Origin of the sequence: Mesorhizobium sp. CA8 (assembly GCF_020164955.1) — a bacterium.
Classification (GTDB): Bacteria; Pseudomonadota; Alphaproteobacteria; order Rhizobiales; family Rhizobiaceae; genus Mesorhizobium.
Map to the genome: position 1 here is coordinate 56,728 of NZ_JAIUHG010000021.1, position 54,808 is coordinate 111,535.

56 protein-coding genes, 1 other RNA gene and 2 pseudogenes (2 of these 59 running past the window's edge) are annotated in these 54,808 nt (G+C 63.6%); 19 read left to right on the plus strand and 40 right to left on the minus strand.

The window, feature by feature from the left end; all coding sequences use genetic code 11:
* From ilvC to LB553_RS21520, 3 genes are all read right to left on the minus strand, one after another.
* On the minus strand, positions 1 to 11 hold the 5' end (the start) of the coding sequence (ilvC, locus tag LB553_RS21510) for a ketol-acid reductoisomerase (RefSeq protein WP_224516313.1). The gene continues 1,009 nt to the left of window position 1, outside the view; the window shows 11 of its 1,020 coding nt (coding positions 1–11); it begins with the start codon at positions 9 to 11; the stop codon falls past the left edge of the window.
* Positions 12 to 36: 25 nt separating this feature from the next.
* Positions 37 to 687, minus strand: coding sequence for a TetR/AcrR family transcriptional regulator (locus LB553_RS21515; RefSeq protein WP_263484168.1), 651 nt, complete (start codon positions 685 to 687; stop codon positions 37 to 39).
* A gap of 132 nt (positions 688 to 819) precedes the next feature.
* On the minus strand, positions 820 to 1,275 hold the full coding sequence (locus tag LB553_RS21520) for a MarR family winged helix-turn-helix transcriptional regulator (RefSeq protein WP_224516315.1): 456 nt from the start codon (positions 1,273 to 1,275) through the stop codon (positions 820 to 822).
* Between the two features lie 96 nt (positions 1,276 to 1,371).
* Here LB553_RS21520 and LB553_RS21525 point away from each other — a divergent pair, with 96 nt between their 5' ends.
* On the plus strand, positions 1,372 to 1,677 hold the full coding sequence (locus LB553_RS21525; protein WP_224516316.1) for a Rieske (2Fe-2S) protein: 306 nt from the start codon (positions 1,372 to 1,374) through the stop codon (positions 1,675 to 1,677).
* 1 nt (position 1,678) lies between these two features.
* Positions 1,679 to 2,398, plus strand: coding sequence for a glutathione S-transferase family protein (locus LB553_RS21530; protein WP_224516317.1), 720 nt, complete (start codon positions 1,679 to 1,681; stop codon positions 2,396 to 2,398).
* Here the strand turns inward: LB553_RS21530 and LB553_RS21535 are convergent.
* Both LB553_RS21535 and LB553_RS21540 read right to left on the minus strand, forming a co-directional pair.
* Entirely contained in the window at positions 2,352 to 3,581 is a 1,230-nt protein-coding gene (locus tag LB553_RS21535) for an FAD-dependent oxidoreductase (protein WP_224516318.1), read from the minus strand. The genes LB553_RS21530 and LB553_RS21535 overlap by 47 nt on opposite strands.
* 85 nt (positions 3,582 to 3,666) lie before the next feature.
* On the minus strand, positions 3,667 to 4,077 hold the full coding sequence (locus tag LB553_RS21540) for a winged helix-turn-helix transcriptional regulator (RefSeq protein ID WP_224516319.1): 411 nt from the start codon (positions 4,075 to 4,077) through the stop codon (positions 3,667 to 3,669).
* A gap of 168 nt (positions 4,078 to 4,245) precedes the next feature.
* Here LB553_RS21540 and LB553_RS21545 point away from each other — a divergent pair, with 168 nt between their 5' ends.
* On the plus strand, positions 4,246 to 5,139 hold the full coding sequence (locus LB553_RS21545) for an SDR family oxidoreductase (RefSeq protein ID WP_224516320.1): 894 nt from the start codon (positions 4,246 to 4,248) through the stop codon (positions 5,137 to 5,139).
* Positions 5,140 to 5,286: 147 nt separating this feature from the next.
* Here LB553_RS21545 and LB553_RS21550 read toward each other — a convergent pair whose 3' ends face one another.
* The 3 genes from LB553_RS21550 to LB553_RS21560 form a co-directional block, all read right to left on the minus strand.
* Entirely contained in the window at positions 5,287 to 7,206 is a 1,920-nt protein-coding gene (locus tag LB553_RS21550; protein ID WP_224516321.1) for a potassium transporter Kup, read from the minus strand.
* Positions 7,207 to 7,353: 147 nt separating this feature from the next.
* Positions 7,354 to 9,180, minus strand: a complete 1,827-nt coding sequence (locus LB553_RS21555; protein WP_224516373.1) for a potassium transporter Kup — start codon at positions 9,178 to 9,180, stop codon at positions 7,354 to 7,356.
* Between the two features lie 173 nt (positions 9,181 to 9,353).
* A complete protein-coding gene (locus LB553_RS21560) occupies positions 9,354 to 10,094 on the minus strand; it encodes a pyridoxine 5'-phosphate synthase (RefSeq protein WP_224516322.1) in 741 nt (246 codons plus the stop codon).
* A gap of 174 nt (positions 10,095 to 10,268) precedes the next feature.
* On the opposite strand from LB553_RS21560, the gene LB553_RS21565 reads away from it, so the two are divergent.
* Complete coding sequence (locus tag LB553_RS21565) at positions 10,269 to 10,664, plus strand: STAS/SEC14 domain-containing protein (protein WP_224516323.1); 396 nt, start codon at positions 10,269 to 10,271, stop codon at positions 10,662 to 10,664.
* A 12-nt stretch (positions 10,665 to 10,676) separates the two neighbouring features.
* Here the strand turns inward: LB553_RS21565 and LB553_RS21570 are convergent, their stop codons facing one another.
* The 10 genes from LB553_RS21570 to LB553_RS21615 form a co-directional block, all read right to left on the minus strand.
* Positions 10,677 to 11,804, minus strand: coding sequence for an ATP-dependent DNA helicase (locus LB553_RS21570; protein ID WP_224516324.1), 1,128 nt, complete (start codon positions 11,802 to 11,804; stop codon positions 10,677 to 10,679).
* Between the two features lie 132 nt (positions 11,805 to 11,936).
* Complete coding sequence (locus LB553_RS21575) at positions 11,937 to 12,287, minus strand: nitrile hydratase accessory protein (RefSeq protein ID WP_224516325.1); 351 nt, start codon at positions 12,285 to 12,287, stop codon at positions 11,937 to 11,939.
* On the minus strand, positions 12,274 to 12,933 hold the full coding sequence (gene nthB / locus LB553_RS21580; protein ID WP_224516326.1) for a nitrile hydratase subunit beta: 660 nt from the start codon (positions 12,931 to 12,933) through the stop codon (positions 12,274 to 12,276). Before nthB ends, LB553_RS21575 begins: the two co-directional genes overlap by 14 nt.
* Positions 12,930 to 13,547 carry a nitrile hydratase subunit alpha gene (gene nthA / locus LB553_RS21585; protein WP_224516327.1) on the minus strand — a complete coding sequence of 206 codons (618 nt, stop codon included), beginning with the start codon at positions 13,545 to 13,547 and terminating at the stop codon, positions 12,930 to 12,932. Before nthA ends, nthB begins: the two co-directional genes overlap by 4 nt.
* A 64-nt stretch (positions 13,548 to 13,611) precedes the next feature.
* Positions 13,612 to 16,764, minus strand: a complete 3,153-nt coding sequence (locus tag LB553_RS21590) for an efflux RND transporter permease subunit (protein WP_224516328.1) — start codon at positions 16,762 to 16,764, stop codon at positions 13,612 to 13,614.
* Complete coding sequence (locus tag LB553_RS21595; RefSeq protein ID WP_224516329.1) at positions 16,761 to 18,044, minus strand: efflux RND transporter periplasmic adaptor subunit; 1,284 nt, start codon at positions 18,042 to 18,044, stop codon at positions 16,761 to 16,763. Before LB553_RS21595 ends, LB553_RS21590 begins: the two co-directional genes overlap by 4 nt.
* Positions 18,045 to 18,399: 355 nt before the next feature.
* On the minus strand, positions 18,400 to 18,996 hold the full coding sequence (locus tag LB553_RS21600) for a LysE family translocator (RefSeq protein ID WP_224516330.1): 597 nt from the start codon (positions 18,994 to 18,996) through the stop codon (positions 18,400 to 18,402).
* Between the two features lie 4 nt (positions 18,997 to 19,000).
* The gene (locus LB553_RS21605; RefSeq protein ID WP_224516331.1) at positions 19,001 to 19,972 is read right to left on the minus strand and encodes a hypothetical protein; all 972 of its coding nucleotides are present in this window, start codon (positions 19,970 to 19,972) and stop codon (positions 19,001 to 19,003) included.
* Positions 19,972 to 20,547, minus strand: a complete 576-nt coding sequence (gene ilvN / locus LB553_RS21610; RefSeq protein ID WP_224516332.1) for an acetolactate synthase small subunit — start codon at positions 20,545 to 20,547, stop codon at positions 19,972 to 19,974. Before ilvN ends, LB553_RS21605 begins: the two co-directional genes overlap by 1 nt.
* A gap of 82 nt (positions 20,548 to 20,629) precedes the next feature.
* A complete protein-coding gene (locus LB553_RS21615; RefSeq protein ID WP_224516333.1) occupies positions 20,630 to 22,411 on the minus strand; it encodes an acetolactate synthase 3 large subunit in 1,782 nt (593 codons plus the stop codon).
* Positions 22,412 to 22,754: 343 nt separating this feature from the next.
* Between LB553_RS21615 and LB553_RS21620 the strand changes: the two genes are divergently transcribed.
* Complete coding sequence (locus tag LB553_RS21620) at positions 22,755 to 22,916, plus strand: hypothetical protein (protein WP_224516375.1); 162 nt, start codon at positions 22,755 to 22,757, stop codon at positions 22,914 to 22,916.
* 82 nt (positions 22,917 to 22,998) lie between these two features.
* Positions 22,999 to 24,807: an NAD(P)/FAD-dependent oxidoreductase gene (locus LB553_RS21625; protein WP_224516334.1), complete on the plus strand. Its 1,809-nt coding sequence runs from the start codon at positions 22,999 to 23,001 to the stop codon at positions 24,805 to 24,807.
* 51 nt (positions 24,808 to 24,858) lie between these two features.
* On the opposite strand, the gene LB553_RS21630 is transcribed toward LB553_RS21625, so the two are convergent.
* Positions 24,859 to 25,443 carry an HD domain-containing protein gene (locus LB553_RS21630; protein WP_224516335.1) on the minus strand — a complete coding sequence of 195 codons (585 nt, stop codon included), beginning with the start codon at positions 25,441 to 25,443 and terminating at the stop codon, positions 24,859 to 24,861.
* A complete protein-coding gene (locus tag LB553_RS21635; RefSeq protein ID WP_224516336.1) occupies positions 25,440 to 26,591 on the minus strand; it encodes a gamma-butyrobetaine dioxygenase in 1,152 nt (383 codons plus the stop codon). Before LB553_RS21635 ends, LB553_RS21630 begins: the two co-directional genes overlap by 4 nt.
* A gap of 111 nt (positions 26,592 to 26,702) precedes the next feature.
* Between LB553_RS21635 and LB553_RS21640 the strand changes: the two genes are divergently transcribed.
* Positions 26,703 to 27,587 (plus strand): LysR family transcriptional regulator, encoded by an 885-nt coding sequence (locus LB553_RS21640; protein ID WP_224516337.1) that lies wholly within the window; start codon positions 26,703 to 26,705, stop codon positions 27,585 to 27,587.
* Here the strand turns inward: LB553_RS21640 and LB553_RS21645 are convergent.
* The 3 genes and pseudogenes from LB553_RS21645 to LB553_RS21655 form a co-directional block, all read right to left on the minus strand.
* Positions 27,579 to 28,117: pseudogene (locus LB553_RS21645) on the minus strand (N-acetyltransferase family protein). The gene LB553_RS21640 and the pseudogene LB553_RS21645 sit on opposite strands and share 9 nt — an antisense overlap.
* A gap of 40 nt (positions 28,118 to 28,157) precedes the next feature.
* Entirely contained in the window at positions 28,158 to 28,466 is a 309-nt protein-coding gene (locus tag LB553_RS21650; protein ID WP_224516338.1) for a hypothetical protein, read from the minus strand.
* Positions 28,467 to 28,471: 5 nt separating this feature from the next.
* The gene (locus tag LB553_RS21655) at positions 28,472 to 29,038 is read right to left on the minus strand and encodes a helix-turn-helix domain-containing protein (protein WP_224516339.1); all 567 of its coding nucleotides are present in this window, start codon (positions 29,036 to 29,038) and stop codon (positions 28,472 to 28,474) included.
* A gap of 152 nt (positions 29,039 to 29,190) precedes the next feature.
* On the opposite strand from LB553_RS21655, the gene LB553_RS21660 reads away from it, so the two are divergent.
* Positions 29,191 to 31,023: an ATP-binding protein gene (locus LB553_RS21660; RefSeq protein ID WP_224516340.1), complete on the plus strand. Its 1,833-nt coding sequence runs from the start codon at positions 29,191 to 29,193 to the stop codon at positions 31,021 to 31,023.
* Between the two features lie 165 nt (positions 31,024 to 31,188).
* Here LB553_RS21660 and LB553_RS21665 read toward each other — a convergent pair whose 3' ends face one another.
* Together LB553_RS21665 and miaA are read right to left on the minus strand one after the other, a co-directional pair.
* Positions 31,189 to 31,980, minus strand: coding sequence for a GGDEF domain-containing protein (locus LB553_RS21665; protein WP_224516341.1), 792 nt, complete (start codon positions 31,978 to 31,980; stop codon positions 31,189 to 31,191).
* 124 nt (positions 31,981 to 32,104) lie between these two features.
* A complete protein-coding gene (gene miaA / locus LB553_RS21670; RefSeq protein WP_224516374.1) occupies positions 32,105 to 33,049 on the minus strand; it encodes a tRNA (adenosine(37)-N6)-dimethylallyltransferase MiaA in 945 nt (314 codons plus the stop codon).
* Between miaA and serB the strand changes: the two genes are divergently transcribed.
* Positions 33,039 to 33,926 (plus strand): phosphoserine phosphatase SerB, encoded by an 888-nt coding sequence (serB, locus tag LB553_RS21675; RefSeq protein ID WP_224516342.1) that lies wholly within the window; start codon positions 33,039 to 33,041, stop codon positions 33,924 to 33,926. The two genes, miaA and serB, sit on opposite strands and share 11 nt — an antisense overlap.
* An 8-nt stretch (positions 33,927 to 33,934) precedes the next feature.
* Positions 33,935 to 34,507 carry a GNAT family N-acetyltransferase gene (locus LB553_RS21680; protein ID WP_224516343.1) on the plus strand — a complete coding sequence of 191 codons (573 nt, stop codon included), beginning with the start codon at positions 33,935 to 33,937 and terminating at the stop codon, positions 34,505 to 34,507.
* Between the two features lie 45 nt (positions 34,508 to 34,552).
* On the opposite strand, the gene LB553_RS21685 is transcribed toward LB553_RS21680, so the two are convergent.
* The 6 genes from LB553_RS21685 to LB553_RS21710 all read right to left on the minus strand — a co-directional run bounded on the left by LB553_RS21685 (position 34,553) and on the right by LB553_RS21710 (position 40,356).
* A complete protein-coding gene (locus LB553_RS21685) occupies positions 34,553 to 36,070 on the minus strand; it encodes a DegQ family serine endoprotease (protein ID WP_224516344.1) in 1,518 nt (505 codons plus the stop codon).
* Positions 36,071 to 36,295: 225 nt separating this feature from the next.
* Positions 36,296 to 36,481, minus strand: a complete 186-nt coding sequence (locus LB553_RS21690) for a DUF2065 domain-containing protein (protein ID WP_041011943.1) — start codon at positions 36,479 to 36,481, stop codon at positions 36,296 to 36,298.
* Positions 36,482 to 36,487: 6 nt separating this feature from the next.
* On the minus strand, positions 36,488 to 37,471 hold the full coding sequence (gene hflC, locus LB553_RS21695) for a protease modulator HflC (protein WP_224516345.1): 984 nt from the start codon (positions 37,469 to 37,471) through the stop codon (positions 36,488 to 36,490).
* The gene (gene hflK / locus LB553_RS21700) at positions 37,471 to 38,577 is read right to left on the minus strand and encodes an FtsH protease activity modulator HflK (protein WP_224516346.1); all 1,107 of its coding nucleotides are present in this window, start codon (positions 38,575 to 38,577) and stop codon (positions 37,471 to 37,473) included. The genes hflC and hflK overlap by 1 nt, the downstream gene beginning before the upstream one ends.
* Before the next feature lie 247 nt (positions 38,578 to 38,824).
* Entirely contained in the window at positions 38,825 to 39,343 is a 519-nt protein-coding gene (locus LB553_RS21705; protein ID WP_224516347.1) for a dihydrofolate reductase, read from the minus strand.
* Positions 39,343 to 40,356 carry a DUF4424 domain-containing protein gene (locus LB553_RS21710; RefSeq protein WP_224516348.1) on the minus strand — a complete coding sequence of 338 codons (1,014 nt, stop codon included), beginning with the start codon at positions 40,354 to 40,356 and terminating at the stop codon, positions 39,343 to 39,345. The genes LB553_RS21705 and LB553_RS21710 overlap by 1 nt, the downstream gene beginning before the upstream one ends.
* Positions 40,357 to 40,498: 142 nt before the next feature.
* Between LB553_RS21710 and cobF the strand changes: the two genes are divergently transcribed.
* Positions 40,499 to 41,263 carry a precorrin-6A synthase (deacetylating) gene (gene cobF, locus LB553_RS21715; protein ID WP_224516349.1) on the plus strand — a complete coding sequence of 255 codons (765 nt, stop codon included), beginning with the start codon at positions 40,499 to 40,501 and terminating at the stop codon, positions 41,261 to 41,263.
* Between the two features lie 130 nt (positions 41,264 to 41,393).
* Here cobF and LB553_RS21720 read toward each other — a convergent pair whose 3' ends face one another.
* From LB553_RS21720 to modA, 4 genes are all read right to left on the minus strand, one after another.
* On the minus strand, positions 41,394 to 41,735 hold the full coding sequence (locus tag LB553_RS21720; RefSeq protein WP_040982165.1) for a winged helix-turn-helix domain-containing protein: 342 nt from the start codon (positions 41,733 to 41,735) through the stop codon (positions 41,394 to 41,396).
* An 85-nt stretch (positions 41,736 to 41,820) separates the two neighbouring features.
* Positions 41,821 to 42,933 (minus strand): molybdenum ABC transporter ATP-binding protein, encoded by a 1,113-nt coding sequence (gene modC, locus LB553_RS21725; RefSeq protein WP_224516350.1) that lies wholly within the window; start codon positions 42,931 to 42,933, stop codon positions 41,821 to 41,823.
* Positions 42,930 to 43,634 carry a molybdate ABC transporter permease subunit gene (gene modB, locus LB553_RS21730; RefSeq protein ID WP_224516351.1) on the minus strand — a complete coding sequence of 235 codons (705 nt, stop codon included), beginning with the start codon at positions 43,632 to 43,634 and terminating at the stop codon, positions 42,930 to 42,932. The genes modC and modB overlap by 4 nt, the downstream gene beginning before the upstream one ends.
* Before the next feature lie 22 nt (positions 43,635 to 43,656).
* A complete protein-coding gene (modA, locus tag LB553_RS21735; protein WP_224516352.1) occupies positions 43,657 to 44,451 on the minus strand; it encodes a molybdate ABC transporter substrate-binding protein in 795 nt (264 codons plus the stop codon).
* Positions 44,452 to 44,612: 161 nt separating this feature from the next.
* On the opposite strand from modA, the gene LB553_RS21740 reads away from it, so the two are divergent.
* The gene (locus LB553_RS21740) at positions 44,613 to 44,819 is read left to right on the plus strand and encodes a TOBE domain-containing protein (RefSeq protein WP_224516353.1); all 207 of its coding nucleotides are present in this window, start codon (positions 44,613 to 44,615) and stop codon (positions 44,817 to 44,819) included.
* 5 nt (positions 44,820 to 44,824) lie between these two features.
* Here the strand turns inward: LB553_RS21740 and LB553_RS21745 are convergent, their stop codons facing one another.
* Positions 44,825 to 45,619 carry a thymidylate synthase gene (locus tag LB553_RS21745; RefSeq protein ID WP_224516354.1) on the minus strand — a complete coding sequence of 265 codons (795 nt, stop codon included), beginning with the start codon at positions 45,617 to 45,619 and terminating at the stop codon, positions 44,825 to 44,827.
* Between the two features lie 359 nt (positions 45,620 to 45,978).
* Positions 45,979 to 46,290, minus strand: coding sequence for a DUF2853 family protein (locus tag LB553_RS21750; protein WP_042644091.1), 312 nt, complete (start codon positions 46,288 to 46,290; stop codon positions 45,979 to 45,981).
* Positions 46,291 to 46,455: 165 nt separating this feature from the next.
* Between LB553_RS21750 and ssrA the strand changes: the two genes are divergently transcribed.
* Positions 46,456 to 46,816: a transfer-messenger RNA gene (gene ssrA / locus LB553_RS21755) on the plus strand.
* Between the two features lie 99 nt (positions 46,817 to 46,915).
* Positions 46,916 to 47,468, plus strand: a pseudogene (locus tag LB553_RS21760) (AAA family ATPase).
* A gap of 54 nt (positions 47,469 to 47,522) precedes the next feature.
* On the opposite strand, the gene LB553_RS21765 reads toward LB553_RS21760, so the two are convergent.
* Positions 47,523 to 48,728 carry a multidrug effflux MFS transporter gene (locus LB553_RS21765; RefSeq protein ID WP_224516355.1) on the minus strand — a complete coding sequence of 402 codons (1,206 nt, stop codon included), beginning with the start codon at positions 48,726 to 48,728 and terminating at the stop codon, positions 47,523 to 47,525.
* Between the two features lie 206 nt (positions 48,729 to 48,934).
* Between LB553_RS21765 and LB553_RS21770 the strand changes: the two genes are divergently transcribed.
* The 4 genes from LB553_RS21770 to LB553_RS21785 all read left to right on the plus strand — a co-directional run bounded on the left by LB553_RS21770 (position 48,935) and on the right by LB553_RS21785 (position 50,707).
* Positions 48,935 to 49,618 (plus strand): TetR/AcrR family transcriptional regulator, encoded by a 684-nt coding sequence (locus LB553_RS21770; RefSeq protein WP_224516356.1) that lies wholly within the window; start codon positions 48,935 to 48,937, stop codon positions 49,616 to 49,618.
* A gap of 116 nt (positions 49,619 to 49,734) precedes the next feature.
* Positions 49,735 to 50,265: an SspB family protein gene (locus tag LB553_RS21775; RefSeq protein ID WP_224516357.1), complete on the plus strand. Its 531-nt coding sequence runs from the start codon at positions 49,735 to 49,737 to the stop codon at positions 50,263 to 50,265.
* Between the two features lie 8 nt (positions 50,266 to 50,273).
* Positions 50,274 to 50,471, plus strand: a complete 198-nt coding sequence (locus tag LB553_RS21780; RefSeq protein ID WP_224516358.1) for a DUF4169 family protein — start codon at positions 50,274 to 50,276, stop codon at positions 50,469 to 50,471.
* Between the two features lie 8 nt (positions 50,472 to 50,479).
* A complete protein-coding gene (locus LB553_RS21785) occupies positions 50,480 to 50,707 on the plus strand; it encodes a ribbon-helix-helix domain-containing protein (RefSeq protein ID WP_095764762.1) in 228 nt (75 codons plus the stop codon).
* Here the strand turns inward: LB553_RS21785 and LB553_RS21790 are convergent.
* On the minus strand, positions 50,704 to 52,509 hold the full coding sequence (locus tag LB553_RS21790; protein WP_224516359.1) for a chloride channel protein: 1,806 nt from the start codon (positions 52,507 to 52,509) through the stop codon (positions 50,704 to 50,706). The genes LB553_RS21785 and LB553_RS21790 overlap by 4 nt on opposite strands.
* Positions 52,510 to 52,679: 170 nt before the next feature.
* Between LB553_RS21790 and LB553_RS21795 the strand changes: the two genes are divergently transcribed.
* Positions 52,680 to 53,108: a MarR family winged helix-turn-helix transcriptional regulator gene (locus LB553_RS21795; RefSeq protein ID WP_224516360.1), complete on the plus strand. Its 429-nt coding sequence runs from the start codon at positions 52,680 to 52,682 to the stop codon at positions 53,106 to 53,108.
* Positions 53,109 to 53,144: 36 nt separating this feature from the next.
* On the opposite strand, the gene LB553_RS21800 is transcribed toward LB553_RS21795, so the two are convergent.
* Positions 53,145 to 54,808, minus strand: the 3' end of a protein-coding gene (locus LB553_RS21800) for an AsmA family protein (RefSeq protein WP_224516361.1). It continues 2,281 nt past the right edge of the window; only the last 1,664 of its 3,945 coding nucleotides appear in the window; its start codon lies off the right edge, out of view; its stop codon occupies positions 53,145 to 53,147.

Sequence of the window (54,808 nt, forward strand, 5' to 3'; positions counted from 1 at the left end):
TAGACACGCATTTTGGTCTTCCTTCCCTTTTGAAGATCAGAGGCTTTGCAGCCGGTTGTTTGCTCCGAAGAGAGCGAGAAACTGCTGCGTCGCGCGGCGGGCATCGCCGCCGATTGTCGCCTCAGTCAATTCCACCCGGTCGCCGAGCAGCAGACGGATCTGCACATCGCGGCCGACCAGGCCGAAAAAGGTCCGGAACGCCGTCTCGGCGTCCTCGAAATCGAGCAGCCCTGCCTGCCGGCCGGCTTCAAGCACCGGCTTCAGCCGCCTGGCAAGCGCGAAGCGGCCATTCTGCAGCACGATGGCGCCGAGGTCATCTTTCCCGGAGCCGGCATGGCCGACCGCCACACGGTTGAGCGCGATCGACGTATCGCTGGAGATCACCTTGAGCCAGTCGGAGGCGAAGCGTTCGAGGCTTGCCGTCAGCGACGCGAGGTCGAGCCCCTTGCGGTCGACCGGTGTCACACGCACCTTGGAGGCCTGCCACTGCACCGTCGCCGTCAGCAGGCCGTCGCGGTCGCCGAACCATTTGTAGAGCGTTTCCTTGGAACAGCTGGCCCGCCGCGCCACCGCGGTCATGGTGAGGTTGTCGCCCTCCTCGACTAACAGGCGAAGCGCCGCATCCAGAACCGCCTGCTGGCGCTCGGTCAGCGTTTCGCTCTTATCGATGTCGGCGCCTGCCTGCAGCACGTTCTGTCCCGCTTTTCCGGTCGCTCACAGGCGTACCGTACGTTACGGTTCGGCTTATTGCGCATTCCGGTTTCCGATGCAAGGGGCTGCTGAGAAAAATGACCGGCGAACCGGCGAAAGGCTCGCCAGCTACTCGCTGGCCGGCGGATCACGCAACCGTCCGAGCAGGCTGGCCAATGTCTTCAGGTCCTGGGCTGAAAGCCGGTCGCCAATTTGGTCAGCAATAGAAGCGCCATAGATCGCCCAGATGCGGCGGCGCATCTCCCGGCCGCTTGCCGTGATGCGAACGGTCTGCCCGCGGCCGTCATCCGAGACGGGCAGCTTCTCGATCAGGCCGTCCACTTCCAGCCGGGCCAGCAGCCTTGAGACGCTATACTGCGCCAACAGGATGCGATCGATCAGCTCGAACGGCCTTAATCCGCCCTCGCCTGCCTCTGCAAGCTCATGCAGCACGTCATACCAGGCGAGCGGCGGCAGGCCGCTGGCTTTCAGCGCGTCCTCGGTCCTTTCGACAAGTTGGCGCGAGACGCGCACCAGGCGCGCCCAGGCGGCGATGGCTTCGGGTGATGGCGATTTCTTCGTCATCGGCGCAGCCTAGAGGATAGATGCAACTGCATCAAGCTTGACGATCGATGCAAATGCATTCATATAAATGCAATTGCATCGACAAGGAGTTCTCCGATGAAACATGAAATCTGCAAGATCGCCGATATTCCGCAAACCGGCAGCCTAATCGCGCCCTTCTTCGGCCGCGAGGTCCATGTCTGGCGCAGCGGCGAGCGCATCCGCGCCGCGGCCAATGTCTGCCTGCATTTCGGCGGACCGCTAGACTGCAAGGACGGTTCACTTGTCTGCCAATGGCATGGCGCGAAGTTCGGCATGGATAACGGCGAGCGTCTCGAAGGGCCGGCGCCGAAGGGTTCCCGCCTGATGTTCTTGTCGACCCGCGTCGAAGACGGCGCGCTCAACTATGTCTGGGGCGAGTGAGATGACCGCCAGCCTCACCCTCGTCAGCCATCATTTGTGCCCGTACGTCCAGCGCGCGGCCATCTCACTCGCCGAAAAAGGCGTGCCGTTCGAGCGCGTCTATGTCGATCTTTCCGACAAGCCGGATTGGTTCAGGGCCATTTCGCCGCTCGGCAAGGTGCCGCTGCTCAGCGTCCGGCACGACCATTCGCAGGAGGTGATTTTCGAATCCGCCGTCATCCTCGAATTCCTAGAGGAGACCGAAGCCAATCCCTTGCACCCGGCCGACCCGCTGGCGCGAGCCAGGCATCGCGCCTGGATCGAATTCGGCTCGGCCATCCTCAATGCCATCGGCCGCTTCTATTCCGCTGCCGACGAAGCCGCTTTCCTCCATGAAAGCAGCGGCTTGTCCGGGATGTTCGCGCGTGTGGAGGCGGAACTGTCCGCAAGGCAAAGCGGCCGGTGGTTCGCCGGCGAGCGCTTCTCGCTGGTCGACGCCGTCTACGGACCGGTCTTCCGCTACTTCGACACGTTCGACAGCATCGGCGATTTCGGCATTCTCGACGGCAAGCCGCTCGCCCAGGCATGGCGGACAGCCTTGAGCAAACGGAAATCGGTGAAGGAGGCAGTCGGCGCGGATTACCCGCAGCGGCTGCATGCCTTCCTTCGGGCAAAGGGATCTTACCTGTCCGAGATCATCCGGCTGCAGGCCATTGCAACTCCGCAAGCCCTATCCGCCTGAACGGGTCGACCACGGTTCCCGCGACCATGGCGGCAAGGAATTGCGGTCCCGGCGGGATTCTCGCCAGTGCCGCCACCATGCGGTCACGGACAAAGGGCAAGGCTGCGGAGTCTGATTGGTAGAACGGCGTCAGCGACAGCGACAGCGCCTGGAAGACGCGCACATGCCAACGGCGCGCGCTTGCATAGGCCGCCAGCGCTTCATCGATGCCGTCCGCCTTCGCCAGCGCATGGCTGAGCGCGGCGGCGTCGAGCAGCGCCATGTTCGCGCCTTGCCCGAGTTGCGGGCTGGTCGAATGCGCGGCGTCGCCGATGACGGCAAGCCGCCGGCCGGCCGGCCGCCTCATCGTGTGATGACCGTAACGGGCGAGCGAGAGCTGCTCGAAACTGTCGATCTGGCCGGTGAAGGCCTCGCACTCCGGCCAGACCGAAACCACGCGCGCCTTCCATGCTTCGAGCCCCTCGGCCTTTAGCCGTTCGGTATCGTCCGGCTTGAGGCTCCAGAAGAAGGCCGCCATGTCCTGCGCGCCAGGCTCGGGCCGGCCGATGGGCAGCACCCCGACCATTATGCTTGCCTTGTCGTAGCGCTGCAGCAGCGCGCTTCTGTCAAAGCCGTCCCGCCAACCGAGCGACGCCCAGAATGCGCCATAGGCGAGCGGTCGCGGCATGGCGTTGTCGCCGAGATACGGTCGCAGTTTCGAGCGCGCGCCGCTGGCATCGACAATGAGGTCGAACGGTCCGAGCCGTCTGCCGTTGCTGCAGACCAGCGTCGCGCGCTCGGCCGTCTCCAGGGTCTCGACCTCGACATTGGTTTCGATGGCGATCGCTTCGCGCAAGGCAGCGCGGAAGAGCACGCCGAACAGCGCCGCCCGGTGGATCGCGAGGCCGAAGCGGCGGCCGCGCCGCGCGTCGTAGCGGACCTCAAGCACGGTGCGCCCGCTCCTGGCGTCGGTGCCGTGCAGCCGTTCGATGCGGCTGCCAAGCGAAAGGATCTCGTCGAGCAGGCCGAGATCGGCGAGCACGGTCAGCCCGGTTGGCTGCAGGATGAGGCCGGAGCCGACCGGCTTCGGCGCGTCGAAGCGCTCGAAAATAGTGACCTTGTGCCCGGCTCGCTTGAGGTAAAGCGCTGCCGCCAGCCCGGCCGGCCCCGCCCCGGCAATCGCGATCTCGTAAGACTTGCCCATCGGCCCCCCAACCCGACCCCTGCGGGGACAATCCCGCTTGGAACGCACCGGATCAATCGGGCGCTTTGACGCTTGTATCGAGAGATCAGCCTTGGGCGGCGTCGAAGGCGGCGCGCGCACCGCGCACCGCGTCATGATTGAGTTCGGCCCATTGAACGAGCTGTTGCAGAGGCAGGAACATCGAGCGCCCAAGATCGGTCAAGCTGTATTCGACGCTTGGCGGCTTGGTCGGGAACACTTCGCGATGCACATAGCCGTCGCGCTGCAGGTCATAGAGCGTCTGCGTCAGCATGCGCTGGGAGATGTCGGGAACCAGCCGCCGCAACTCGCCGAATCGGTAGGGTTTTTCTGCCAGTGCCATGACCAGCAACGAACTCCATTTACCGCTGATGCCCTGGATGACGTCACGGACCGGGCAGTCTGCGAAATTGCCGCCGTTCGTCATGGCCTTATAGAGCTCGAGCTTGGCTTTCAGGTTGAAGATCTTGCTGTCCATGGCGACATCCGCTGATCGAATTCGGCCGGCCAGAGTGGTTCCCTGGCTGTGCCTACCTCCCGAAAAAATGCCTTCTTTACGGCTTGGGGTCAATTCCTATTTTAGTGCTGGTCTCTTTTTGAGACTACCAATCGATCCGCCCTCCGACGCAATTTTCAGGAACCTCCCATGACCGAAACCCTTCTCGTCACCGGCGCCTCCGGCCAGCTTGGCCGCGCCGTCATCAATCACTTGCTCGAAGCGCAGAAAATTGCGCCAGCCAACATCATCGCCACCACGCGTAACCCCGAAAACCTCGCCGATCTGGCTGCGCGGGGCATCGCTGTTAGAGCCGCCGACTTCGACGATATGGCTTCACTGGAAGAAGCGTTCAGGGGCGCCGACCGGGTGCTTATCATCTCGACCGGCGAGCTTGACCTGAAAAGCGACCGGCGTTTGAAACAACATCAGGCAGCGGTGGCGGCGGCCAAGACAGCAGGCGTCTCGCACCTGCTGTACACCTCGATGCCAAATCCCGAGCCGGGCTCGCCGGTGCTGTTTGCCGGCGACCACTACGGCACCGAGCAGGCGATCAAGGCAAGCGGCATCCCCTACACCATCTTCCGCAACGGCTGGTATCAGGAGAACCTGTTCATGTCGCTGCCGCATGCCATTTCCTCGGGCAAGTGGTACACGTCGGCCGCCGACGGGCGCGTCGCCCACGGCGCGCGCGACGATATGGCGGCCGCCATCGCCGCCGGCCTCGCATCCGGCTCCAAGGAAAGCCACATCTACACGCTGACCGGCCCGCAGGCCTACACCACGAACGAAATTGCAGCGCTGGTAAGCGAGGTGACCGGCAAGCCGCTGGAGGTCATCCAACTGCCGGACGAGGCGCTGACCGAAGGCGTCAAGGCGGCAGGCGTTCCCGAGGATTTCGCCCGCATCATCGTCTCCTTCGACGTCAACACCCGCGCCGGCCGCATAGGCGAGGTGACCGATGCCGTCGAAAGACTCTCGGGCCGCAAGCCGCGGACGCTGAAGCAGTTCCTCGAAGCGAATAAGACGGCCCTGCTCGGCTGAAGTCTGGCGCGCCTGGGAGATCGTTCCCCCGGGCGCGCTTCACTTCGATTTCTTGAGCATTCATCGGTCGCGACAAGCGCGTCTTCCCGCGATCGCGGCGCCAGCCGAGCAAGCGCCCGCCTGCCTCGGCACTGCTCCGCCAACCTGTCAGATAGCGACCTGCGTACCGATTTCGACCACGCGTCCGGTAGGGATCTGGAAGTACTCCGTCGCGTCCGCGGCCGTTCGCGCCAGGCCGATGAACAGCCGGTCCTGCCAGACCGGCATGCCGGAATTGGGTGAGGCCTTCAATGAGCGCCGCGACAGGAAGAAGGATGTCGTCATGATGTCGAACTTCCATCCCTGCTTGCGGCAGATAGCCAAGGCGCGCGGAATGTTGGGCTGCTCCATATAGCCGAAAGTCAGCGTCACGCGCATGAAAAGCTCGTTGACGGTTTCCAGCTTGACGCGCTCGCTGTCGGGCACAACCGGCTGCGGCGCCGTCACCACCGACAGGATGACGTTCTTTTCGTGCAGCACCTTGTAATGCTTCAGGCTGTGCATCAGCGCCGTCGGCGCGCTCAGCGGATCGCTGGTCAGGAACACAGCGGTGCCCGAGACCAGCTGCGGCTTCTTCTTCAACAGGTTCGCCGCCAGGAAATCGAGCGGGATTTCGTTGCGGCGGGTCTTGTCGAACAGATAGCGGCTGCCGCGCACCCAGGTCCACATGCCGAGGATGATGGCGAAGGCGACCGCGAGCGAGGCCCAACCGCCCTCGAACACCTTGACGATGTTGGAGGCGAAGAAGCCGATGTCGATGAAAGCAAACAGCACGGTCAGCACCACGGCTCGCCACAGCGGCCATTTCCAGATGCGGGCCATGACCACGAAAAGGAGCACGGTCGTCACCAGCATGTTGCCGGTGACCGAAATGCCATAGGCTGAGGCGAGCTTGCTGGACTCGCCGAAGCCAACCACCAGCAGCATCACCACCAGCGCCAGCAGCATGTTGACACGCGGCATATAAACCTGGCCGGACTGCTTTTCCGACGTATGCAGGATTTCGAGCCGCGGCAGCATGTTGAGCTGCACCGCCTGCCGCGTCAGCGAATAGGCGCCGGAGATGACCGCCTGGCTGGCGATGACGGTCGCCGCCGTCGCCAGCACCACCATCGGGACGAGCGCCCAGCCCTCGTTCATTTCGAAGAACGGATGGCCGACCATGCCGCCCTTGGCGAGCACATAGGCGCCCTGCCCGGCATAGTTCAGGAGCAGGCAGGGAAAGACGATCGCCAGCCACGCCAGCACGATCGGCTTGCGGCCGAAATGGCCAAGGTCGGCATAAAGCGCCTCGGCGCCGGTGACCGCCAGGAAGATCGCGCCGATGGTGACGAAGGCGACGTCGGGCGAGTGGATCAGGAAGGCAACAATGTAATGCGGGCTGATCGCCCACAGTATCTCCGGATCGGCAATGATGTGGTTCAGCCCGGAAAGACCTATTGCCAGGAACCAGACGGCCGTGATCGGACCGAAGATCATGGCCACGCCGCCCGTGCCGAACCGTTGCACGGCAAACAGGATGGCGAGGATGAGCAGGGTCAGTGGAACGACATAGGGCTGGAAGGCCGGCGTGACGACATTCATGCCTTCGACCGCCGACAGCACCGAGATGGCCGGCGTGATGACGGCGTCGCCGAAAAACAGCGACGCTCCGGCAATGCCGACCGCAAGGATGATTGCCGAGCGGCTCGAAAAACTGCTGCGCGCAAGCGCCATCAGCGACAGCACGCCGCCCTCGCCGCGGTTGTCGGCACGCAGGACGAACATGATGTATTTGATCGTGACGATGATCGTCAGCGACCAGATGATCAAGGACAGCACGCCCAGAATGTCGCCGCGATCGGCGGCCGCGCCGCGCGAGGACGCCACCAACGCTTCGCGAAACGCGTAGATCGGGCTGGTGCCGATATCGCCATAGACGATGCCCAGTGCGCCAAGCATGAGAACCTTGGTGCTGTGCTGCTCGATTTCCGCGTGGCTCGATTGGTCGACGGGCTCTGCGTCTGCACTACCATTGGCAAGGGCCATGGACGACACTCCGATAAAACGCGCGGTGCTCTACGCTTGCTGCAGTGCAATATCAAGTGCCCTGACGTAAGGGCTCCCATGCCGCCGACGCACGGCTTCAAGTTTTACGGAACGGCCGGACCTCTTCGTCCGGCGAAATCGGTCTCGTCAGATTGCGACCTGAGTACCGATTTCGACCACGCGTCCGGTAGGGATCTGGAAGTACTCCGTCGCGTCCGCGGCCGTTCGCGCCAGGCCGATGAACAGCCGGTCCTGCCAGACCGGCATGCCGGAATTGGGTGAGGCCTTCAATGAGCGCCGCGACAGGAAGAAGGATGTCGTCATGATGTCGAACTTCCAACCCTGCTTGCGGCAGATGGCCAAGGCGCGCGGAATGTTGGGCTGCTCCATATAGCCGAAAGTCAGCGTCACGCGCATGAACAGCTCGTTGACGGTTTCCAGCTTGACGCGCTCGCTGTCGGGCACAACCGGCTGCGGCGCCGTCACCACCGACAGGATGACGTTCTTTTCATGCAGCACCTTGTAATGCTTCAGGCTGTGCATCAGCGCCGTCGGCGCGCTCAGCGGATCGCTGGTCAGGAACACAGCGGTGCCCGAGACCAGCTGCGGCTTCTTCTTCAACAGGTTCGCCGCCAGGAAATCGAGCGGGATTTCGTTGCGGCGGGTCTTGTCGAACAAATAGCGGCTGCCGCGGATCCAGGTCCACATGATCAGCCCCATGATCGAGGCAACCGTGATCGACACCCAGCCGCCCTCGACGATCTTGACCACATTGGCCGAGAAGAAGCCGAGATCGATGACGCCGAACAGCAATGCCAACGCCAGTGCGGCCGCAACCTGCCATTTCCAGAGCCAGCGCATCACCACGAACAGCAGGATCGTCGTCATCAGCATCTCTCCGGTCACCGAAATGCCGTAAGCGGAGGCAAGCGCGCTCGAGCTGCCGAAGCCCACGACCAGAAGCATCACGCCGAGCGCGACCAGAAGGTTGACCCTCGGCATGTAGATCTGGCCGCTCTGCATCTCGGAGGTGTGCTGCACCTCGATGCGGGGCAGAAGGTTGAGCTGCACCGCCTGCCTTGTCAGCGAGAAGGCGCCGGAAATGACAGCCTGGCTGGCGATGACCGTGGCCGCCGTCGCCAGCCCGACCATCGGCATCAGCGCCCATCCGGGCAGCATCTGGAAGAATGGGTTGGTGGGCTTGCCGCCATGCGAGAGCACGAAGGCGCCCTGCCCGAAATAATTCAAGAGCAGGCAAGGAAAGACGATTGCGAACCAGGCCATCACGATGGGCTTGCGGCCGAAATGGCCAAGGTCGACATAGAGCGCCTCGGCGCCGGTGACCGCCAGGAACACGGCGCCCACGGTGACGAACGCGCCTGTCGGCGTGGTGGCCAGGTAGTAGATCGCGTAATAGGGATTGATCGCCAGGAAAACGGACGGGTCGTCGACGATATGATAGACGCCGGCCGCGCCGATCGCCACGAACCACGTCGCAGTCACGGGCCCGAACACCGCCGCCACCTTGCCGGTGCCGAAGCGCTGCACCGCGAAAAGCACGGCCAGGATGACCAGGGTGATCGGCACCACATAGGCATCCAACGCCGGCGTGACGACTTCCAGGCCTTCTACCGCCGACAGCACCGAGATCGCCGGCGTGATGATCGAATCACCGAAGAACAGCGCTGCCCCGCAAAGGCCGATCACCAGGATAAGGCGTGAACCAGGCGGGTAGGCGCTGCGCGCCAGCGACATCAGCGACAGCGTGCCGCCCTCGCCCTTGTTGTCGGCCCTTAGCACGAAGGCGACATATTTGATCGTGACGATGATGGTGAGTGCCCAGACGATCAGCGACAGCACGCCGAGCACATCGTGGCGGGCGACCGAGCTCGACGAGGCATGCAGCGCCTCGCGGAAGGCGTAGATCGGGCTCGTGCCGATGTCGCCATAGACGACGCCCAGCGCGCCAAGCATGAGCACCTTGGTGCTGTGCTGCCGTTCGGTTTCGGCATGGCCCGAGCGTTCGAGAGATTCCGTTTCGCCGGCGTTGGCTAGCACTATGAACCCCACTTCACCGGATTCGTCACGCTCCGAGCTCGCCGCAACGCGCGGGACGCACCAAGACTGCCGAAACTACGCAAGGCGCCCTACCATCCGCAGGCCTTCAAGAACCGCCCGACCGTGCCGGCCATGCCATACTCGAGCGCATCCGCTGTCAACCCATGTCCGATCGATACTTCGGCCAATGCCGGGATGCGTTTGGCCAATGCCGGCAGGTTTTTCACGGTCAGATCGTGGCCGGCATTGACGCCGAGCCCGGCCTTGAGTGCGGCATCGGCGGTTTTTCCCAGTCTTTCCAGTTCTTTCGCCGCCTTTGCGGAATCGGAATGGAAACCTCCATATGGCCCGGTATAGAGCTCGATGCGGTCGGCGCCGGTGTCGCGAGCCGCGTTGACCCCGTCCGGATCCGCGTCGGAGAACAGCGACACGCGGAAGCCGCCTTTCTTCAACCGCTTGACGATTGGAGTGAGGAACGCCGCCTGGGCGACGAAGTTCCAGCCATGGTCGGAAGTCGCCTGCGCCGGGTCGTCCGGCACCAGCGTCACTTGCTCGGGCTGGTTCTTTTCGACAAGCGCCAGGAAATCCTCGGTCGGATAGCCCTCGATGTTGAACTCCGCGCCCGGAAACTCGTCGTCGATCAGCGCCCTGATCTCCGGCAGGTCGGAATGCCTGGTGTGCCGCCCGTCGGGCCTCGGATGCACCGTCAGCCCATGCGCGCCGGCGGCAAGCGCAATGCGGCCAAGTCCGGTGATGCTCGGCCATGGCAGGTCACGTCGGTTGCGCAGCACGGCGATGGCGTTGAGATTGACCGAAAGCTTAGCAGGCATGAGCTGGGGTCCAGTGGATCGGCGGGCATCTATACCGCCTTTAACGGGAACAGATAGAGGGTTTCGCGTGTTCCAGGGGATAGTTGGAGGCTAAACCTCTCTGTTTCAACGCAATTCCGGACGGAAAACCGCGTCGTACTTTTCTTGGAATTGCTCGAGCGCAAGGATTTACCAGTGAATTTTCTCGAAGCCGTGCCGGCGATCCGCCGCATCGAGACCAACCGCGACGCGCTTTTCGCCATCGACGTCGTCGGCGATGTCTCACCGGCCGATGCGGAAAACCTGTTCGGCCTGCTGGAGGCCGCCTACGCGCTGCATCCGAGGATCGACGTGCTGGTCAGGCTAACCGACGAGGAAAGCGTCGACTGGGCCAACATTTCGAAGGACACGCTCCGGCAGGGAGTCGCCGACGCGATGGAACATGTCGTGCGCTGCGCCGTCATCGGCGAGCCGAGTTGGGCCTCCCTCGTAGCCGGCGTGTTCCCGAAGACGCTGCCTTTCGAATTCAGGCGCTTCGATGTCGATGACGAGCAAGCCGCCTGGCAGTGGCTTGGCGCAAGGCCGATATGACATTCGCAAGCGTCAGCGCACCACTGTCAGCCGCTCGACGGCACGGGTGATTGCGGTATAGAGCCAGCGCTGCCTGGTTTCCTTGAACGCCCAACTCTCGTCGAACAGCACCACGTCGTTCCACTGCGAGCCCTGCGCCTTGTGCACGGTCAAAGCGTAACCATAGTCGAAATCGTCGAAGCGCTTCTTCTGCTGCCAGGGGATTTCGGCATCCGGATCCTCGAACGCCGCCTTGAGCAGCTTGATCTTGGCGACGCCGCGGTCGGGGTCGTCCTCTTCCGGCGAGACCAGAAGGTTGATGCCAGGCTTCACCGTCTCGCGCGACGAGGTCATCACCTTCCACAACGAACCGTTGAGCAGCCCTTTGGCCGGGTCGTTGCGCAGGCAGACCAGCTTGTCGCCGGCTTGCGGGAAATCGGCGTTGAAACCCTTCAGCTCGCGCAGCCTTTGATTGTAGCGCCGGCGCGTGCGGTTGGTGCCGACCAGCACCTGGTCGGCCTTGAGCACCAGTTCCTGGTTGACTGCTTCCCTGCCGATCACCTGCGCCGTGCCGTAGTCGCCATGCATGAATTCGCGGCCCTCGCGCACGTCGAGCGCCAGCCGGATGATCGGATTGTCCCGCGCCTGGCGGTGGATTTCCGTCAACAGCACATCGGGTTCGTGCTCGGTGAAGAAGCCGCCGCCCGAAATCGGCGGCAGCTGCGCCGGATCGCCGAGCACCAGGATCGGCGTGCCGAAACTCTGCAGGTCGCGCCCGAGCTGCTCGTCGACCATCGAGCATTCGTCGATGACGACGAGCTTGGCGCGCGAAATCGGGCTTTGCCGGTTGAGCGAGAAGGTCGGCGACATCGATGTCTTGCCGGTCACCTCGTCCTCGACCGATTCCTCACCTTTCGGCCTGTAGATCAGCGAATGGATGGTGCGGGCGTTGGTCGCCCCTTTCGAGCGCAGCACCTGCGCCGCCTTGCCGGTGAAGGCGGCGAACTGCACCTGGCCGTCGACATGCTCGGCGAAATAGCGCGCCAGCGTCGTCTTGCCGGTGCCGGCATAGCCGAACAGCCGAAACACCTGCGGCCGGCCCTCTTTGAGCCAACGCCCGACCGCCTTCAGAGCCTCATCCTGCTGGGGAGAAAATTCCATCAGTGCGACAGACCGGATTCGCTGACGAAAGACAAGATTGGCCGCCATATCGGCCGTTGCCGGCTGCGAGCGCCAGCCTCGACAACTCAGGCTATCAGCCACAAACCGGAACGTAAAGAGAACAAAGACGATCTATCGCCCTGCGCCCGGATCGTTCTCCAGCAGGATCGGCTTGCCATGCGGTGTGGCGTGCGCGGCGCGTTCCCAGGCGGCGGCCAGTTCATCCACCTCGCCCTTGCCGGCGACACCCTTCCTGGACAAAAGCTTCTCCAGCGCCGCCAACCAATGTTCGCAGTAGTCGTGACCGTCCGTTGCCGTGCCTGGCTGCTTCACCTCGGCCGAAAGCGCCTCCGCCCACTCGCTCCACGAGAACAGGCCCTTGTCGTGCAGCGCAACCGTCAGGGCGAAGGCTTCGGCCTGCCACGGCTCGGCGAAGACCGGCTCATCGAAACCGGCCGGCAACGCGCCTTCATGCCGGCTCAAGATAGCTCTCCCAGGCATCGATCGAGACGCTGAGCGTCGGGTCGGCGCGCTCGCCCCAGATTTCGGGCCCGTCGAAGACCACGGTGTAGACCCGTTGCGGGTTTTCACCCTTGCCGTGTGCGTTGGTGTCGGGGAAGACGAAGCCGTCGCGCACCGCCTCGATCGTCCCGCTTTTGCCGCGCGCATAGCGCGGCAGGCGCGTATGGCCGGTCGGGTTGAAATTCTTGGTGCGCACCCGATCGCCCGCCCGAAAACGCGCCGGCGTGGCGACTGGCCGGTCGCACGGCCCGCCCTTGGCTAGCACCGCCGGTACATCCGCCGCCTTCAGCACTCTCTTCGGCGTCGCGGCGGCATCGACGGCCTTGCCGGCGGCAAGGTCGCGCTCGGTGACGAAGCCGTGGCGTTTCAGGAGCGTTTCCAGCGCCTTGATCCATACCTGGTAGTAGCTCGAGGAATAATAGTCGGCGGGGTGCAGCGATTCCCGCGCATGCCGGCTCTCGTCGATGTTCCAGGCGCCCATGGACCCGGCGGTGAGTGTCACGCCGAGCGCCCGTCTTTCCCATGCAGCGTGGAAATAAGGCTCGTCCTTTTCCGGCGCGACCGGCCCAAAACCCATCTGCCCGCCGAGATCCTGCGGCCCGTTCATGCCGGTTCCCCTTCCGGCTTTCTGGCAAGCGCGGTGCCGATCATCGCGTCGCGGCTGACCAGTTCGGCGAGCTGCTCTTCGCTCCAGCCCTCGGTCCCCTTGGGACGCATCGGCACCACCAGGTAGCGAAGCTCGGCCGTCGAATCCCAGACGCGGATTTTCTTTTCCGCCGGCAGTGTCAGCCCGAACTCCTCCAGCACGCCGCGCGGATCGATCACCGCCCGCGAGCGGTAAGGCGGCGCCTTGTACCAGACCGGCGGCAGGCCGAGCACCGACCACGGATAACAGGAGCAGAGCGTGCAGACGACGAGATTGTGCGTCTCATCGGTGTTGAACACGGCCTGCATGTGCTCGCCCTGGCGGCCGGTGTAGCCCAGCGAGGCGATCGCGGCCGTGGCGTCGCGCTTGAGCCATTCGGCATAGTCAGGATCGTTCCAGGCCTTCGCCACCACCCGCGCGCCATTGCGCGGGCCGATCTTCGTCTCATAGGTGTCGACGATGACGTCGATGGCAGCAGGGTCAATCAGGCCCTTTTGGGTCAGGATCGTCTCCAGCGCGCGCACGCGCGCCGCGAACGGATCGAGCTCGTTGTCGTGGTCATGATCATGGGACATGGCCACAGACTAGGATCGGTTGCGGCCGGCCGCAAGCGCCGCGGCTTGGGCCAGCCGGAGCGATCTACTCGGCCGCCGTCTTCTGCGGCTCGGGTTCGCCATCGAACAGCGAGCGTTGCTCGCCGCTTTCCACCACATGCAGCGCCGGCCGGCTCTTCCTCGACGAGAAGCCGAGCAGCCAGCCGGAGAAATTCTCGAAATAGACGTAGATCACCGGCGTCACGAACAGCGTCAGCGCCTGCGAGGCGAGCAGACCGCCGACCACCGCGACACCGAGCGGCTGCCGAAGCTCGGCGCTGGCGCCGGTGCCGAGCGCGATCGGGAATGTGCCCATCAACGCGGCCAGCGTCGTCATCATGATCGGCCGGAAGCGCATCAGGCAGGCTTTGTGAATGGAGTCCTTCGCCGACATGCCTTGTCGCCTGAGCTCCAGCGCGACATCGACCATCATGATGCCGTTCTTCTTGACGATGCCGATCAGCATCAGGATGCCGATCACCGCGATCACCGACAGATCCATGCCGGCGAAGCGCAGCGCCACCACCGCGCCGAGCACCGCCGACGGCAGGCCGGTGAGAATGGTGAGCGGGTGGATGAAGCTCTCATAGAGCATGCCGAGCACGATATAGATCGTCAGGATCGCGCCGCCGATCAGCAGGCCTTGGTTGGCCAGCGAATCCTGGAAGGTCTTGGCCGTGCCGGCAAAGCTGGTCGAGATCTCCTTCGGCATGCCGATCTGGTCTTTGAGCTGGTCGATGCGGGTCACCGTGTCACCGAGCGACACGCCCTGCGGCAGGTTGTAGGAGATCGTCACCGCCGGAAGCTGGCCAAGCTGATTGACCGTCAGCGCGCCGGCCGTGCGATCGACATGCGCGAAGGCGCCGAGAGGCACAAGGCTGCCGCTCGCCGTCCGCATCTGGATGGCGAGCATCCGCTCGGGCGACCATTCGATCTTGGGATCGAGCTCGGTGATGACCTCATAGCTGTCGGCCGAACCGAAGATCGTCGAAACCTGGTCGGTGCCGAAGCCGCCATAGAGGGCGGAACGCAGCGTGTCGGTGTCGATGCCGAGCTGGGCGGCCTTGTCGCGGTCGATCACCAGCGAGGCCTGCAATGCGTTGTTCTGCAGGTCGCTGGTGACGTCGGTGAACATCGTATGGTCCGCCGCCATCGCGTCGTTCAGCTTCTGCGCCCAGATGTCGGTCTGGCGGGTATCCAGGCCCTGCACCACGAGCTGATAGGCGCTGGCCGACGACCGCGAGCCGAGCCGCAGGTTCTGCACCGGCTGCATGTACGTCTCGATGCCCGCCACGCCGGCCAGCTGGTGTCTCAGATCCGAAAGCACCTTCTCGATATTGGGCCGCTGATCCTTGCCCTTGAGCTGGACGAAGAGCTGGCCCTGGTTGAGCGCGTTGTTGCCGCTGCCCGCCGACCAGGCCACATGGTCGACATAGGGCGACTTCGAGAACACGCTTGCCACCTGCCCTTGCAGCTTCGCCATGGCATCGAACGAGATGTCCTGACGCGCGATCGTGGTCACCGATATCTGGCCGATATCCTCCTGGGGAAAGAATCCCTTCGGCGAGACCTGGATCACCCACACCGACGCCGCGGCGGTCGCGATGAAGACGAGGAACACCAGGAAAGTATTTCGCAGGCAGAAGCCCAGGATCCGGTCGTAGCCGCGCGTGATGAGGTCCGGCTTATGACCGGGGGCGTGCTTTTCGCGATCGGCCTTGGTCACCGACAACAGGCGCGAGCAGAGCATCGGCGTCAGAGTCAGCGACACGAACATCGAGGCCAGGATGGCGACGGTCACCACGACCGCGAATTCGTTGAAGATGCGGCCGATGACGCCGCCCATCAGAAGCACCGGTATGAACACCGCCACCAGCGAGATCGAGATCGAGATGATGGTGAAGCCGATTTCGCGCGCGCCCTTCAGCGCCGCGTCGAAAGCCGGCAGCCCATCTTCTTCCATATGACGGAAGATGTTTTCCAGCATGACGATGGCGTCGTCGACGACAAGGCCGACGGCTAAGGTCAATCCCATCAGCGAGATGTTGTCGATCGAAAAGCCGAACAGGAACATCGCGCCAAGCGTGGCGATCAGCGAGATCGGCACCGCCACCGCCGGGATGATCGTCGCCGTCACCCGGCGCAGGAACACGAAGATCACCAGCACCACCAGCGCGATGGTCAAGAGCAGCGTGAACTGAACGTCGTCGACCGCCTGGCGGATCGATGTCGAGCGGTCGTTGAGCAGCTTGATCTGGGCGGCGGCCGGCATCTGCTCCTGGAAGGACGGCAGCATCGCCTTGACTTTGTCGACGACGTCGACGGTATTGGCGTCGGGCTGGCGCTGCACGGCCATGATGATCGCGCGCGTGCCGTCATACCAGCTCGCCGTCGTCGTGGTCTGCACGGAATCGACGACGCGCGTCACGTCGCCCAGCCGCACCGGACGGCCGTTCTTGGTGGCGATGATGAGGTTGGAGAAGCCGGCGGCGTCGGTGAGCTGCGTGTTGGCGGTAATCGTCAGCTGCTGCTTGTTGTTCTGCAGCACGCCGAGCGGGGTGTTGCTGTTGGCCGAGGTGATCGCAGCCTGCAGCTGATCGATCGAGATGCCGCGCGCGGCGAGCGCGGTCGGATCGATCTGGATGCGCACGGCATATTTCTGCTGCCCGAAGATCGAGACCTGCGCAACGCCGTCGATGGTCGACAGCGAAGGCGAGATGACGTTTTCCGCGAAGGCGTCGAGATCCGTCAGTGGGACCGTGTCGCTCACCAACGACATCAGGAGGATCGGCGCATCGGCGGGATTGACCTTGCGATAGCTTGGCGGCGAGGTCATTTCCGGGGGCAGCGATTTTTGCGTTCGCGCGATCGCTGCCTGCACGTCGGCGGCGGCGGCATCGATGTCGCGGTTGAGCACGAACTGGATGGCGATCGAGGTCTGGCCGAGCGAATTGGTGGTCGAGATCGAATCGATGCCGGCGATGGTCGCGAATTGCTTGATCAGCGGCGTCGCCACCGACGTCGCCATCGTCTCGGGCGAAGCGCCGGGCAGGCTGGCCGAAACGTTGACCACCGGAAATTCGGCGCTGGGCAGCGCCGCAACCGGCAAGAACTTGTAGGCAAAAATACCGCCCAGAATGAGGGCGAATGACATCAGAAGGGTGGCGACAGGCTTGCGGATGCAGAATTCGGAGATCATTGGCTCGCCCCGCTGGCCTTGTCGGCCTCCGCGACCTTGGGCGATGCCTGACCGCCGGATCCGGCCGCGGCTTTGCCTTCATGCACCGCCGCGCCGTTTTTCAACCGCGTCTGGCCTTCGACGACGACCTTCTCGCCGCTCTTGAGGCCATCGCTGATGGCGCTGTTTTGGCCCTCCGTCAGCGCCACCTGCACCGGCCGCATCTCGACGGTGTTGTCGGGCTTGACCACATAAACGAAGGGTCCTTTCTGGCTGGGCTGCACCGCGACCGTCGGAACCGAGGTCATCTGCGGCATCATGCCGGCCTCGAGCACCACGTTCACATATTGCCCGGGCCACAACGAAAGATCCGGATTCGGTATGCTCGCCCGCGTGGCGATGGTGCCGGAGGCCGTATCGACGCTGGAATCGACGAAATCGAGCGTGCCCTTGCCGATCGGCGTGGGATCGCCATTCTTGGTCAGCGTCACGTCGCCTTGCTGTGGGTCGGCGAGCGCCTTATGCAAAAGGGCAAGATTGCTCTCGGGCAGCGTGAAGTTCACCTGCAGCGGATCCATCTGCGTGATGGTGACCAGCGGCGTCGAGCTGCTCGAGTTGCCGTTGCTGGTGGTGACGAGATCGCCGACCGAGACGTTGATGGCGCCGAGCCGGCCCGAGATCGGCGCCGTAATCGTTGCATAGCTCAATTGCACGGTATCGGCATCGATGGTCGCCTTGTCGGCATCGATGGTGGCGGCCGCAGCCTTCTGCGCCGCCAGCGCCTGATCGTAGGTCTGCTGCGTGCCGGCCTGCTTGGCGACGAGATCCTTGGCGCGCTGCAGATCGGCCTGGGCGCTCACCAGCATCGCCTGGTCCTTGGTGAGCTGCGCCTGATCCTTGGCGAGCTGCGCCTTCAGCGCACGGTCATCGAGCGAAATGAGCAGATCGCCGGCCTTGACCATCTGCCCGTCCTTGACCGCGATCGACACGATCTGGCTGGAGACACGGGCATTGATATTGACCACCTCCGGTGACGAGACGAAGCCGATGGCATAGCGGCGGATCGGAAAATCGGCGGTCGTCGCGGTGGCGGAGACGATCGAGGCCGAACGCGGACCTTTCGCATTGTCCGGGGCACCGGCCGCTTTGTCGCCGCTCGACGTCTTGTCCGAGGTGGCCACGCTGGCCTGCTTGCCCGAAATCAGCTGCTGGACCTTGGCCAACGTCGTGGGCGAAAGATAGAGCCCGGCGCCCGCCAGGCAGGCGACCGCAACAACTGCAAAGGCGATTTTTCCGCGCATCGACAAATAAACCTTCTACCCGACGCGCCGATACCGGTGGTCCATTGTAGCTCGCTTCACGACCTCGTGCCGCGATTTTCGTGGAGTAGATAGGACAAGGCTTTGGCGGAAAAGGGCCAAAACGGGGCATTACGAAGATTTAATGTGCACTGCACAATGGCTAGGCAGCCGGCTAACGAGGCCAGCGACGCCTCTGCGACCGATCCAAAGACTATCAGATGTGTTGATATTCAGGTCAGGCCGCGCCGAAAATGGTGGATTCCGAGAACCGGAGCGGAGCGTACTTTTCGTACGTGAGCACCGGAAGCGCAGGAAGCCGCCATTTGCAGCCGGCCTCACCTGAATATCGGCATATCTAACGGAGCATCGGCCACAGCGTCGCGGCCAGCAGCACGCCCATGGCGATGTTGAACCATTTCAGCCGCACCGGATCCGACAGGAAGCCGCGCAGCGCCGTGCCGAAGCCGGCCCACACCGAAACGCTGGGCAGGTTGACGATGGTGAAGGCGATCGAGATCAGCGCCACCGAGATGAATGGGTGATCGGCATTGGTGTAGACGGCCATCGCGGTGATCGCCATCACCCATGCCTTGGGGTTGACCCACTGGAAGGCGGCGGCGTCGATGAAGCGCATCGGCCGGCCCTGCGCCCCTTTTCCGTCGCTTATCGAGCGCGACATGGCGATCTTCCAGGCGAGGTAGAGCAGGTAGACGGCGCCGGCGATCTTCAGCGCCGTATGCAGCGCCGGCACCGCGGTCAACACCGCGCCGAGCCCGAAGCCGACGGCCAGCAGCAGGACCAGAAAGCCGATGCTGATGCCCAGCATATGCGGAACCGTCCTGGCGATGCCGAAATTGACGCCGGAAGCGAGCAGCATGAGGTTGTTCGGCCCCGGCGTGATCGAAGTCACGAAGGCATAGACCAACAGGGCGAGGAATGTGTCGAGCGACATGTTATTAGAACATGGGCCCACTTGATGGGTGAAGGCCGGTTCCTTCCAACAGTCCCATAAAGCCAAGCCAACCCTTTATCTTAAACCCAGGTTTAATTTGATATGTCGCGGTATGGTGGCTTCCGGCCGGAAAAGTGGAAGACTTTAGGCGAGTATGCAAATCTTCCGTGTCAATTTCCACTATAAACCCTTCATATTCGAAGTGTTTCAGGTCTGACAAAAAACCATATTCACTATTCGGGAATATTTCCTTGAATTTCTTGTTATATATGGGTTGAAAATAACGTATAAGGCCCGCCTCTACAATTTGAGTCATCTCTTTGTCGCCGATGGGGTTATCAAGCGCTTTCATGAGTCGCTCTCGATCGCGCTCGTCACCAATTAACGACTTGTCTCGCCCGTCGAAAGTTATGAAGACTTGGTTGTTGTCCTGATATTGAAAGCCATAGACGTACACGTCGGTGTCCGGGGAATCCGCAGCATTTTCTGCCACAATCCTCTGAAGCGTTTCGTGTCTCAACAAACGGTCAATCACGTTGCGTTGTCCGTCGGCACCGTATGCCTGACCAATATATACGACCTCATGGATTCGAGCTTCTGGGAATTTTCCATTAAGCATCCAAAGCATCGGAAAGTCTCCGCCAGTTGGCCCTTTATCCGAAACCATTCTGAAGTTTCGCCCACCGCCATCTGTCGCTTCAAATTCCTTTATTCCCCAATCTTCCGGGAAACCGAAATCATGGAATTTTTCTGAGAAATCATGCCCAACCTTCACAGTGTAGGTCACTTTCGCGCCGTCGAATTTTATCGAACTGGGGACCAATCTCACCCGCCGGGCACGGACGATCACATAGATATGAAATTGGTCAATCCACTCGATTTCTCTCGCTTTTTCCAGTCGATGCGGAGGCAGAAAAAAACAACGCGACGAGCAAAAGCCGGCCGTAAAATTGGTTACAAAAGCGTCCTCGGTCATCACATTCCCTGCGGGCCGCGGTTCATCGCGGCGACGCCGGTGCGGCAGATCTCGACTAGGCCGAGCGGCTTCATGATGGCAATGAACTGGTCGAGCTTGGACCCCTTGCCGGTGATCTCGAAGATGAAATGCTCGGTGTTGGCGTCGATGACCGAGGCGCGGAAAGCATCGGCGAGACGAAGCGCCTCGACCCGGGCGTCGCCTGTGCCGGCGACCTTGACCAGCGCGAGCTCCCGTTCCAGGGGCCGCTCCTGGCCAAGCTCTTGCGAACGGACGGTCAGGTCGACCACCCGGTGCACCGGCACGATGCGCTCGAGCTGATGCTTGATCTGCTCCATCACATGCGGCGTGCCGCGCGTCACGATGGTGATGCGCGATAGATGCTTCTCATGCTCGGTCTCGGAAACGGTAAGGCTCTCGATATTGTAGCCGCGACCGGAGAACAGGCCGATGACGCGGGCAAGCACGCCCGGCTCGTTGTCGACCAACACTGAAAGCGTGTGCGTTTCCGGCTTCTCGGTTTCCTTGGCGATGAAATAGGCGGAGCCGGTCGGTTGAAGGTGCTGTGCGTTCATAAGGTGAATCTCGATTTCAGACTTTTGAGCTAATTCTCTGTTTGCGCACGGCTTTCTCTCGATAGCCCCGCCTTGATGGCTGCTACACCAGTTCCCTGCCCTTGGCGTCGATGGCGTTGGCGACCGCCTCGTCGGTCGCCTCGTCGGGCAGGAGCATCTCGTTATGCGCCTTGCCCGACGGGATCATCGGGAAGCAGTTGGCCAGGGTCGCCACGCGGCAGTCGAACAGCACCGGCTTCTTGACCGAGATCATCTCCTTGATCGCGTCGTCGAGCTCGTCCGGCTTGTCGCAACGTATGCCGTGGCCGCCATAGGCTTCCGCCAGCTTGACGAAGTCGGGCATCGCTTCGGTGTAGGAATGCGACAGCCGGTTGCCGTGCAGCAGCTGCTGCCATTGGCGCACCATGCCCATATACTGGTTGTTGAGGATGAAGATCTTGATCGGCGCCTCATACTGCACCGCCGAGCTCATCTCCTGCATGGTCATCTGCACCGAGGCGTCGCCGGCGATGTCGATGACCAGCGCATCCGGGTGCGCGATCTGCACGCCGAGCGCCGCCGGCAGGCCGTAGCCCATCGTGCCCAGGCCGCCCGATGTCATCCAACGGTTCGGCTTGTCGAAATGATAATGCTGCGCCGCCCACATCTGGTGCTGGCCGACCTCGGTGGTGATGTAGGTGTCCTTATCTTTGGTCAGTTCGTAGAGCCGCTGGATCGCGTATTGCGGCATGATCACGTCGTTGTTCATCTTGTAGGCGAGCGAGTCCCGCGCCCGCCATTTCGCGATCTGCTCCCACCACGGATAGAGCGCCTTCTTGTCGACCTTGGCGGTCGCCCGCCACAGCCGCACCAGATCCTCCAGCACGCGGCCGACATCGCCGAGGATTCCGACATCGGCATGGACGTTCTTGTTGATCGAGGACGGATCGATGTCGATGTGGATCTTCTTCGAGTTCGGCGAGAACGCACTGAGCCGGCCGGTGATGCGGTCGTCGAAGCGCGCGCCGATGCAGATCATCACGTCGCAATCATGCATCGCCATATTGGCTTCGTAGGTGCCGTGCATGCCGAGCATGCCGACCCAGTTCTTGCCGGACGCCGGATAGGCGCCGAGCCCCATCAGCGTCGAGGTGATCGGGAAACCGGTGAGGTCGACCAGCTCGCGCAGCAGATGGCTGGCTTCCGGGCCGGAATTGATGACGCCGCCGCCCGAATAGATGATCGGCCTCTTCGCGCCCGCCATCAGCTCCACGGCGGCCTTCACCTTTTCCAGGTCGCCCTGGACCTTCGGCTGGTAACTGGTGCGCGGCGCCGTCTGCGGCGGCACGTAGATGCCCTTGGCGAACTGCACGTCCTTCGGGATATCGACCACGACCGGGCCGGGACGCCCCGTCGTCGCGACATGGAAGGCCTCATGGATAGTGGCGGCGAGCTGGTTGACGTCCTTCACCAGCCAGTTGTGCTTGGTGCAGGGCCGCGTAATGCCCACCGTGTCGCATTCCTGGAAGGCGTCGGAGCCGATCAGCGAGGTTGGCACCTGGCCGGTCAGGCAGACCAGCGGGATCGAATCCATCAGCGCGTCCTGCAGCGGCGTCACCGCATTGGTGGCGCCGGGGCCGGACGTCACCAAAAGCACGCCGGCCTTGCCGGTCGAGCGCGCATAGCCTTCGGCCGCGTGGCCGGCGCCCTGTTCGTGCCGGACCAGAATGTGCTCGACCTCGTCCTGCTGGAAAATCTCGTCATAGATCGGAAGCACCGCGCCGCCCGGATAGCCGAAGACATGCTTGACGCCGTTGTCCTTCAGCGCCTGCACCACCATCTCCGCGCCTGTCATCTCGCGCCGCTCGTTCTGTCCGTTGCTCATCGGTCTGGTCCCGTACTGTCCGCCGTCTGGCGATTTGCTGCTCGTTAAGTTGGTTGAAGGCAATAAAAAAGGCCCCCGAGGGAGCCTGTGGGATGCGCATGGGAGGTTTTCGCCCGGCGGTTACACCGCCTTGCCCACGCGCCAGCCTACGAGAATGAGTGCCGTTTTCATGGGCGCGGACAATAAGGGCCAAAACGCGGGCTCGTCAATGGGGTCCCGTGCGAATTCACCCGTCTGTGAGAACGGCGCCGACGCACTCCCATCGTACAGCTACCATAGTACAGTTGAGCGTGCCTCTCCGACACACCACTATGCGCGGGCAAAAGACGTGCGAGGAGGACGCATGGCTGGCGAGCGGGAGCATATACGCGAGATCGAAGAGGTGCTGTCCGGCGTGCGATCGTCTCGCGTCGATATCGTGGTCCAATCCTGGCTGCGCTGCATCGACACTCATCGGCTCGACCCGGCACGGCCGACCGAAGCCTATATCGTCTTAACAGGTTGATTTCATTGTAACCCTTTATGAGCGTCACGATTGGCACGCCGCTACTGCTCATGCCGGACTCTAGCAAAGTGGAGGAGAACAAATGCTCGAGAGGACACCCACCACCAAGGCGCAGGCGCTGCTCGACAAGTTCGGCAAGGCGCTGGAAGCCGGCGACATCGACAGCGCCGTCAACTGCTTCCAGGCCGATTGCTACTGGCGCGACCTCGTCACCTTCACCTGGAACCTGAAGACGATGGAGGGCCAGGACCAGATCCGCGACATGCTGCAGGCGACGCTGGCCAGCACCAAGCCGACGGGCTGGGCGGTGGCCAAGGGCGAGGAAGCGAGCGAGGACGGCGGGGTCACCACCGCCTGGATCACCTTCGAGACGAGTGTGGCGCGCGGCTTTGGCCTCGTGCGGTTCAAGGGCGACCTGATCTGGACCCTGCTCACCACCATGGCGGAGCTGAAGGGCCATGAGGAGAAAGCGGGCTTCACCCGCCCGCTCGGCGCCAAGCATGGCCACGGCAAGGGCCGCAAGACGTGGCGTGAGGAGCGCGACGAGGAGATCGCCGAGCTCGGCCACACCAGGCAACCCTATGTCGTCATCATCGGCGGCGGCCAGGGCGGAATCGCGCTCGGCGCCCGGCTGAAGCAGCTCGGCGTGCCGGCCATCATCGTCGAGAAGAACGAGCGTCCGGGCGACTCCTGGCGCAAGCGCTACAAGTCGCTCTGCCTGCACGACCCGGTCTGGTACGATCACCTGCCCTATATCGACTTTCCGAAGAACTGGCCGGTCTTCGCGCCGAAGGACAAGATCGGCGACTGGCTGGAAATGTACACCAAGGTGATGGAGCTGAACTATTGGAGCTCCACATCAGCGAAATCCGCCAAATACGACGAGAAGGCCAAGGAATGGACGGTCGTCGTCGAGCGCGACGGCAAGGAGATCGTGCTGAAGCCGAAACAGCTGGTGCTGGCGACCGGCATGTCGGGCAAGGCGAACTGGCCGAAATACAAAGGCCAGGACATCTTCAAGGGCGAGCAGCAGCACTCCTCGACCCATCCCGGCCCGGACAAATACCGCGGCAAGAAAGTGGTGGTCATCGGCTCCAACAATTCGGCGCATGACATCTGCGCGGCGCTGTGGGAAGGCGGCGCCGACGTGACCATGGTGCAGCGTTCGTCGACCCACATCGTCAGGTCGGACACGCTGATGGATATCGGGCTTGGCGCGCTCTACTCCGAGCAGGCGGTGGAGAATGGCATGACGACCGGCAAGGCCGACATGATCTTCGCTTCGCTCCCCTACCGCATCCTGCACGAGTTCCAGATCCCGCTCTATCAGCAGATGAAGGAGCGCGACGCGAAATTCTACGACGACCTGGAAAAGGCCGGCTTCGTGCTCGACTGGGGCGATGACGGCTCGGGCCTGTTCATGAAATATCTGCGCCGCGGCTCCGGCTATTATATCGATGTCGGCGCCTGCGACCTCGTCATCGACGGCTCGATCAAGCTGAAGAGCGGACCGGGCGCCGCGGTGCAGGAACTCACCGAAACCGGTGTCAAATTCGTCGACGGCACCGAATTGCCGGCTGACTTGGTGATCTATGCCACCGGCTACGGCTCGATGAACGGTTGGGCCGCCGACCTCATCTCGCAGGATGTAGCGGACAAGGTCGGCAAGGTCTGGGGCCTCGGCTCCGCCACCACCAAGGATCCGGGTCCCTGGGAGGGCGAGCAGCGCAACATGTGGAAACCGACGCAGCAGGAAGCGCTATGGTTCCACGGCGGCAACCTGCACCAGTCGCGCCACTATTCGCAGTATCTGTCGCTGCAGCTGAAGGCGCGCCAAGTTGGCCTGCCGACGCCCGTCTACGGGCTGCAGGAGGTCTACCACAAGAGCTGACGCACGGCGCTCTCGCGGGTGGCAGAAGCCCGGCCGGCCGTTTTCGGCCATCTAGGCCGCCTTTTCAGCCGCGAACTTCTTCACCACCCGCTCGAGCAAGGGCACGTAGTCGCGGAAGGCACGCGTCTTCATGTCGGCGACCTTGCCGCCCTCGTCCCAGATGCGCACGCGCACCGCTTCGTCGTGGAAGAGATTGCTGCGGAACTCAGCCACCTCCTCCGCGCTCATCGGCCCGCCCTGCAGCGACAGCGTATGCACCGAAGCCGCCGACAGCTTACTGAAATAGGTCGGATCGGTGGCGCAGAGATAGCGCTTGGCCGCGACATGCAGCCTGACGCATTCGACGATAACCGGCGGGAAGAACGGCGCCAGCACCTCGCCGCCCGCCTCGTCATGGTGCTTGTCCTCGACGTCGTCGGGCGAGTAGGTGCCAAACTCGCTGGTGTAATGGCCGATGTCGTGCAGCAACGCGGCCGCGACAAGCTCCTCCGGTGCGCCGTCCTGCTCGGCCAGCCATGCGCCCTGCAGCATATGCTCCGACATGGTGACCGCCTCGCCGAGATAGGATTCGGCGCCGCGACGCTCGAAAATATCGGCGATGAACTCGACGATGTTGCCTGCGTTCAATTCGTTCATTCCGCCGCCTCCCTGAAACCATGCTCGATCGCCGCAAGCGTCGACAGCAGGCCATCCTTGTCGGCGTAGCAGCCCTGCAGCCAGCGCTTGCCGCTGCCGGAAAACGCCTTGCGCGCGTGCATGACGCGGGTGTTGTCGACGATGAAGGATTGCCCCGCCTCGAGCTTGAACGTCACCTCGAAGGCCGGATCCTCGATCAGCTCGGCGAACCGGCGATAGGCCGCGTAATATTTGTCCATCTCGGCGAAGGGCACATCGACGGCCGGCGCCAGAGAGCGGTTGTTGAAGCGGATGCAGACCAACTCGCCATCGGGCCCGAGCTCGATCATCGGCCGCTTGGACTGCAGCCGCACGCCCGACGAGCCGGCATATTCGAAACGCGCCGGATAGGAAGAAAGCAGCCGGAAGCCGTCCGGGTTTTCCGACTGAAGGGCGGCAGCCACCGCGAACCCGTCGATGACGCTGGATTCGCCGCCTTCCACCGTGTTCTCGATACAGGCGAGGATCTGCAGCGTCGGCACCGGATCGCGATAGGGATTGTCGGTATGCGCCTGCAGGCCGAGATTGGTGTAGGCGAGATTGTTCGGGTTGACCTCGGCCCGCACCTCGAACCAGCGCCCGTAATTGGTCTCTCTTATATAGCCGAAAAGCTCCGCCACCTTGCACAGCGCGCCGGATTCGGCGGGCAGGCCGTCCATGACGGCGAAGCCGAAGCTGCGGACCGCGGCCAGCCATTGCCGCAAGACGTTGCTGTCCCTGCTGGCATCTGCATAGGCGGCGCGCGGCACGGAATTCTGCATCGTGGCTTTCGTCCAGCGCTCTATGTCGCTTCCCGTCCAGCCAGGCTCGCGAGCCTCCTTGCGATCGTAGGCATGAGCGCGGAGCCAGCTTGCGGAAAAGCTGGCGGTCTTGCCTTCAGGAGCGAATGTGACCTCCAGCGCTCCGCCCTTGATCTCAGCCGCGCCGATCCGCGTTTCCGCCGGAATATCGAGGATGGTAATCAGCCGCTGTCCGTTGCCGTCACTGCGCGTCTTGTCGTCCAGCGCATTGTCGCGCAGCCATATGGCATGGAAGCGGCTCACCGTTCCGTCCTTCCAGCCAAGCGCGATCACTCGTCCGCCATCGCCCAGCGTTGCCGTCGCCAACATATCCCGAAAGCTCCCATCCTCTACCCGCCACTAGGGGCACGGATTGCATGCTGGCTTCGCCAGAGGCATAATTCAAATTATCGTTTTGCGGGTATTGGCGCTAAATTCCTGATGGCTGGAATAGCTTTCGATACGATGCCTCCTCTCGACTGGCTGCGCAGTTTCGAGGCTGCCGCCCGCCTGTCGAACTTCACCGCCGCGGCCGCGGAGCTCGGGCTCACGCAAGCCGCCGTCAGCCAGCACATCCGTTTTCTGGAAGAGCGGCTCAGGACTCGATTGTTCGCTCGCCTGGCGCGCGGCGTGGCATTGTCGCCGGAGGGCGCGGCCTATCTCCCGCATATCCAGTCGGCATTCGCGACCATCGGCAACAGCACCAATGAGCTGTTCGAGCCGCGCGCCGTGCAGACCGTCTCGATCCGGGTTCCGATCTCGTTTGCCCTTCTGGTGCTGGTCCCGGCCTTGCCCGAGCTGGCAAAAGCGCTGCCGCAGATCCGGCTCGATCTGGTGACCATCCATCGGCCGACCGACTACGACCAGCCCGGCTCGGCGCTCGACATACGATTCGGCAACGGGTCCTTTCCCGGGCGCGAGGCCGACCGGCTGACGGTCGAGCGGCTTGTCCCGGTCGCGGCTCCGCCGTTCGCCCGAGAAGCCGATTGGACGTCGTTGCCGCTGCTCCTGGTGGCGGGCGCGCGCGAGATGTGGGCGGAATGGTTTGCCGCCGCGGGGCTTGCAGGCCATTCCCGTCGCTCGCATCGCTTCGACAGTTTCGTCACCGCCATGGAAGCGGCGAAGGCCGGCGCCGGAGCACTGCTCGGCTCGCGGCCGCTGATCGACGCGGCCCTCAAGGACAAGGTTCTCGTCAGGCTTTCGGATTTCGAGCTTTCGAGCCCATCGGGCCATTTCCTGACGAGACCGTCATCATCGCGACTGTCCGGCGCCGAGCAGGATTTCCGCGGCTGGCTCCTGTCGCACATTGCCGGAAGTTCAGGATAGCGTGTCGGCCGCTGCTCCGATCCGTTTCCAGTAGATAAGAGTGCCGGTGAGCCCGCCGTGGGGCTTGAGCGCGAAATCGGGGATCTCACCGGCCAAGGTGAAACCGAGTTTCTCATAAAGCCCGGCCGCGCCCTCTTCGCTGGCGGTGTCCAGCACCAGCAGCGTGCGGCCTTTCTCGACGGCCAGTTTCTCCCTGCCCGCATCAGGCCCGTCGCCACGCCTTTGCCGCGATGGTTTCGGCCGGCCATCAGCTTGGCGATCTCGGCGCGGTGCGGTTGATTGGGCGGGAAGTCGAGAAGCAGCGTGACGGTGCCGGCAAGCGCATCGCTCCGCCATGCGCCCAGCACCGCCCTTTCCCCGCGCGCGGCCGCGGCAAGCGACTTGCGCCAGAAATCCCGCGCCGCCTCCGCCGACAACGGATGCATGAAGCTCACCGACCCGCCGGCGGCGACCGTCTCGATCAACAGATCGGTGAGCATCGCGATGGTCGCCGCATCGTCACTCAACGCCCGGATTTCAAGGGAATTCATGCTGGTGCTCTCCAGGTGACGAAAAAACATCGGGAACAGGTCATTCGAAATGGCTGATGCGTTTCCGTCGTCGTGCCCGCCGGATTTCGGCGATGCGGTCGGCGTCGTCCTCGCTGAGATGGCGGCCACGCTCCAAGATCTCGAGCGTATATTCCTCATAGGTCAGGCCGAGCCGTTCGGCCCTCTCCAGCCGCATCAGCATGACGGCGTGGCTTGGCGCCTTCCAGGCCTTGTCGTGGGCGGCGCGCCAGGCGATGAAGGTATAGGCATCGCCCTTGCCCCAGGGCGGGCCATCGTAGTCATCGAGCGGCGGCCCGCCATTGTGCGAGCGTTTTGGCCGGCGAGACATCGGGGTCAGTCCCTGACCAGCGCCACGAGATACTCCGCAGCATCCGGTCCGGGAGCATGAAAGACGCAATCCGAGGGCGCGCCCAGCGCCAGGCAGTCACCGGGCTCGAGCCTGTGCACCACATCGCCCTCGGTGAAATCCAGCCTTCCGTCGATCAGCCATATCTGCTGCTTGATGAAGGCGTATGATGCCGCCGGGAGACTAACCTTGGCACCTGCCGGAAGGCTGACCCTGACCAGTTCCAGCGGCATCTGCGATGCCGGCGATAGATGCCGTCTGATGTACCCGGTTGCCGGATCCTGCCAGACCGGCTGCTCGTCGCTGCGCGAAACACCGCCGCCTTGCATCTCGGCCCGTGCGATCAGCGTCGACAACGTCATGCCGAAGGCCGCCGCGATCCGCACCAGGAGCGCCGCGGTCGGGCTGGTCGTACCGCGTTCGATGGCGCTCAGCATCGCCTTCGAGACGTCCGAACGCTCCGCCAATTCGGCCAGCGACCAGTTCCTCACCGTCCTTTCGGAGTGTATCCGCCTGCCGATCGTGGCTGTGATGTTATTCGATATATCGATCATTCGTCCAATATATCGGAATTCCGCAAACCGGGAAGAGCCTATTCGATCGAATTATCGCGGCTGGTTTAACGCTGCCTACACCATCCGACCTCACCTGACTTTAACCCCGATTGGATAGGGTTCCTGCTCCAGGGGAATGGGACCAGCGCACTATGTTTGTTGAACGCGAAGCCTCCGTCGGGGAACCGACCTCGCAGGAACGCCGCAACATCCAACAGAACGACAAGCGCATTCTGGGCAATGTCGTGCAATGCGACGGCGCGCGCGCCACCATCAGCGCCCATGCGGAAGACGCCGAGGGCACAGTCACCGGCCTCTGGACCGTCGGCAGGATGATCTCCATCAATCTCGGCTCAACGAGAACGGTTGGCCTTGTTTATGCCATCGGCAAGTCGGACCGCGCCTGGAACCCCGACGGGCAGAATCTCATCGAGGTCAGCGTTGAACTGGTCGGCGAAGTGCGCGACGGCGTCGAGCCCGGCGCCAAGCCGGTGTTCGACCGCGGCATCACCACCTATCCGCATATCGGGGCCATTGCTCACCGCATCCGAACCCGCGACCTGCAGGCGGTCTACGACCTGGCCGGGCGCTATTCGGTGACCATCGGCACGCTGTCGCAGGATGAGTCGATCGCTGCCAACATCGCCATCGACGACACGCTGGCGCGCCATTTCGCCATCGTCGGCACCACCGGCGTCGGCAAATCGACGGCCGTGTCGCTGCTCTTGCGCAAGACGATCGCATCGCGCCCCGACCTGCGCGTGCTCATCCTCGACCCGCATAACGAGTTTGCTGCCTCGCTGCCGGAATATTGCGTCAAGGTCGATTCCAAGACGCTCGACCTGCCGTTCTGGATGTTCAGGCTCGAGGAGTTCGCCGAAGTGCTGTTTCGCGGCCGCGAAACGGTGCCTGAGGAAGTAGATGTCCTGCGCGACCTGATCCCGGCCGCCAAGAACCTCTACCGCAACCCGAGCTCCGGAACTTACATCAGGCGCGGCAGCGACGCGCTGACCGCGGACACGCCGGTGCCTTATCGCATTGCCGATCTCATCAAGCAGATCGACGAGCGCATGGGCATGCTTGAGGCCAAGAACGACCGCCCGACCTTGAAGTCGCTGAAGACGCGCATCGAATCGGCCGCTGCCGACCCGCGCTACCGCTTCATGTTCAATTCGCGCCTGATCGAGGACACGATCCACGAAACGATCGGCAATATTTTCCGCGTTCCCAATCATGGCCGCCCGGTGACCTGCTTCGAGATGGCGGGCATGCCCTCGGAAGTCGTCAACTCGGTCTGCTCGGTGCTGGCCCGCCTGGCCTTCGACCTGGCCTTGTGGAGCGAGGGCCGGCTGAAGCTGCTGCTGCTTTGCGAGGAAGCCCATCGCTACATGCCGGCCGACCCGCGCCTCGGCTTCGCGCCGACCAGGCACGCGCTGTCGCGTATCGCCAAGGAAGGCCGCAAATATGGTTGCTATCTGGGCGTCGTCACCCAGCGCCCGGGCGAGCTCGATCCGACCATCCTGTCGCAGTGCTCGACCTTCTTCGCCATGCGGCTCGCCAATGAGCAGGACCAGGCGATCATCCGCTCGGCAATCGCCGACTCGTCGGCCTCGACCCTGGCGTTCCTCTCCTCGATGGGGCAGCGCGAAGCCATCGCCTTCGGCGAAGGCGTGGCGACGACCATGCGGCTGAAGTTCGAGAAGCTGCCGCAGGAGTTCATCCCAGGTACCGCGAAGGGGGAGCAGATCGAGCCCTCCGTGGACGGCAACGACGTCGATCTGGCCATGATCGTCGAGCGGCTGCGTAACGTGCCGAAGCCGCAGCAGTCCATGGCTTTCGCCGAGACCGTGGACTCGAGCCGCCAGGCCGGCGATCCGGACTACAAAAAGCCGGCCAACTCCCCGCGCGTGCAGCCCGACGACGACTTCGACACGCGCTACGGCCTGAAGCCCTCGACCTTCGGCATGCGCCAGCTCAACGATTGAATGACCAGCTTCGCAAGCACAGCCAAATTCCGAACAAGAATTCATCAGGCCGGATCGAATGACGTGGCTTCGAGAAGCCGGAGCGGAGCGGATATACAGTCCGTGAGCACCGGAAGCCGAGAAAGGCGCGTCAGTTGACCGGCCTCATGAATTCATGTCGGAATTTTAGGCGCAGACGCGGTTGCGGCCCTGCTTCTTCGCCTCATAGAGCTGGCGGTCGGCGCGGCGATAGAAATCCTCCGCGCTCTCTTTGTGGTCCCAGACGGCAAGGCCGACGCTGGTGGTGACCTTCAGCCGCACATTGCCCGACATGATCGACAGGTTGGCGACCGCCTTGCGGATGCGCTCGGCGAAGCGGGCGAGCAGTTCGACATCCATATTGGGGGTGACGACGGCAAACTCCTCGCCGCCCAACCGCGCCACCACGTCGTGATAGCGCGTCATGCCTCTGAGGCAGGCGGCGACGGCTCTCAGCACCTCATCGCCGACATCGTGACCATGCGTGTCGTTGACCTGTTTGAAATGGTCGAGATCGAGGATCATCAGCCCGACCGGCCTGTCGATTCGGCGAAACTCCTGCAGATATTCGCGCAGCGCATCGTCGAAATAACGGCGGTTCTGCATGCCGGTCAGACTGTCGGTGAGCGCCGCTTGCTCAAGCGTCTGCGAACGGGCGCTGAGCGACACCGTCATGGCCCTGAGCTTGCCCTCTTCCCGCACCTGGCCGCGGATCAGCGGGTAGATGAAGAAGCTGCCGAAGAACAGCGCGGTCGCCAGCAAAGCGCCTGTAACGAACAGCAATTTGTTGAGATACACGATTTTGTCGACGCGCGATGCGGCATCGAGGTCGGCGGCGATGTCCTGCAATTGGCCATAGGCATGGAAGGTCACCAAGCCCGCGGCCAGGATCACAAAAATAAAGACGAAAAATGCGGATTCCGCCTTATGGAAACGCATCAACTCCCCGCGGCACTGTAGCCCCCAAAGGTTATGGCACGGCCGACCTTACGGACCGTTAATCCGAACAACTTTAGCGAGAATTGGAACCGGCGATTTTAAGGCGCTGATTGAAAAGCTTTGGTCAGTCCAGGAGTGCCAACTCGTCGCCCGGCCGTAGCCTGCGCCATTCCGCGCCCAGCTGGTGCCTGAACCATGTCGACTGGCGCTTGGCATATTGCCGGGTCGCGATCTTGGCGCGTTCGATGGCTTCGGAAAAACTTGACTGGCCGGCCATCGCCGCCCGCAGCTCGCGCACGCCGATCGCCTTCATCGCCGGCAGGTCGGGATCGAGGTCGAGCGCGATGAGCTGACGCACTTCGTCGAGCGCGCCCTTGTCGAGCATCTGGTCGAAACGCGCCTCGATGCGTAGCACCAGTTGCTGCCGATCCGGCTCGATGACCAGGAAGCGCGCGCTGCCGCGATCGATCAGCGGCCGGCCGCGCGCCGCCTGCCATTCGAGAATCGAGCGCCCCGAGGCGTCGAGCACTTCGAGCGCCCGCACGATACGCTGGCCATCCGTCGGCCTGAGCTGCATGGCCATAGCCGAGTCCTCGTGCATCAGCAGGCGATGCAGCCTTTCGGCCCCTTGTTCCTTGAGCTCGTAGCGCCAACGCTCGCGGACAGCCGCCGGAATGTCCGGCATATCCGAGATGCCTTCCGCCAGCGCGCGGAAATAAAGCCCGGTGCCGCCGACGAAAACGACCGGACGGCCCGACAGGACGCCTTTGTCGATCAGCTTCGTCACGTCGCGCAGCCACGCCCCGGTGGAATAGGCCGTCGAGGGATGCACATGGCCGTAAAGAAAATGCGGCGCGCGCGCCATTTCGGCGGCGCTCGGCCGCGCCGTCAGGACGTCGAGCACCGAATAGCCCTGCATGGAATCGGTGTTGACGATGACCCCGCCATTGCGTTCGGCAAGATCGAGCGCCAGCGCCGACTTGCCGCTGGCTGTCGGCCCGGCTATCAGGATCGCGTTCTTGATGCGGCCTTCGCCCGCCTGCCTGCCGGAATGTTCGATGCCGCTGATCGCCACTGTAGTGTCCCGTCCAGAAGCCCGCGCCGTGCCGGCCTCGCTTGCGAATATGGCCTTGCGGGCCGCCGGCGCAAGCGCCGTTCGGTGGCTGGCTGAGGACGTCGCCTGCGATCTCGTTTTGCCGCAGACGCCGGATATCGGCGAAATGACCGCCAATCTGCGCGCTGCATTGGCTTCCGAACCGGTCGATGTCATCGTCCAGCCCGCCGAAGGCAGGCGCAAGAAGATCCTGCTCGCCGATATGGATTCGACCATGATCGACCAGGAATGCATCGACGAGCTCGCCGACGAGATCGGCGTCAAGGATCATGTCGCGGCGATCACCGCGCGCTCGATGAATGGCGAGATCGCCTTCGAGCCCGCCCTGCGCGAGCGCGTCGCGCTGCTGAAAGGCCTCGATACCGACGTGGTCGACCGCATCATCGCCAATCGGCTGACGCTCGCCGCCGGCGGCCGCGCCCTGGTGCAAACGATGCGCGCCAACGGCGCCTGGACGGCGCTGGTCTCCGGCGGCTTCGACGTCTTCACCAGCCGTATCGCCGCCATGCTGGGATTTCAGGAAAACCGGGCCAACCGCCTGGTGGAGAAGGACGGCACATTCACCGGCATGGTGGCCGAGCCGATCCTCGGCCGCGCCGCCAAGGCCGAAGCATTGCTCGACATCGCGGCACGGCTCGGGCTGACGACCGAGGACTCCATCGCGGTCGGCGACGGCGCCAACGATCTCGATATGATCCGTCTTGCCGGCACCGGCGTCGCGCTTCACGCCAAGCCGGCGGTGGCGGAACAGGCCCGCATCCGCATCGACCACGGCGACCTGACCGCGCTGCTCTATCTCCAGGGCTATCGCCGGGACGAGTTCGTCTTGTGAGGTCTCCGATGACGCCGATCCGCACCGAGCGCCTGATCCTGCGCAACTGGGAGGATCGCGACCGCGCGCTCTTGCACCGCATCAACTTCGACCAGCGCGTGATGGAGTTCTTCCCGTTCCGCCGCGACCGCGCGACCGCCGACGCCATGATGGACGAATTCCGCGGCTGGATCGAGGAGGATGGCTACGGCTTCGCCGCCGCCGAGATCGCGGCCACCGGCGAATGCATCGGCTTCGTCGGTCTCCTGGATACGGATGATGTGCCATCGCTACCGGACGGCACGATCGAGGTCGGCTGGCGGTTGGCGCCGGAATTCTGGGGCAAGGGCTATGTCACCGAGGCAGCGGAAGCCTGGCTCGCCTTCGGCTTCGAAACGCTGAGGCTGGAGGAGATCGTCTCCTTCGCCGTCGCCGAAAACCATCGCTCCATCGCCGTCATGAAGCGGCTCGGCATGCGAGCCGATCCAGGCGGCGATTTCGACCATCCGAGCGTTCCCGACAGCCACCCGCATCTCAAGCGGCATGTCATGTACAGGCTGTCGCGCCAGGATTGGCAGGCACGAAAAAGGGCGGCTCGCTAGCCGCCCTATCATTGGAAACATCAATCGGTCACGGACGTTCCGGACTCAATCCATCCGGATCGTCACGAAGCGCAATTCGCCGGTCTTTGAAGCCAGCATCAGCAGCGCGTTCTTGCGGCCCTGCTCCTTCAGCGCGCCGATCCGGTCCATCACGTCCTTCGGCGTGCCGACCGATTCCTGCGCGATTTCTGTGATTACCTCGCCGGGCTGGATACCGCGCTCGGCCGCCGCCGAATTCTTGGCGACGTCGGTGATGACCACGCCGGACACATCGGCGGCGATGCCGAACTTCTGCCGCGTCTGGTCGTTGAGCTCGCCGACCGTCATGCCGAGCACCGAGGCTGTCGATACCGGAGGCGTCGCCTTATCGCCCTTGTCCTGGTCGGTCTTGCCGTTCTCGCCGCTGGCCAGCTTCTCGCTGTCCTCCAGCCGTCCGAGCGTCACCTTGACGGTCTGCTCGACGCCCTTGCGCACGATGACCACATCGACCGCCTTGCCGACCGGGCTCTCTGCGACGACGCGCGGCAGGTCGCGCATTTCATGGATATCCTTGCCGTCGAACTTGATGATGACGTCGCCGGCCTGGACGGACCCGTTGTCGACCGGTCCGCCCTTGATGACGCCAGCCACCAACGCGCCCTTTGCGGTCGCCATGCCGAGGCTTTCAGCGATGTCCTCCGTCACCGGCTGGATGCGTACGCCAAGCCAGCCGCGCCGCGTCTCGCCATATTGGCGGAGCTGGTCGACGACGCCCGCGGCAAGCTGCGAGGGGATGGAGAAACCGATGCCGATCGAGCCGCCCGACGGCGAGATGATGGCCGTGTTGATGCCGATGACCTCGCCGGCGGCGTTGAACAGCGGGCCGCCGGAATTGCCGCGGTTGATGGCCGCGTCGGTCTGGATGAAGTCGTCATAGGGGCCGGAATTGATGTCGCGGTTGCGCGCCGAGACGATGCCAACCGTCACCGTGCCGCCGAGGCCGAACGGATTGCCGATCGCCATCACCCAGTCGCCGACGCGCATCTTGGTGGAATCGCCGAATTTCACCGCCGTCAGCTTGTGGCCCTTGGGATCGACCTTCAGCACCGCGACATCGGTCTTCGTGTCGGTGCCGACAAGCGTCGCCTTCAGCGTGACGCCGTCGGAGAAATTCACCTCGATATCGTCGGCATCGGCGATGACGTGGTTGTTTGTCACCACGATGCCCTGCTCGGCATCAATGACGAAGCCGGAGCCGAGCGACTGCACTTTCTGCCCGCCACCGCCCTTTTCGCCGCCACGGTTCTTGAAGAAATCGTCGAAGAAGTCCTGGAACGGGGAGCCCTCGGGCAGTTGCGGCATCGGCACCGCGCCAGGTCCTTCCGTGCCTTTCACCGTCTGCGAGGTCGAGATGTTGACCACCGCGCCGAGCAGGCGCTCGGCGAGATCGGCGACCGAAGGCGGTCCGTCGGAGGCGATCGTCGGCGTGACGAAGGACGGGACGGCAACGATGCCGACCGCGAATGCCGTGGCGCCGGCGAAGACCATGCGCCGCGCCGCGCGCAACAGGGTGTCGGATATCATCATGGCCTCCGGTGGTTTTGAAAAGGAAAAGCGCATCCGCAAAGGCGCCTGTCCGGCTCATCTTGGCAAGAAATAAGGCACGTTTGCGGCTATAGCTATCGGCGGAAGATAAATCGTCAATCGCCTCGGCACCAAGGAATTTTCATTCGAGCAATTCCAGGAAAAGTGCGCAGCGGCTGGGCTCGGCGCCTTCGCCGTAGCCTTCCGTCGGGAAATGCGTAAAAACTAGCCGCGGACCAGCCAGACGATGCCGACACCTATGGCGATCGCCGCCAGCCCGCCGATCCGCAGCATATTTTCCGGCATCGACAGCACCTCGGCGGCGAGTTTCCGGGCCAAAGCCGGAAACCCTCCATAGACGAGTCCTTCGATCACCAGGACCAGGCCGATTGCCGCCAGAAAATCCTGCACTGCCCGCTACTGGGCAGGGCCGGGTTGCGTCGCAGGCGCGGCAGGTGCCGCCGCAGGCGCGGCCGGTGCCGCCGCAGGCGCGGCAGGTGGCGCCGAAGGTGCCGGCCCGGGCTTGCTGTCCGGATCCCGGAAGTAGCGGAAGAACTCGGACTGGGGCGAGAGCACCATCGTCGTTCCGGTGCTGTCCAGCGCCGTGCCGTAGGCGTTCATCGAGCGATAGAAATCGAAGAAGGCCGGATCGCGCTTATAGGCGTCCGCAAACGTCGCGCTACGCTGCGCCTCGCCCTCGCCGCGCAGGATTTCCGATTCCTTCTGCGCCTCGGCGACGATCTCGACGACCTCGCGGTCGGCGCGCGCCCTGATGCGCTGCGCCGCCTCGTTGCCGCGCGCTCTCAGCCGCTCGGCCTCAGCCAAGCGCTCGGCTTTCATGCGGTCATAGGTTTGTTGCGACACCTCCGCCGTTAGATCGGTCCGGCGGATGCGCACATCCTCGATGTCGAGGCCGAGCGAAGTTGCGTCGGGACGAAGCTGGTCGCGCACCTCGCGCATCATGTTGCCGCGCTCTTCCGAAAGAGCAGCCTCGAAGTCACGCAGGCCGTAGACACGGCGCAGCGCTGCGTCGAGACGCGTCTTCAGACGGGCCTCAGCCAATTCCACCTGGCCGGACACCGCTGCGCGGAACGTGCGCGGATCCGAGATGCGATAGGCGATGAAGGCATCGACCTCGTAGAACTTGCCGCCCGAGACCTGGACGCGGATGTTGTCGAGGTCGAAGCGCATCACCCGCTTCTCGACCATCTGCACGCTGTCGGCATCGAAGAAGGCGAACGGCGCCTTGAAGTAGACCCCGGGCTCGCTCTTGACGTCGATGATCTCGCCAAATCTCAGAACGATCGCCTGCTGGCCCGCATTGACCACGAAGATCGACGAGTAGAGCAGGAACAACAGGACAGCCGCAACGACCGCGATGATGGGAAGACGGTTTGCCATCACTGGTTACCTCCCGTCGTGACGCCGAGGGGCGCCGGCGGCGTCTTTGGCTGTAACGCCGGCAGCGGCAGGTAAGGCAGCACGCCCTGGCCATTGCCCTGCTCGACGACGACCTTGTTCGAGTCCTTCAGGATCTTCTCCATTGTTTCAAGATAAAGCCGCCTGCGCGTGACGTCCGGCGCCTTGGCGTATTCGTTGTAGACGGAGATGAAGCGCTGCGCCTCGCCCTCCGCCTCCTGCACGACGCGGTTCTTGTAGGCTGCCGCGTCCTCGCGGATCTGCGCCGCCTGGCCGCGCGCCTGGCCGAGCTTCTGGTTGGAATACTGGTTGGCCTGCTCGACGAACTTGTCCTCGTCCTGCTCGGCGCGCTGCACCTCGTCGAACGCGTCGGCCACCTCGCGCGGGGGCGCTGCGTCCTCGATCGAGACCGCGTTGACCTGGAGGCCGGTCTTGTAGCCGTCAAGCGTGCCCTGGATGATCTCGCGCACCCCCGTTGCGATGCCCTGGCGGTCGTCGCGGAAGATGTCCTGCGCCGGGCGCCGGCCGACGACTTCGCGCATCGCGCTCTCGGCCACCTGGGTCAGCATGCCGTCGGGATCGGAAACGTCGAACAGATAGGCCTTGGGATCGGAGACCTGGTAGGCGACCGAGAACTGCACGTTGACGATGTTCTGGTCGCCGGACAGCATTAGCCCGGAGCCGCTGCTCGAGCCACCGCCGATGCTGACGAGCTGCTCGGAGATCTTGGCGGTCTCGACCGTTTCGATCGGCCACCAGTGGAAATGCAGGCCCGGCTGCGAAAGCTCGGTCTTTGGCTGGCCGAAGCGCAGTTCAACGGCAACCTCGTCGGGCTGCACGGTGTAGACCGCCTTGAAGGCCCATAGCACGATGAGGGCCAGCGCGATCAGCCCGAGCACGGCCGGGCTGGCGCCACCGCCGCCCGGAAGCGCGCGCCGCAGCCTGTCCTGGCCGCGGCGGATGATATCCTCGAGATCGGGGGGCGAACCCTGCGGGCCGCTTGGCCCTTTCGGTCCCTGCCCCCAGGGCCCCTGATTGCCGCCGCCGCCCCATGGGCCGCCGCCACCGCTCTTGTCGTTCCAGGGCATGAATGTCCTTTCGCTTCGGTTCCCTCAGGCCTTGCGGCGCAATCCTAGCGCATGACCACGAAAACCCATATCGGTTTTCGAAAAGGAATCATGCCCCAAAATCAAAGTATTACGGCGGCCTCTTGCGCGTCCGGTTGGACGCGCGCCGCTGCAACACCGTTCTTCTATAGGGACGCCTTGGCCCGCTTTCAACGCGATGTGCCATCGCGACCGTCCGATTTGGGCCGGTAGCGACCGTTTGTCGTCGTCAATGCCCGTCGCGACGGCGTTGGTAGACGGTGTAGCGCGTCGCGTGGCTGTCCTTCTCGCCGGCGGGAAAATCCTCGGCGCTGACGACTTGCCAGATGCCTGGGTCGATCGGCGGGAAATGCGCATCGCCATCGACGCTGGCCAGCACATGGGTCACATGCAGCCGGTCGGCAAGCGGCAAGGCCTGGGCATATATCTCGCCGCCACCGACCACGCAGATCTCTTCCGCTCCCACCATGCAACGGCCGCGCACCTTGGCCAGAGCGATCGCGTCATCCAGCGAATGGGCCACCTCGATGCCGTCGGCGCGCCAGGCTTTGTCGCGCGTCACGACGATGTTGAGCCGGCCGGGCAGCGGCCGGCCGATGCCTTCATAGGTCTTGCGCCCCATGATGATCGGCTTGCCCATCGTGTCCGCCTTGAAGCGCTTGAGATCGGTGGAAAGCCGCCACGGTAGGCCGCCTTCGCGGCCGATCACGCCGTTTTCGGCGATGGCGACATAGATCGCGATGTCCATCAGCCGCCATTCCCGCCATTGTCCGACGGCTCCAGCAGCAGGATGTCGATATCGTGCTCGGGATAAAAATCCTTCGCGGTGATCTGGAACGTCGTCGGCCCGACCTTTTTGACATTGTCGCCGCAGAAGGAGACGAGGTTTTTGGGGCTGCCCTTGTCGATGGTGAGCTTGAAATTGCCGATGGTGCCGGAGGCCCAGTTGCCCCCCGTGGTCAGGATGTAGGCGATCCGGCTCTCGTAATATTTCGGGTACCCGTCGGGATTTTCCTTCGCGGCCCTGCGCACCGCGTTCTCGAATGCGCCGTCCATGCAATAGCGGTTCTTGTAGGCCGCATACTGGCCCTGGAACTGGCCGTCATAGAAGAAACTGACCGAGGAAGTGCCGCCGACGCTGGGCTTGTAGCGGTGCGAGACATGGACCTCCTTGTTGGCCGGGAAGGTCGAGCGCCACCAGTAGGTCGAGCGCAGTTGCCAGAAGGGCACATAGGCAGTCTGCATGCCCGAACCGTCATCGGCGGTATCTTCGATGATGATGCCGCGGTCTTCCCAGTCCTTGGTGACATCCTTGGGCAGCTTCGCCAGCGCCGCCTTGGCGGCGTCGCCGAATGGATAGAGCGGCACGTTCTGGGCCTTGAGGTCGGCGGTGATGTCGATGCCCAGCGCAAACGCCCTTTGCTCGAGCTGGGGCTTCGCATCGACGCCGTCGATGGTCACCTCGAAGCCGAGGAAATTATCGCTCTGCGCCTCCGGGATCGCCGGCATCTCGTTGGGATCGCCCTCGATGTCGGGCATCGGAAACGCGACGATGGAGCTGACATCCTTGTCGGTGTTATTGCGGAACACGTAGTCGACCGTCACCTTCTCCGGCGAGATGAAAAGATCCTCGCTCTGCATGGCGACGGCATCGCTTCGAGACAGGATCAGCCCGCCGGTGCCGAGTTCGGCGACGGAATCATTGGCGAAGGCAGGAGCGGCCATGATTGCCAGCGCTGCGGTCAAAACGGTGCGTAGCATTGGACCCTCCTCTATGCAGCGATACCGGGACCAGCCGGATGCGTTCTTCCATCTACCCGTTTCAAGATAGCGTTTCAAAGCCCTTCGTCGCGCGATACGGGTACTTCTGGACACCGCGCCGCCGATCGGGCAGGAGATCGCCATGCGCAAGCTTCTCGTCATCGGCATCGGCGCCGGCAATCCCGACCACATGACGGTCCAGGCCATCGACGGCCTGAACCGCGCCGACGTGCTGTTCATTCCAGACAAGGGAGCGAAGAAGGACGATCTTGCCGATTTGCGCCGGCGGATCTGCGACCGATTCGTCACCAATCCAAAATCGCGCCGGGTCGAGTTCGATGTGCCGGTTCGGGCCGAGCCGACATCCTCCTATCGCGTGACAGTCGACGACTGGCATGAAGCGATAGCGGAGATCTACGAAACCCTGATCCGCGACGAGCTTGCCGAAGACGGCTGCGGCGCCTTCCTGATCTGGGGCGACCCATCGCTTTATGACAGCGCGCTGCGCATCCTCGAGCGCGTGCGCCTCAGAGGCAATGTCGGTTTCGAGCTCGAAGTCATCCCCGGCATCACCGCGATCCAGGCGCTGGCCGCCGCCCACGCGACCGCTCTCAACCGCATCGGCGATTCGATCCTGGTGACGACCGGTCGCCGGCTGACCGAAGAAGGACTGCCCGCCAATGCCGGCTCCACGGTCGTCATGCTCGACGGCAAATGCGCTTTCAACACGCTTGCCGACAAGGACGTCCTCATCCAGTGGGGCGCCTATCTCGGCACGCCGGATGAGATCGTCATTTCCGGGCGCTTAGGTGATGTCGATGCCGAGATCGAGAAGGTGCGCGAAGAAGCCCGCCGCAAGAAGGGCTGGATCATGGACACCTACCTGCTGAAGAAATTAGGGGAATAAGGCAGTAGGGCAGTAGGCAAATAGGGGGACGCACATCGCATGCGCAGGCGGCCAGGACATCACATCCTACTGCCTTACTGCCTTACTGCCTTACTGCCTTACTGCCTTACTGCCTTACTGCCTTACTGCCCTACCCAGCATCGATCTCCGCCTGCAGGGCCTGCATATGGACAGCGGCGGCCGATGAAGCGGCTCGCTCTATCGCCCTGAAACGGCTGACGACGGCCAAACCCACCGATGTCAGTTGCGCGCCACCACCTTTGCGGCCGCCGGTCTGCGCCGCGACCAGCGGCTTGCCGAACACGCGGTTCATGTCCTCGACCAGGTCCCAGGCATGCTTGTAGGACATTTCCATGCCGCGCGCCGCGGCCGAGATCGAGCCGAAGGCGGCGATCTGCTCCAGCAATTCGATCTTGCCCGGGCCGATCCGGCCGTCGGGGTCGAGATTTATCCGCAGGCTCAATGATGGCATGTCCTGTCCTCCGCGATCATGCCGAGATTACCTCCTCCGCCACCGGATCGCTATTCCAAATCGACATAGCGATATTGCTCCTTCGTCAACCATCCGCCTCAACCGACAGCCCTGCCCCGGTCGTCGCGCTGTCGAAGCTCACTGTCTTGATCACCGCGAAGACCTTGTGGCCGAGCGTCAGACGAAGGGTGTGTTTGGACTGTTCGGTGATACGCGCCAGCACGATCGCACCATTGCAGTCGATGGCGATTTCCACCGCCGGTTCTATGCCAGGCCGGACCGCCGCGATCGTCCCCGCCAATATGTTGAGCGCGCTGAGGCCGGTGGGCTGCTCGGTCGCGATCATGACGTCGCGGGCCCGGATGCGCAACCGCACCGTCGCTCCGACCGGCCGGGCCAGCCGCGGCACGCGGATCTCGCCGGCCTGTGAGCCGAGCACTGTCATGCCGAAAGCCTCGTCATGGCGCAGGACCTTGGTGTCGAGCACCGCTCCGCCCTCGCCGCGCTCCTCCGCCGGCAGCAGGTCGAGCCGCTGCATGATCGCCTCGGTCGGCCCCGAGGCCGCAACCTTGCCTTGCGAAAGCACCACGACGTCGCTCGCCAGCCGCGCCACCTCGGCGACGGAATGGCTGACATAGACGATCGGGATCTTCGTCTCGTCGCGCAGCCGTTCGATATAAGGCAGGATCTCGGCCTTGCGCGCCTCGTCGAGCGAGGCGAGCGGCTCGTCCATCAGAAGCAGTTTCGGGCTGGCAAGCAGCGCGCGGCCGATCGCGACACGCTGCTTTTCGCCGCCCGACAGTTTCGCCGGCCGCCGGTCGAGAAGGTGACCGATGCCGAGCAGGTCGACCACCGCATCCATCTTGGCGTAACGCTCGGACGCCGGCGTGAACCAGCGGCCGTAACGCAGATTGCCGGCGACGCTCATATGCGGGAACAGCCGCGCATCCTGGAACACCATGCCGATGCGCCTCTTGTGCATGGGCACGAAGATCCGCGCGGCGGTGTCGACCAGCACGTTGCCGTCGGCCGAGATACGCCCCTTGTCCGGGCAGATCAGGCCCGCGATCAGGTTGATCAGCGTCGACTTGCCCGAGCCCGATGGCCCGAACAGCGCCGTCAGCCGGCCGGCGCTCTCGAACCGCGCCTCCAGAGCGAATTCGCCCAGCTGATGGTGGATATCGACGGAGACCGTCATTCGATGTCCATCCGCCGGCCGACGCGGCGCGCCAGCACTTCCGAGGCGATGAGCGCGACCATCGAGATGACAATCGAGATCAGCGTCAGCCTGAGCGCGCCTTCGTCGCCGCCAGGCACCTGCGTGAAGGTGTAGATCGCCGAGGGCAGCGTCTGCGTCTCGTTGGGGATGTTGGAGACAAAGGTGATGGTGGCGCCGAATTCGCCCATCGCCTTGGCGAAGGAAAGGATCGCGCCGGTGATCAGGCCGGGCAGGATCAGCGGCAGCGTGATGGTGGCGAACACCCAGAGCGGGTTGGCGCCGAGTGTGCCGGCGGCCGCCTCGATTCTGCGGTCGACCGCCTCGATCGACAGCCGGATGGCCCGCACCATCAACGGGAAGCCCATGACCCCGCAGGCCAGTGCCGCGCCCGTCCAGCGGAAGGAAAAGACGATGCCGAAATGCTCGGCCAGGAAAGCGCCGGCCGGCCCGCGCCGGCCGAAGGCGAGCAGGAGCAGATAGCCGGTCACCACCGGCGGCAGGATCAGCGGCAGATGCACCAGCCCGTTGAGCAGCGTCTTGCCCCAGAAACGCCCCCGCGCGAGCAGGAGCGCGAGCAGGATGCCGGGCGGAAGGCTGGCGATCATCGCCACTGTCGCCACCTTGATCGACAGGCGGACCGCATTCCATTCGTCGGGAGTGAGGTCCAGCAGCCAGGTCATGTTAGCGTTTGCGCGGTCTTTCTCAGTTGCTCGGCCCGAGCACCGTAAAACCCTGCTCCTTGAAGAGCTCGGCGGCCCTGGCCGACTCGACGCATTTCAGGAAGGCCGCCGCATCCTTGTCCTTCGAATCGGCGGTCTGGACAATCGGGTAGATGATCGGCGGATGCGAATCTTCCGGGAAGGTGCCGACGACCTCGACGCCCTTTTCGGCATGCGCGTCGGTGGCATAGACGATGCCCAGCGACGCCTCGCCCGTCGACACCAGCTTAAGTGCTGCGCGCACATTCTCGGCCTGCGCGACCTTGCCCTCGACCGACGACCAGACGCCCAGCGATTCCAGCGCCGCCTTGCCGTATTTGCCGGCCGGAACGGCCTTGAAATCGCCCATGGCAAGCTTGCCGTCGCCGATCAGCTTGGCGAGGTTGAAGCCCTTCTCGATCTTGGTCTCGACCGTGGAATCCTTCGGCGCCACCAGCACGATCTGGTTGCCGAGCAGCTTCACTTCGGTGTCGGGCCTGGTCAGCTTCTTGTCGGAGAGATATCTCATCCAGTCGAGGTCGGCGGAGACAAAAATGTCGGCCGGCGCGCCGCCTTCTATCTGCTTGGCCAGCGCCGAGCTCGCGGCGTAGGAGATAGTCGCGGCTTCGCCGACTTCCGGCTCGCAGGCCGTGTTGACGGCGTCGAGCGCGTCCTTGAGGCTCGCCGCGGCAAAGACGACCACCTTGCCGTCGGCAAGGGCCACAGGCACTGCGGCCATCAGCATCGCTGTCAGACCGCCAATTGCGGCCGCCTTCAACCCGAAACCCTTGCCCGTCATGAAGTCTCTCCCTGGTTTCAAAATCCGTACCGCCCAAAGCCTTAGACCGATATATCCGTCTGAACATAACAAGGGAAGGCTTTTCACCTGTCGCGGCGTTGTGCGCCGGCGTGATCTCAGCCTACGATGAAGGCGAAGCAGCGAGACTCAGGGAGAGACGCATGAAGATCAGCGCCCGCAACGTCCTGAAGGGTAAGGTCACGCAGATCGTCAAAGGAGCCACCACCTCGCATGTCAAGATCGACATCGGTGGCGGCGCCATCGTCACCGCATCGATCACCAACGAGGCGGTCGCCGACCTCGCGCTCGAAAAAGGCAAGCAAGCCTATGCGGTGATCAAGGCCTCGGACGTCATGGTAGGCATCTGAGAGAGCTAAACGGCGATAGGCGCCTTGATATTCGCATCCGCGAAATAGTTTTCTAGGCGGAAATCCTCGAAGCGGAAGGCGAAAAGATCCTTCACCTCCGGGTTGATCCACATCGTCGGCAAGGCCTTGGGCGTGCGCCGCATCTGCTCGCGCGCCTGCTCGAAATGGTTCGAATAAAGATGCGCATCGCCCAGCGTGTGGACGAAGTCGCCGGGCTTCAGCCCGGTCACCTGCGCTACCATCATGGTGAGCAGGGCATAGGAAGCGATATTGAACGGCACGCCGAGGAAGATGTCGCCGGAGCGCTGGTAAAGCTGGCAGGAAAGCCGGCCTTCCGAAACATAGAATTGGAACAGGCAGTGGCAGGGCGGCAGCGCCATCGCCTCGACTTCGGCCGGATTCCAGGCCGAGACGATCAGCCGGCGCGAGTTAGGATTCCGGCGTATCTCCCTCAGAAGATTCGCGATCTGGTCGATCTCGCCGCCATGCCCGTCCGGCCATGAGCGCCACTGCTTGCCATAGACCGGGCCGAGATCGCCGTTCTCGTCGGCCCATTCGTCCCAGATGGTGACGCCGTGGTCGTTGAGACATTTGATGTTGGTATCGCCGGCCAGGAACCACAGAAGCTCATGGATGATCGACTTCAGATGCAGCTTCTTGGTGGTCGTGACCGGAAAGCCGCGCGAAAGATCGAAGCGCATCTGGTAGCCGAACACCGAGCGCGTGCCGGTGCCGGTGCGGTCGCCGCGATCGACGCCGTTCTCCAGCACATGCTTCAACAGGTCGAGATATTGACGCATCGGCTCCGCCTCGATTCGGTAATAGGCAATAATAACCGATAGCCAGGTGTCCGGACACACCAAAACAGCGCCATTAGCGCTTGTGCACCACTACACTTTCCAAACGTTTTGCGCCGCCCCTCATTGCCCTGCCGGGCATTTCTCCCCGTATAATGACGGGGAGAAAGGGCTCGTTGCGGCGCTGCAGCGTTTCTTGCTGACGGGTTGGTGAAACCGCCTAAGACAGCCCTTCTCTCCGTCACATACGGAGAGAAGATGGCGGCAGCCAGATGAGGGCAGCGCCGACGCCCCGTGACGTAAATTCAAATCCGACGCGACAGCCTTGCCGCGCCAATCTTCGCAAACCTAAGCGCGGCCCGTCAAAGCGAGCCGAGTTTGCCGAGGTCCTTGGCAACCAGATAGTAGAAGGTCACGCGGCTCTTGGTGTTGTCGGCCTGCATCGCCTTGCAGGTCTTCTCTATCGAGGCGTTGGCCTTTGCGGCATCGGCAATGCCGAGCTTCTTGCCGATCCAGTTCTCCCGCACGCGATCAAGTTCCTTCGGGTCGGTGCAGGACACCAGCGAGGAATCGCGGTTCCTGAGCGCAATGCCCAGATGCTTGACGATCTTATCGACCGCGTCGGCGCTGGCGCCGGCATCGTATTTCTTCACATCCGCAAGATAATCGGCCATCGAACTTCCCCTCGTCGGCGCCACGGATCCGGTCGGTGAGGCTTGTGGCGCGCCGCGCAACCGTGCGCTAGGTCAGAGACTCCTCACCGCGAGCGAGATTTGATTGAGTAGGCGCGCAAGTCAACCCTTGGCTGTGCATTGGCGTAACCGGATAAGCGCCGGTTTGCCCTTTCTTTTTGCGTTGTCGCTCCCTATATTCGCTTCGTCGGCTTGACCGACTATGGCGATAAACAGGCGATGAAATAAGCCGTTCGGACCCGGGGGCGGTACCCGGCGCCTCCACCAAAAACCGCTCTGGCTGACGGAGCGGCTTTTGCTGGGGGCGAAATAGGATCGACGAAGGTGTAAAGATCGTACTTTCGCCCGGCATTGTACCACCGTTATCGGGCTAAACTTATAGTTGCCAACGACAACTATGCGGAAGCTCGTCTCGCTGCTTAATGCGGCGCGAACGCTTCAAATCAAGCCCTAGGGGTTCGCACTTCTAGGCGGGGTTCGGAGGTACCTGGCAACAGAAACCTCCACTTTCCCTCCTTTGCTTCTCCCCAATCAACCGAACGGCCAAGGCTCGTCCGGCACTTGATCCGCTGCGACAGCCCTGCCGCCCGTCAACCATGGACAAGCGATGCAAGACGATTCCGACCGATTCTTCGTGCTGACCGGCGGCCCCCGGCTCGGGCAAGACCACGCTGATCGAGGCGCTGCGAACCGAGGGCTTTGCGACCGCGCCCGAAGCCGGGCGCGGCATCATCCGCGACCAGATGGCCATCGGCGGCCGTGCCCTTCCCTGGCGGGACCGCGCGATCTTTGCCGAGCTGATGCTGTGCTGGGAGTTGCGCTCCTGGCACGCCGCGCATAGCGAAACCGGCCCGGTCTTCTTCGACCGCGGCGCGCCCGACACGATCGGCTATCTCAGGCTTTGCGGCCTGCCGGTGCCGAACCACCTCACGAGCGCGGCGCGAAAATGCCGCTACGCGCGCCGCGTCTTCGTCGCGCCGCCATGGCCGGAGATCTTCACCCAGGACGAGGAGCGCAAACAGACGCTCGACGAGGCCGAGCGCACATTCCGCTCGGTGACCGGCGTCTATGCGGAGCTCGGTTATGAATTGGTGGCCTTGCCCCTTGCTCCGGTCGAAGAGCGACTGCGCCTCGTCATCGATCAAGCGGGTTTGCGATAGATATGAAAAAGGCCGGGGCTAAGCCCGGCCTTTCTTTGGGTTCTTTCGAAGCGCCTACTCTGCCGGCGCCTCGACCGTTTCGCGCGCGCGGCCGAGCGTCAGCTTGGCCAGCGTGAACGAGATCACGGCGCACAGCGCGATGCCCGCCACCATCGGCAGCGGCGTGCCGTCGAAGAAGATGCCGGCGACGCCCATCGCCAGCGCGCCGATGGCGAAATGCAGCGTGCCCATCAATGCCGAGGCCGTGCCGGCGATCTCGCCATGCTCTTCCATCGCCAGCACCGAGGTGGTCGGGATGACCAGGCCGAGGAAGCCGTAGCCGACGAAGAGCAACGCCGCCATCACGTCGAGCCGGTCGACGCCGGACGCCATGATCGCGAAAAGCGCCACCATGACCGTGGCATAGCCGGTGACCGCCACCCAGACGACGCGCTTCAACCCGAAGCGGTCGGCCAGCAACCCGGTCAGCTGCGACATGCCGATGAAGGCGACCGCGTTGATCGAGAAGAACACGCTGTAGACCGACGGCGACAGGCCGTAATGGTCGATCAGGATGAAGGACGAGCTCGACAGATAGACGAAAAAGCTCGCAATGCCGAAGCCCGCGATCGCCACGAGGCCGAGGAAGTTGCGGTCGCCCATCAGGTAGCGGTAGCCGGCAAGCGCCGTACCGAAGGACGAGCCGGCGCGCTCTTCGACTGGCCGCGTCTCCTTGAGCGAGGTGGCAAGCAGGATCGTTGCAAGCGCCGCAGCGCCCGTCACCGTCCAGAACACGGCGCGCCAGCCGAAGCTCTCGATGATCTGGCTGCCGGTCAGCGGCGCCAGGATCGGCGACACCGAGAACACCAGCATCAGAAGCGACATCAGCTTGGCGGCCTCGTTGCCGGTGTGCAGGTCGCGCACAATGGCGCGCGGCACCGCCATGCCGGCGCTGGCGCCGAGACCTTGCAGGAAGCGGAAGGCGATCAGCCACTCGATGCTCGGCGCCATCGCCGAGCCGACGCCGCCGACCATGAACAGCGCGAGGCCGGCGTAAAGCGGCGCCTTGCGGCCGACCATGTCGGAGATCGGGCCGACGACGATCTGCCCAAAACCCATCGACAGGAAGAAGATCAAAAGGCTCATCTGCACGGCAGCGGTGCCGGCATGCAGGTCCTCGCCGATCGACGGCAGCGCAGGCAGATACATATCGATCGCAAACGGACCGATCGCGGACAACAAGCCGAGCACGACCGCGATGCGGAGGAATTTGGGACTCATGATAAGGCTCTTTTCGGATCTGGTTGCAGCCGCAAATACCGGCGTCTGAACCCAGGACGTTCCATCCCGCGGGAAATCCTACATTCCAGAGCGAACTTATTCGCCTTCAGGGCAAACGTGTTCGTTTCCAGCGGGATTCCCCTTTTTTGTGTCCACAAATTTAGACAGGCTTGTCCAATTCGTCAATCACCGCTATATAGATTTTCATGAAGCCCGGCGTTTCTCCTGACACCTTCCCGCCACGCAGCCACGAGGCCAAGCGCGTGTCGGTGGTGGATGCAGCCGCTTCCGTATTCTGCCGCGAAGGTTATGCCGGCGCCAATATCGACCTGATCGCGGCCGAGGCCGGCGTCTCGCGGCAGACCGTCTACAATCATCACGGCGACAAGGAAAAGCTTTTCGTCGCCGTCGTGCGCGACCTGACGGAGCGCTGTAATGCCGGCATCTTCGCGACCATCGCCAGCTTCCCCGACCAACCCACGGACCTGGAAGCCGACCTGGTCGCCTTTGCCGTGCGCATGAACCGCAACTGCATCTGCAACCGCGACGGCCGTTTCCTGCGCAAGCTGATCCAGGCCGAAGGCGGGCGCTATCCGGAACTGTTTGCCGAATGGCGAGAGCAAGGCCCGGGCCGCACGTGGTCGGCGCTTGCCGCGCGCTTCGCCCGGCTTGCCTTCGCCGGACATCTGTCCATCGGCGACCCCGACGTCGCGGCGCGTCAGTTCCTGGCCCTCGTCAACGCCGAGCTGCAGATCACTTTCATGCTGGGTGGCGTCCCTACCGAGGAAGAGGTGCTGCGCTCCGCTACCAATGGCGTACGGACCTTCCTTAGCGCCTTCGCCAGGAAGAAGTCGCCAGCCGGCAAACAGGCGGCGCTCGTTCACGCCTGAGCAATCAAATCGCCGGCACCCCTCTTGGCCTCACGCCTTTGCGCCTATATGCGGTTTACGCCGCGCTCAAGCTTGATTACAGCTATGCGGAAGATTCAACGGAACCCGACCATCACATGGCCGACGACCACATCCGCTACGACATTCTGGCCCAGGAGGCTCTGCGCGGCGTCATGCGCAAGGTCCTGGCCGAGGTCGCGCGCACCGGCCTTCCGGGCAATCATCATTTCTTCATCACCTTCCTGACCGGCGCGCCGGGCGTGCGCATCTCATCAAGACTGCGCGAGCGCTATCCGGAGCAGATGACCATCGTCATCCAGTTCCAGTATTGGGATCTCAAGGTGACGGATGCCGGCTTCGAGGTCGGGCTTTCCTTCTCCGACGTGCCGGAAAAGCTCGAAATCCCCTTCTCGGCCGTGCGCGGCTTCTATGATCCGTCAGTGAATTTCGAGCTCGAATTCGACGTCAAGACGGAGGGCGCGGAAGACGAGGCCGCCGCTCCGGCGCCCGAACCGGTCCCCGTGGTTCCGGAGAAGAAGGCGGAAACGAAAAAGAAGGCCGCCGAGGCCGAAAAGAAGCCGGCGGTCGCCGAGACCGGCGGCAAGGGCGCCGACGTCGTTTCGCTCGACGCCTTCCGCAAGAAGTAGCCAGCGCCATGGGCGAGGTCGTCAATCTCCGCCAGGCCCGCAAGCAGAAAGCGCGCACCGAGAAGGAACGCCAGGCAAGCGAGAACCGGGCCCTGTACGGCCGCTCGAAGCCAGAGCGCGAGCGTGACCGGCTGACGTCGGAGAAGGCCGAGAATTTCGTGGCCGGCCATCGCCGGGAAAAACCCGACGACCCTGGCAAGCGCTGAGTTCTGCAATGGCCGCGGTCGAAAAACGTTCGGTAACGATCCGCGGTCACCGCACCAGCTTTTCCCTGGAGCAGCCCTTCTACGAAGACCTCATCGCCATCGCCGCGCAGCGTTCGCTGTCGCTCGCGGCTCTGGTCGCCGAGATCGACGAGACGCGCACGCGGGACGCCAACCTGTCATCCGCGCTGAGGCTCTATGTGCTGGCCTGGGCAAAACGCGGCGGCGCCGCGACCTAGGCCGCGCTATCGCTGACGTTTTGTTGCGCCTTGCGCTTCGCGCCGAAGCTCAGCAATGCAGTGCGGTCGCGCTCCTCCGCCTGCTTTTTCGACCTTACCCGCATCATGTCTTTCCAGCCGATATAGCCGACGAGCCGTTCATCCTCGCGCGAGACGACCGGCAGATGCGAGACATTGGCGAGCAAGAGCTTGTCGGAAAGCGCTTCCAGATATTCGTCCGGATAGGCCAGTGTGATCTTGCTGCCGGCAAGCAGCTCGCCGAGGGTCGCCTTGCGATGCTTGCCGTTACGGCGCCAGCGCAGGATCGCCGGCGGATCGATGACGCCGAGCACATGCCCCGCTTCATCGATCACCGGGAAGCTCGGATGCCGCGTGTCCGGTGCGGTCAGGAAGGTCGCCGCGCCATGCAGCGTCATCGTCGCCGGCACGCTCTCGACCTTGGTCGTCATCACTTCCTTGACCCTGGTCAGGGCGAAAGGATCGACGCGGTATTCGCGCACGAGATGGTGCCCGCGCCGCGCCACTTTCTCGGTCAGGATCGAGCGCTTCATCCACAGCACGGTGACCGCATGCGCGGTGGCGCAAGCCGCGATAAGCGGCACCAGCACATGCGTGTTGCCGGTGAGCTCGGTGGCGAAGAAGGTCGCGGTCAGCGGCGCGCGCATGGTGCCGCCCATCGTCGCCGCCATCGCCAGCAGCGGCCAGAAGCCGGGGCTTGCCTCGGGTAGGATGCCCGAGAGCACCGCTCCCATCGCGCCGCCCATGATGAGCAGTGGCGCCAGCACGCCGCCCGAGGTTCCGGAACCCAGCGCCACCGACCAGATGACGGCCTTCACCACCAGAAGCAGCAGCGCGGCGGTGGCGACCGTGCGGCCGTCGAGCATGTTGGCGATGTTGTCGTAGCCGACGCCGAGCGCGTGCGGCTCGATCAAGCCGCCGATACCGACCACCAGGCCGCCGATCATCGGCCACCACATCCAGTGTATCGGCAGCTTCAGGAAGGCGTCCTCGCAGGCATAGACCAATTGCGTCAGCAGCCCCGAAAGCAGCCCGGCGGCGATGCCGACCAGCACCCATCCGCCCAGCCCGGCGACCGATGCCTCCATGGTTCCGGAGAACGGGAAGATCGGGCCCGGCAGGTGCAGCAGGGTGCGCTCGACTTCCGCGACGATCGCGGCGACGGCGACCGGGATGAAGCTGCGCGGCGTCCATTCGAACAGGAGCAGCTCGACGGCAAGCATGATGGCGGCGATCGGCGTGCCGAACACCGTCGTCATGCCGGCCGCGGCACCCGCCACCAGCAACGTTTTGCGCTCATTGTCGCTGACCGGCAGCATCTGCGCGATCAGCGAGCCGATGGCGCCCCCGGTCATGATGATCGGGCCTTCGGCGCCGAACGGTCCGCCCGAGCCGATCGAAATCGCCGACGACAGCGGCTTCAGCACCGCGACCTTGGCATCGAGCCGCGAGCGCCCGAGCAGGATCGCCTCGATGGCCTCGGGAATGCCGTGGCCGCGGATCTTCTCGCTGCCGAAGCGCGCCATCAGTCCGATGATCAACGCGCCGATCACCGGCACGAGCACCGCGGCAAGCCCAAGCGGCGTATCCTCGAGCTTGAGGTCGGCCAGCGAGAACTGGCCGAAATAGGCGATGTTGGTGGCAAGACGGATGAGCTGCAGGAGCACGATGCCGGCGAAGAGCCCGGCGGTCGCCACCACCACGGCGATGGCCGCGATGAGCAGCACGCGCGGATCGGTCGTGAAGTCGCGAAGATGGCCGTTGCCGGCGTGAGCGGATTTCATTTTGGGAGCCTGAACTTTCTGGCGGCGCGAAGACCGTCCGGTTTCAGGCGGCCACATATCGTAACACGATATAAATCTTCAAGTGGTTTTCGATTCCTGCTCCGCGTCATTTTGGACAAGGAACGTGGCGGCCTGTTGAGCTTTTACGGGAAAGGACCATAAGTCGGAGAATGACGCCGCCGAAACCACGTCCCGCAATCAGCCAGGCCGACTACCAACGGCTGTCGCAGTTCCGCTATCTGATCCGCCGCTTTCTCGAATTCAGCCAGGTCCAGGCCAATGAGGCGGGCCTAACGCCGCGCCAGCACCAGGCGCTGCTGGCGATCAAGGGGTTTCCAGGCGGCGGACCGGTGGCGGTGGGCGATCTTGCCGAGCGGCTGCGCATCCGCCATCACAGCGCCGTGGAACTGGTGAACCGCCTTGCCGAGGCAGGCCTAGTGATACGCGATCAGGACAAGAGCGATCACCGCCGCGTCTTGCTGCAGCTCACCCCTTTGGCCGACGATCGCCTTGCCGACTTGTCGGCCACGCATCTCGACGAGCTTTCGCGCATCGAGCCGATGCTGCGGCGTCTGCTCTCGCGCCAGGAAGAGTCCTAGGCGCAGTGGCTAATTTCGCTACGTGTGACGTGAAGCTCAACCGCCGTCGAGCGACTTCAACAGATTGTCGATCGTGAACGGGTTGGCCTTTGGCTTCGCCGGCACCGGCGCCGGACCGTCATTGACGCCGGGCAGCGACCGATCGGCCTTCGGCGTTTGCTCGGCCGCCTTGCGTGCTGCTTCCAGCTTCGCCTGCTCCGCCTTCTTGCGATCGGCCTCGGCCTGCGCCTTGGCCGCCTCGTCCGCGGCCCGCTGCTCGGCCTCGGCCTTCGCCTGCGCATCGGCCTGCGCCTGGGCGTCCGCGTCGGCCTTCGCCTTGGCGTCGGCTTCCGCTTTCGCCCTCGCCTCTTCGTCGGCCCTGGCTTTTGCCTCGGCTTCCGCCTGTGCCTGCGCTTCAGCCTCGGCTTTTGCCTTGGCTTCCGCCTCTGCCTTCTGCCGCGCCTCTTCCTCTTGCCGGCGCAGCTCCTCGGCCGCCTTGTCGCGCTCCGTCTGAAGCGCCGCATAATAGCGCGCCTCGCGCCGCAGCCGCTGCTTTTCGAGCAGCGCCGCCTGCATCGCCTCGACCCGCTGCTGTTCCTTCTCCAGCGCGCGCTGTGTCAGGAATTGCGCCAGCGGACCACTGTCGAATTGGGGCGCGGTCGCCCCGAGCGGGCCGGCCAGGCTGAAATTGACGGCCGGTTCGGAACCGACCAGCGCCTCGTCACCGGGGCGGTAGGTCAACGTCCCCTTTGCCGTGACGGTGCTCGTGTTGAGATCGGCCGTCAGGTCGGCGGACAAGGTTGCTCGTGGATTGTCGAGACTGATCGGCGGCGCCCGCAACGTGCCGTTAGCGACGGTGAAGGCCACATCGGTGTCACCGGCGGCAAAGCTGCCGTCGCTTGCGATCTGCGGCGCGAACTCCGCCGTCTTGGCCGTGTCGATATCGCGTCCGATCGCGTCGGCCTTGGCGAGGATAGCGGCAAAGCCATCCGGATTGATGCCGTCCACCTTCAATCCCTTCAGCGCCGCGGTGCCGGATCCGGACAGGGCGGCAATCATGGCATCGACCGATTTGCCGCTGGTCGACAACGCCGCTGAAAGGTCGCCGCTGCCGCCGATGCCGGCGCCAGGCAGGACCGCGGAAAGATCGCTACCGGCGAGCCTCATCTGGCCGGAGAACAGGCCGGTGCCCTCCGTGTTCTTCAGATCGAACAGGCCGGTCAAATCGCCGCCGTAAAGCTTCGCCTTGAGGTCCGAGACGTGGATGCCTTCGCGATCGAGCTTCAGCGAGAAGGAAGCGTCATGCGCCGTGGCGAAGGACCCGACGGCGAGCGCCGACGTGTTGAGGTCGAGATCTGCGTTGAACGGCAAGGTCGACTTCTGGCTGAACGGCGTCGTCGGCCATCCGCCCTTGGCGGGCGCGAAGGACTGGTCGCCGAACAGCGAGACCGCCAGCGGATCGAGGTCGAGCTCGTCGAGCGCCAGCGCTCCCGCAAGATGCGGCAGCCCGTCCTTGGCGTCGATGTTGACGTCGCCGGACACCGCCGCCTTGTTGATCGAACCGGTGAGGCCGCTCAGCACCAGCAGCCCATTGGCGAAATCGGCATCGGCCGCCAGCGACGTCGATGTCCCCGTTCCCATGCCGGGCAAGCCTACCCCCGTCGTCATCAGCCACGGCTCGATATCGGCGGCACTAAGATTGACCTTGCCCTTGGCGGTGG

What these genes read in the sequence shown, in the direction of transcription:
- LB553_RS21520 (WP_224516315.1), bottom strand. Translation starts at nt 1,275, where the DNA reads ATGACGAAGAAATCGCCATCACCCGAAGCCATCGCCGCCTGGGCGCGC.
- LB553_RS21525 (WP_224516316.1), top strand. Translation starts at nt 1,372, where the DNA reads ATGAAACATGAAATCTGCAAGATCGCCGATATTCCGCAAACCGGCAGC.
- LB553_RS21530 (WP_224516317.1), top strand. Translation starts at nt 1,679, where the DNA reads ATGACCGCCAGCCTCACCCTCGTCAGCCATCATTTGTGCCCGTACGTC.
- LB553_RS21535 (WP_224516318.1), bottom strand. Translation starts at nt 3,581, where the DNA reads ATGGGCAAGTCTTACGAGATCGCGATTGCCGGGGCGGGGCCGGCCGGG.
- LB553_RS21540 (WP_224516319.1), bottom strand. Translation starts at nt 4,077, where the DNA reads ATGGACAGCAAGATCTTCAACCTGAAAGCCAAGCTCGAGCTCTATAAG.
- LB553_RS21545 (WP_224516320.1), top strand. Translation starts at nt 4,246, where the DNA reads ATGACCGAAACCCTTCTCGTCACCGGCGCCTCCGGCCAGCTTGGCCGC.
- LB553_RS21550 (WP_224516321.1), bottom strand. Translation starts at nt 7,206, where the DNA reads ATGGCCCTTGCCAATGGTAGTGCAGACGCAGAGCCCGTCGACCAATCG.
- LB553_RS21555 (WP_224516373.1), bottom strand. Translation starts at nt 9,180, where the DNA reads ATGCTTGGCGCGCTGGGCGTCGTCTATGGCGACATCGGCACGAGCCCG.
- LB553_RS21560 (WP_224516322.1), bottom strand. Translation starts at nt 10,094, where the DNA reads ATGCCTGCTAAGCTTTCGGTCAATCTCAACGCCATCGCCGTGCTGCGC.
- LB553_RS21570 (WP_224516324.1), bottom strand. Translation starts at nt 11,804, where the DNA reads ATGGAATTTTCTCCCCAGCAGGATGAGGCTCTGAAGGCGGTCGGGCGT.
- nthB (WP_224516326.1), bottom strand. Translation starts at nt 12,933, where the DNA reads ATGAACGGGCCGCAGGATCTCGGCGGGCAGATGGGTTTTGGGCCGGTC.
- nthA (WP_224516327.1), bottom strand. Translation starts at nt 13,547, where the DNA reads ATGTCCCATGATCATGACCACGACAACGAGCTCGATCCGTTCGCGGCG.
- LB553_RS21590 (WP_224516328.1), bottom strand. Translation starts at nt 16,764, where the DNA reads ATGATCTCCGAATTCTGCATCCGCAAGCCTGTCGCCACCCTTCTGATG.
- LB553_RS21595 (WP_224516329.1), bottom strand. Translation starts at nt 18,044, where the DNA reads ATGCGCGGAAAAATCGCCTTTGCAGTTGTTGCGGTCGCCTGCCTGGCG.
- LB553_RS21600 (WP_224516330.1), bottom strand. Translation starts at nt 18,996, where the DNA reads ATGTCGCTCGACACATTCCTCGCCCTGTTGGTCTATGCCTTCGTGACT.
- LB553_RS21605 (WP_224516331.1), bottom strand. Translation starts at nt 19,972, where the DNA reads ATGACCGAGGACGCTTTTGTAACCAATTTTACGGCCGGCTTTTGCTCG.
- ilvN (WP_224516332.1), bottom strand. Translation starts at nt 20,547, where the DNA reads ATGAACGCACAGCACCTTCAACCGACCGGCTCCGCCTATTTCATCGCC.
- LB553_RS21615 (WP_224516333.1), bottom strand. Translation starts at nt 22,411, where the DNA reads ATGAGCAACGGACAGAACGAGCGGCGCGAGATGACAGGCGCGGAGATG.
- LB553_RS21620 (WP_224516375.1), top strand. Translation starts at nt 22,755, where the DNA reads ATGGCTGGCGAGCGGGAGCATATACGCGAGATCGAAGAGGTGCTGTCC.
- LB553_RS21625 (WP_224516334.1), top strand. Translation starts at nt 22,999, where the DNA reads ATGCTCGAGAGGACACCCACCACCAAGGCGCAGGCGCTGCTCGACAAG.
- LB553_RS21630 (WP_224516335.1), bottom strand. Translation starts at nt 25,443, where the DNA reads ATGAACGAATTGAACGCAGGCAACATCGTCGAGTTCATCGCCGATATT.
- LB553_RS21635 (WP_224516336.1), bottom strand. Translation starts at nt 26,591, where the DNA reads ATGTTGGCGACGGCAACGCTGGGCGATGGCGGACGAGTGATCGCGCTT.
- LB553_RS21640 (WP_224516337.1), top strand. Translation starts at nt 26,703, where the DNA reads ATGGCTGGAATAGCTTTCGATACGATGCCTCCTCTCGACTGGCTGCGC.
- LB553_RS21650 (WP_224516338.1), bottom strand. Translation starts at nt 28,466, where the DNA reads ATGTCTCGCCGGCCAAAACGCTCGCACAATGGCGGGCCGCCGCTCGAT.
- LB553_RS21655 (WP_224516339.1), bottom strand. Translation starts at nt 29,038, where the DNA reads ATGATCGATATATCGAATAACATCACAGCCACGATCGGCAGGCGGATA.
- LB553_RS21660 (WP_224516340.1), top strand. Translation starts at nt 29,191, where the DNA reads ATGTTTGTTGAACGCGAAGCCTCCGTCGGGGAACCGACCTCGCAGGAA.
- LB553_RS21665 (WP_224516341.1), bottom strand. Translation starts at nt 31,980, where the DNA reads ATGCGTTTCCATAAGGCGGAATCCGCATTTTTCGTCTTTATTTTTGTG.
- serB (WP_224516342.1), top strand. Translation starts at nt 33,039, where the DNA reads ATGCCGCTGATCGCCACTGTAGTGTCCCGTCCAGAAGCCCGCGCCGTG.
- LB553_RS21680 (WP_224516343.1), top strand. Translation starts at nt 33,935, where the DNA reads ATGACGCCGATCCGCACCGAGCGCCTGATCCTGCGCAACTGGGAGGAT.
- LB553_RS21685 (WP_224516344.1), bottom strand. Translation starts at nt 36,070, where the DNA reads ATGATATCCGACACCCTGTTGCGCGCGGCGCGGCGCATGGTCTTCGCC.
- hflC (WP_224516345.1), bottom strand. Translation starts at nt 37,471, where the DNA reads ATGGCAAACCGTCTTCCCATCATCGCGGTCGTTGCGGCTGTCCTGTTG.
- hflK (WP_224516346.1), bottom strand. Translation starts at nt 38,577, where the DNA reads ATGCCCTGGAACGACAAGAGCGGTGGCGGCGGCCCATGGGGCGGCGGC.
- LB553_RS21705 (WP_224516347.1), bottom strand. Translation starts at nt 39,343, where the DNA reads ATGGACATCGCGATCTATGTCGCCATCGCCGAAAACGGCGTGATCGGC.
- LB553_RS21710 (WP_224516348.1), bottom strand. Translation starts at nt 40,356, where the DNA reads ATGCTACGCACCGTTTTGACCGCAGCGCTGGCAATCATGGCCGCTCCT.
- cobF (WP_224516349.1), top strand. Translation starts at nt 40,499, where the DNA reads ATGCGCAAGCTTCTCGTCATCGGCATCGGCGCCGGCAATCCCGACCAC.
- LB553_RS21720 (WP_040982165.1), bottom strand. Translation starts at nt 41,735, where the DNA reads ATGCCATCATTGAGCCTGCGGATAAATCTCGACCCCGACGGCCGGATC.
- modC (WP_224516350.1), bottom strand. Translation starts at nt 42,933, where the DNA reads ATGACGGTCTCCGTCGATATCCACCATCAGCTGGGCGAATTCGCTCTG.
- modB (WP_224516351.1), bottom strand. Translation starts at nt 43,634, where the DNA reads ATGACCTGGCTGCTGGACCTCACTCCCGACGAATGGAATGCGGTCCGC.
- modA (WP_224516352.1), bottom strand. Translation starts at nt 44,451, where the DNA reads ATGACGGGCAAGGGTTTCGGGTTGAAGGCGGCCGCAATTGGCGGTCTG.
- LB553_RS21740 (WP_224516353.1), top strand. Translation starts at nt 44,613, where the DNA reads ATGAAGATCAGCGCCCGCAACGTCCTGAAGGGTAAGGTCACGCAGATC.
- LB553_RS21745 (WP_224516354.1), bottom strand. Translation starts at nt 45,619, where the DNA reads ATGCGTCAATATCTCGACCTGTTGAAGCATGTGCTGGAGAACGGCGTC.
- LB553_RS21750 (WP_042644091.1), bottom strand. Translation starts at nt 46,290, where the DNA reads ATGGCCGATTATCTTGCGGATGTGAAGAAATACGATGCCGGCGCCAGC.
- LB553_RS21765 (WP_224516355.1), bottom strand. Translation starts at nt 48,728, where the DNA reads ATGAGTCCCAAATTCCTCCGCATCGCGGTCGTGCTCGGCTTGTTGTCC.
- LB553_RS21770 (WP_224516356.1), top strand. Translation starts at nt 48,935, where the DNA reads ATGAAGCCCGGCGTTTCTCCTGACACCTTCCCGCCACGCAGCCACGAG.
- LB553_RS21775 (WP_224516357.1), top strand. Translation starts at nt 49,735, where the DNA reads ATGGCCGACGACCACATCCGCTACGACATTCTGGCCCAGGAGGCTCTG.
- LB553_RS21780 (WP_224516358.1), top strand. Translation starts at nt 50,274, where the DNA reads ATGGGCGAGGTCGTCAATCTCCGCCAGGCCCGCAAGCAGAAAGCGCGC.
- LB553_RS21785 (WP_095764762.1), top strand. Translation starts at nt 50,480, where the DNA reads ATGGCCGCGGTCGAAAAACGTTCGGTAACGATCCGCGGTCACCGCACC.
- LB553_RS21790 (WP_224516359.1), bottom strand. Translation starts at nt 52,509, where the DNA reads ATGAAATCCGCTCACGCCGGCAACGGCCATCTTCGCGACTTCACGACC.
- LB553_RS21795 (WP_224516360.1), top strand. Translation starts at nt 52,680, where the DNA reads ATGACGCCGCCGAAACCACGTCCCGCAATCAGCCAGGCCGACTACCAA.